This is a genomic window from Prevotella sp. MGM1 (assembly GCF_002933775.1).
Lineage (GTDB): Bacteria > Bacteroidota > Bacteroidia > Bacteroidales > Bacteroidaceae > Prevotella.
The window spans coordinates 1-57,671 of sequence record NZ_BEWV01000059.1; the positions used below are offsets into that span (position 1 = coordinate 1).

Here is a 57,671-nt window from a genome sequence, read left to right on the forward strand (position 1 = left end):
TGACATACCTTATATCATAAAGCTCAGGAGCACGAGCGAGGCTTATAACGACCTGAAGGAGGGCAAGTCTGACCTTATGCTCGGCATGCGTACGAAATATCACTCGCAATTCGGAAAATACGGAAACTCGGTGGTGGCGCTTTTCACGCATGGCGTGGCGCACCCCAAGAAAGAGCCCGTGGATATCAACAGCCTTGAAGACCTCAAAGGGCACAAGGTGATAATGCAGAACAACAGCGTGAGCCATCGCATAGTGATGGAAGCCGGATTGGAGGATTGCGCCGTTCCGCATCACGACATAGAGAACGCCATAATAAAAGCGGCGGCGAAAGATAGCGGACAGGTACTGTGGAACTCGTTGTCGTTGAAGTTCACCCTCAGGCGCAACAATCTCGATAATTTCACGATCACGCCGATAGTGATGCCCAACGGAGAGTATCATTTCATGTCAAACGACGAGGATTTGCTGAGGCGTGTGGACAGCGTCTACGAGGCGATGGTGTATGACGAGGAGTTGCAGCTCATAAGAAACAAGTGGTTTTATCCCGAGGTACAGTCGACCGGCATACCGTCTTTCGTATGGTATATAGCGTGGGCGCTTGGCATAGTGGCGGTGTTATTGCTGGTATATAACCGCATATATCATTACCGTATGGGCAAGATCAAGCGGATAAGCAATATACAGAGCAAGAGATTGGCGCTGTATCTTCATTCCGGAAAGATACAGATATGGACTTATGATGTGGATCGTGACGTGTTTGCCACCTTCACTAACGACGGAGACAAGGATGAGGAATACAACCGTCTATCCTTTTCCGTCTTTTTCAATGAGGAGGATTACAATAAGATATATGCGGCGATTGAGGATATAAAGACCGGCAATGAGGATGTGAAACCTGTCCTCGTGAGATGCCATAAGCCTGGTACGCCGGACAATGAGCATTATTTTTATGTCAAGATATCAGTATTCCAAAGGGAAGGCAATTCGCCGTCGTTGCTGCTCGGCACGCAACAGAATGTCAACGCGGAGCAGGAGAGGCATATAAATATGCAAAACCTGTTGTTGAGAAACGACGTGGTGTTCAACTTTCTGAAAATGGATATGGCGTATTTCGACAGCAACGGCATACTGACGGACATCAACGACAGTACTTGCGAGACGTTTAAGATCACCGACAAGCAGATGTTTCTCGATCGTAAGATACCTCTTACGTTTATTCCGGCATACGCTGAGATCGATATATACAATATGTCAAGTTTCCATGCCTCGTTGATTGTGAAGGGAAACAGAGGCATGGCAGACGCCGACAACGTGTTCGGCATAATACCTGAAAAAGTGGAATATTACGAGCACATGCTGACACCGATATTCAACAGCGAGCACGGTCTGACGGGAATACTGTTTATCGGGCGAGACATCACATCTCAAGTGCGAAGCATACGTAACGAGCAGAAGAACGAAAAGTACATCATCGATCAGACGAAGAGGCGGAACGAATATATCAAGAACATCAACAATGCGCTTGAAGTGAGCCGTATATGGCTGATAAGCTATTATCCGAAGACCAAGATAATGGAGGTGATGTACAATCTCGACGAGCCGCCGATGAGACTTTCGCAAATCAAATGCGCCATGTTGACGGATGAATGCGACAAGCATCGTGTGGCAAGCCTGATAAACAAGATGGACAAGTGCATGACCGACAGGTTTGATATAAAGTTGAAAACAGTGTTCCATGATAAAGAAGGAAAAGATATTTATCTGCAATTCAACGGAATATCCATTCAGGATGAGAACGGAAATGTGGCTCATTACTTCGGCTTGGGACGTGACGTTAGCATGATAGAAGAGACTGACAGGCTACTGAAACAGGAGATGGACAAGGCACGTGAAGCCGAGACGGTGAAGACGGCATTCATGAAAAACATCAGTTACGAGGTGCGTACACCGCTCAACTCTGTCGTGGGATTTGCCGAAATGTTCAACATTGAGCATTCAAAGGAAGACGAAGAGGTCTTCATGAGTGAGATAAGAAACAATTCGTCAGCGCTTCTAAAGCTTATCAACGACATATTGTTTCTGTCGAAACTCGATGCCAATATGGTGGAAATAACCAAGTCTCCCACGGATTTCGCATGTGAGTTCATGGCATATTGCATCACCGGATGGAGCCATGAGCTGAAAGACGGGGTGGAGATGATTGTTGACAGTCCCTATGAGCAGCTTGTGGTGGATATCGATTCGAACCATGTCGGGCAGGTGATTGAGATGCTGGCTACAAACAGTGCGCACTTCACGAGCAGCGGAATGCTGAGGGGAAGATACGGGTATTACCATGGTAATCTCGAAATCTGCCTTGAGGATACAGGGGCGGGCATAGAGAAGAAGAACCTTGATACGATGTTCAACAATATGAATGTGGCGGAGAATATGGACCAGAGCGCCATCAGGCTGAGGATGCAGATATGCAAAAAACTTGTCGAGAAGATGGGGGGGAGCATGGATGTGGACTCCGAACAAGGCAAAGGTGTGACTGTATGGATAAGGATTCCGTGCGAAGCGACAGTCGTAAAAAAGAAAGACATACGTATATAAATAAGCGTTTATGGCAGGATTATCTTTAAACAGGATTGTAACTTTCATTACCGCAATGGTCGCGTTAATGACCATTGGTTCCGTACATGCTGCCAGGACGGGATATGCCGGTGATATGCCATATACGGCCGAGCGGCCGTTGAGAGTCGTTATAGACTGGGATTTCGCGCCGTTTGAATATATAGATGACGACGGTGAGCCGGCAGGATATAACATAGATGTGTTCAATAGGGTGCTCAAAGACTTGAAAATCCCGTATTTTTTCGTAATGCGGGAGCGTGAACAGGCTGTTGAGATGTTTGAGAAAGGCGAGGTGGATCTCATCATAGAGCCTTTGAATAACAGGAGCAAGCATTCCGCCGCTGTATATTACAGCCGTAAGACAATATATCCTTATAAGATAAAGATAGCCTACAAGCGCGGCACTCCGCCGTTGAGGAATATCAGACAGCTTGGCAAAGGCAGTCTGCTCGCAGTGAAAAGATATGACTATGCGGCTTTCAGGGTGTTGCGGCACAAGGATATAGACAAGAAGCAACTGCGCATAAACTCTCCGAGAACATGTCTGGCAAATATAGACAACGGTCTTTATCAGTACTTCATTTACAGTGAAGCGTCGATAAAGAACATGTTGAAAAAACTGAATATCGACAATATAGAGGTTACCGATATTGACATACCGACAGGTGATATGCGCTTTGTCGCCCATGACCAGCAGTTGATAAACATGCTTGACGACCAGTTCGCGCGTTTTGAGCAGTCGGGCATGAAGAAGCAATTGGTAAACAAATGGTTTCATCCTGAGAATGAAACGAGAAACGTTCCTAAAATAGTTCTTCTGGTGATAGTCATGGTCCTGGTGCTTCTGTCTGCCGTAATTATGGCAAACAGGTTGATAGCCAATCAGATTAAATATGCCGTGCGACGTATATCTGAGAAGAACAAGCTGATGGAAGAGGCTCTGAAAATGAGCGGCAACAGCGTTGTTCAGTTGAGTATTACAGGTGAGAGGGTGGATAATCTGTATGGAAATCATCTGCCACCGGAGGGAATGACGGCTCAGCAGTATTATGATTTGATACATCCTGACAGCCAGAAAGCCATGGCAGACTATACGGACCGTATAATAGCCGGTGACAGAGATACGGAGAAAGGACAAATATATACATGGAATGCGGGTACTCCCGACAATCCGCAATGGATACAGCTATATAATCAATCCATAATAGAGAAGTGGAAAGACGGTAAGTCGCTGAACATAATCAGTACGCTGACAGACATAACCGATGAGCGTAAGAAAGACAAGCAGCATCAGATATTGGCAGATAAATATGCAAGTATATTCGACCTCTCGGTATTGGGATTGCTGCTATATGACAGTAAAGGCAGATTGGTAAACACCAATAAACGGGTTCGTCAGATACTTAAATTCCGCTCTCAGGAAGATGACTTTTATTATAAAAGAAACATTTTGAACGCGCTTCTGGACGGAATGCACCTTTCAGGAGAAGGGATAGACAACATGGTGGTATGCTCAAAGATTTCCGTTCCGGAACGCGGTGTGTCAGAGTATGCCGAGATAAGGGTTTGCCCGATCAGGAATGCCGAAGGCTCTTTACGCCATATTCTTGTCGTTCTGCAACTGGTGACTAAAGAGCGCGAGATGTATTTGCAGCGAAAAGTCATCAATGACAATATACGTCGTGTAAATATGGAAACGGCCAGATACGAGCGAGACCTCCGTTACCTACTCACAGAGAGTAAGACTATGAACTGGCGCATGTCGTTGGCAACTTCTCACATCACATATTTTAGAAATCAGCATACCGTAGACATCGAGATGAGCAGGGAGGAGTTCATAGGCAGGGTGGTGGGAGACACCAATAAGAAGACGGCCGCAGAGTTCCTTAATACCGCTGATGGGACTGTTTTGCCGAAGACAATAGTATTGCCGACCGTAGATCTCATTCACAAAGACGGCAAAGTGCGCTGGTATTCCATAAACAGGCTGCCCGATTATGACGATAATAGTAATGTAATCGGACTTTTCGGACTTATCCGTGACATAACAGAACAGGAGGAAGCGCAGGAGAGACTGCGTTCGGAGATAATACGGGCAAATGACAGTGAGTTGCAGAAAAGCACCTTCCTGGCCAACATGAGCCATGAGATACGCACGCCGTTGAATGCCATTGTAGGTTTCTGCGACCTGTTGCCGTCGATGGACGGTCCGGAAGAGAAAGCCGAGTTGGTAAGGATAATACGTAAGAACTGCGATCTTCTCATACATCTGATAGATGATATCCTGATGATATCGACAATGGATGCGGACGGTCCGAAGATAGAACCGAGAAAGATCGATTTCGCACTGGCATTCGAAGATATCTGTACCACACTCGAACTGCATGCCTCCGAGTCTTCCGCCCGGTTTATAAAAGACAATCCGTACCTGTCGTTCGTCACAGAACTGGATATCGAACGCATACAGCAGATTATCATCAACTTCACGACAAACGCCGTGAAGTTCACCGCCTGCGGACATATCAAGGTGGGCTACCGGAAGGAAGGTGAAGGGATATATATATATTGTGAAGATACCGGTAAGGGCATTCCAAAAGAAAAATGTAAGGATGTGTTCCGCCGGTTTGTGAAATTGAATGATTTTGTACAGGGTACCGGACTTGGTCTCAGCATCTGCAAGGCCATTGCCGATGTGTGCGGAGGAGATATAGGTGTAGAGTCTGAACTTGATAAAGGCTCCACATTCTGGGTATGGATACCTTGTGTCGCGGAGAGTATAGTGCCGAGAGAGGCGGGAGAGTGTTAATATCCTATGGACAAAAAAACAATACAAATAAATTATTATGCAGAAGAGTAAATATGTGTTAGCCAATGATAGAGACAAGCAGTGGGGACTGACGGTCAGCACTGTGGGATATGAAGAAATTCCTCCCGGTGCGGCTTATCCTACTCGCGGACATGCCGACGGATATTACTTCAAGGTAGAGGAGGGACGAAGGCTGAATGAGTATCAGTTGCTGTATATCGTTGAGGGCAGCGGAACTTTCCGGAGTGACCATATCGGCGAGACCGAACTGAAAGAGGGAGACATGTTTTTGCTTTTCCCCGGAGAGTGGCATACTTACCATCCGAGAGAAGACCGCGGATGGAAGAGCTACTGGATCGGATTTATGGGCAGAAACGTGGACGACAGGGTTACGGCCGGCTTCCTCAGTTCCGAAAAACCGATATATCATGTAGGTTTCTCGGCTGAGATAGTGCAGCTGTACAAGTCCGCTTTCAATATCGCAGACAAAGAGCCGGCCAATTCACAGCAGATACTTGCCGGCATTGTCAATCACCTTATCGGAATGATGTACTCTCTCGAACGTAATATTGAACTTAACAGGACACCAAAGCGCATAGACATGATTAACCGCGGACGGCTGCGTATACGAGAGTCTCTCGAAACACCGTTGTCTATTCATCAGATTGCCGATGAGTTGGGGATGAGTTATTCCAATTTCAGAAAACTGTTCAAGGAATATACCGGTATCAGTCCGGCAAGCTATCAGCAGAGCCTCAAATTGCAGCGCGCAAAGGAGCTGCTCACCACCACCGACATGAGCATAAAGGAAATAGCCTATCGTCTCAGTTTCGATTCGCCTGATTATTTCTCGTCCAAGTTCAGGATGAAGACAGGGCGAAAACCAAGCGAGTTCAGGGAGAATTTATAATAAAAAACATCGGTGCGGTTTCCAATTGGAAACCGCACCGATGTTTTTTATGGAGTAGAGAAAGGCTCATTGGGGATTTAAGAAGGTTTATTGAGGGAATTAAGAAAGCTTATTGAGGAATTAAGGAGGGATATTGGGAGAGTTAATGAGTTAAGCCAATACTCTCAGGATTTGATTATTTCCTGTTTACCGTTTGTCTTGACTGCATTTGGCTTAACTCCTTAATTTCTTAACTCCTAAATGTTCTTCCTTGACTCCTCAATGTTATCTTAGAATAAAAACATCTTTTCCACCCAATAGACGATTATTCCCGCAAGGTATCCTATGAAAGCTATCCAGGTGATTTTCTTCATATACCATCCGAAGGTGATTTTTTCCAGTCCCATCACCACTACGCCGGCAGCCGAACCGATAATCAGCATCGAACCGCCGACACCGGCACAGTAAGCGAGAAGTTGCCAGAAAACACCGTCGACAGCCATGTCACCGGTAGCTTCCACCGGATACATGCCCATGCAACCGGCCACGAGAGGCACATTATCCACGATGCTTGACAGCACGCCGATGATACCGGTCACCAGATAGTGATTGCCGTTGAACGCCACGTTGAGGCCTTCGCCAAGGCTTTCGAGCACGCCGATTGTTTCAAGACAGGCCACTGCCATAAGTATGCCGAGGAAAAAGAGAATCGTACCCATGTCTATCCGGGCGAGCATTTTTGTGATGCGCTTCTGCATGCCGTTGCCGTTTTCATCCTCGTTGTCGTGCGGCAGGCTGCTGTAGAAAATCTCGGTCACCGTCCATAGCACACCGAGCACGAGTAGTATGCCCATAAACGGGGGAAGGTGGGTTATCGACTTGAATATCGGCACGAAGATGAGTCCGCCCACGCCGAGGAAGAATATAGCCTTTCTCTGTCCTGCCGAGAGTATGTCATCTGATGTGTCGTCAGCCTCTTCCTCCACTTCGGCGAGGTCTCCTTTCAGCGACAGCGACAGTATATAAGCCGGAATCACCATTGATACGACAGACGGTATTATAATTTCCGTGATTACTCCCATTGCCGTTATCACGCCCTTGTTCCACAGCATGATGGTTGTCACGTCGCCGATAGGCGAGAATGCGCCTCCCGAGTTTGCCGCTATTATCACGAGTGCGGCATAGATCATCCTGTCTTTCTTGTCGGCCACGAGCTTGCGCAGTATCATAATCATCACGATACTCGTAGTCAGGTTGTCGAGAATGGCCGAGAGTACGAATGTCATCACGGCTATTCGCCATAGCAACGCTTTTTTTGTACGGGTTTTGAGCATGTCGCGCACGAAGTTGAATCCTCCGTTCTGGTCGACCAGTTCCACAATAGTCATCGCTCCCATGAGGAAGAACAGCGTGGTGGCCGTGCTTCCCAGATGCTTCTCTATCACCTCGCTTACCGCCAGCGGAATGGAGTCTCCAACCGCGCCTGCGATATAACTGCCCGGATCAAGCATGAACAGGGTCCAGCAAAATACGAACATCAGCAGGGCAATGGCAGCCTTGTTGATTTTTGTCAGGCTCTCTACGGCTATGCACAAATATCCGATGACGAAGACCGTGACAATCGAAAGGGTTAATGTTGTCATTTAATTTGATTTTGTTTTTAAGTTTGTTTTTAAGTTTGTTTTTCCATTGCAAAGGTAATAATAAAATCGGTACGCAAGAGCCGGCGGGTGTAAAATATTTACGTAATCGTTTTCTTTAATATTATTGGCGGACAGTTTCTGTCCTGTGTTCCGTTCCGCTTTTACTGCTTGTTCACGTTTGGCGGATATTCGGAATAATATTTACAAAAGGTCATTCATGTTTCGGTTATTTGAAAATTAAGATGCGGAGGCCGCAAATATCGCCGTATTTTAGTGTTTCGTGCAACGTGCTGTATATCAATATTATACGAGGGATGTTTGTTGTTTACGCTCCGGGCATTCCACTTTTTGAAAGTCCAGGTTTGCGTTTAGTATACTGATTGCGTCGCGTTTAGTATCCCGTTGCTTTCCGTTTGGCCGCTAAACGGAAAGCAATCGGCAGCCGAACGGCTTCCATTTAGATGCCCGTTGCGGGAAATAGGGCGGATTTCCGTTTTTCGATAAAGGCGCTATCGCATTGTATATCGCAATGCGTAGCGCCTTGATTTTCTATTTCGACAAAAAATAAAGTGTTAAATCCGTGACTTTATTATTGCATTTTTTTATCAGCCGAACAGTTCCCGCAGAGCCTCCTCCACCTTTCTTACCGGATGAAGTTCTATGCCGAACTTTTTGTGTTTCAGTCCGGACATGTTGTATTTGGGGATGATGATATGTCCGAAACCGAGTTTCTCAGCCTCGGCGATGCGCTGTTCTATGCGGTTGACGGGTCGCACCTCTCCGCTCAGTCCCACTTCGCCCGCCATGCACCATCCTGTCTCTATCGCCGTATCCACATTACTCGACAGCACGGCGGCAATAACGCTGAGGTCCATTGCGAGGTCGGTCACTCTCAGGCCTCCGGCGATATTGATGAACACGTCTTTCTGCATAAGTTTGAAGCCGACCCGCTTTTCAAGCACTGCGAGCAGCATGTTCAGCCGTCTCTGGTCGAATCCGGTGGCGCTGCGCTGCGGGGTGCCGTATGCCGCGCTCGACACCAGCGCCTGGGTTTCCACGAGAAACGGGCGTACACCCTCTATGGCAGAGCTTATCGCTATGCCGCTCAGTCCTTCGTGGTCTTGTGTGAGCAGTAGTTCCGAGGGGTTGCTCACCTGCCGCAGTCCACCGTGTCCCATCTCGTATATTCCGAGTTCCGACGTGCTGCCGAATCGGTTTTTGATGCTTCGCAATATCCGGTACATGTAGTGCTGGTCGCCTTCGAACTGTATCACCGTGTCTACTATGTGTTCAAGGATTTTCGGTCCGGCCAGTGTCCCTTCCTTGTTGATGTGTCCTATCAGTATCACCGGGATACCGCTTGTCTTGGAGAAGCGCAGAAGCGCCGACGCACATTCGCGCACCTGGGTCACGCTGCCCGGACTTGTATCGGCCTCTTCGGTCGATATGGTCTGGATGGAGTCTATTATCACAATTTCAGGCTTCACCTCTTTGATGTGCGCGAAGATGTTTTCGAGCGATGTCTCGCACAGTATCCTCATGTTCGCGTTGTCGGGATGTGCGATGCGCTCGGCGCGCATTTTCAGCTGGTGGGCACTCTCCTCACCGCTAACATACAGGATGTTACGTTCGGGCAGCCGCAGTATCGTTTGCAGGGTGAGCGTGCTTTTGCCTATTCCCGGCTCTCCGCCGAGCAGCACTATCGAGCCTGGCACGAGTCCGCCTCCGAGCACCCTGTTCAGTTCCTCGTCGCGGGTGTCTATTCTCGGTTCGTCTTTTGAGCTTATTTCATTAAGAAACAGCGGACGGTTCTTGCCGCCGCCGACCGTACCACGTACTGATACCGCCGCCGACCGGGCAGCCATTGAGCCGGTATCGGCGGATATTTTTATTTCCTTAAACGTGTTCCAACGGCCGCAACTCGGGCATTTGCCTATCCATTTGGCCGATTCCTGCCCGCAGTGGTCGCACACGTATGCTGTCTTGTCTTTTGCCATAATGTCGCAAAAATACAAAATATTTTTGTCTAACATGCATTTTGCGGTATTTTATTGCGCGCTTGTCTTTGTTTTGTAGATTTGTTTCAGGCTTCCCGCTTTTGCTTTCACAATCACGCGGCCGTCTGCCGTTTTGCTGCGCATTATGGCCTGCATGCGTCCTTGGAGCATAGGCTTTGTGTTCACGTCGAGGAACAGGTCGTCGGTGTAATGGTCGCCGTTGTCGATGGCAAGCAGGGTGGCCGCCCCTTCCGTTTCTATTGTCAGCGGCTCGTTGAAGCCGGGGACAGTGCGTCCTTTCCTGTCTACGGCCGTGATGTTGAGATATAGCAAGTCCATGCCGTCGGCTTTCCATGTGTCGGACTCAGGTTCTATCCGCAGTGCCACGGCTTCTCCGGCGGTCTCCATCTTATGGCGTGCTACGGTCTTTCCTGCCTCATCCCGTGCCACGGCTTCAATCGTTCCACCCTCTCCGTAGCTCACGTCTTGCCACAGGATGGAGTTGCGCTGGTCTTTTCGTGTCCCGTTGTTGGTTTTTGTCCCGATGCTTTTCCCGTTGACAATCAGTTCCACAGTGTGTGCGTTGGTATATGTGACTACGTTCTGCGTGCTGCCATTTTCAAAGTTCCAGTGATCGAGGATAGACGGGCGTCCTACTATGACATCGTTCCAGCTTACGCTCTCTCCGCCTTTGCTGTCTATCACTCCGATGCGTACCAACGGCTCGTCGGGCATGAAAGCCGAGCGTATGAGGTAGGCTTGCGGATACGGGCGCATGGTGTGCCCGAAGAAAGAGTAGTTCCATCCCTTTTTCGGCCATCCGTTGGATTCTCCCCAGTATTCGGCAGCCCCCCAGTAACATATTCCGACGTTACGTTCATGATTCATGTTGTAGTAGGGCTCAAGCATTTTTGAAGTCTCGGCCTCGCTTTGGAAGATTATCATGTCGGGCTTGTATTTGAGATAATCGGCGTATTTGTCAGACTGGTAGTTGAACGACGCTATCTCGGTGACGCAGCTCAGTTCCGGCGGCACGAGATAGTCGTTGAAGTCTTTGTCTTTTCTCGTTATCGCTCCGGCGCGGGCGGGAAACATGCCTACGGTGGTCGGTCGGGTGTTGTCGAACCTCTTCACCATTTGGTCGAATATGCGGTATGTGGTCACTCCCCAGTCGTTCATGCCTGCAAAGCCCGCCCATCCCTCGCGTATTTGAAGTTCGTTTCCGAGACTCCACAGTATCACGCTCGGCCTGTTGCGGTCCCGCTTCACCCACTCGGGTATCAGTTTGTGCCATATATCGGTGAACGGTTGCCGTCCGCCCCAGTAGTCGCGGTCGCTCCATTTGTCTATCAGCTCGTCGACAATGATGAGTCCTACACGGTCGGCTATCCGCACGAAATTCTCGCTGTATGGGTTGTGGGAGCAACGGATGGTGTTGTATCCGAATTCTTTAAGCCTCATCATCATCCGCTCGATGGCCTTGTCGTGGCTCGCCGCTCCGAGCGCTCCGAGATCGTGGTGACCGGAATTTCCTTTAAGGAAAAATTTTTCTCCGTTGAGTTTGAAACCGAATTCCGGTGAAAAATCAAGCTTGCGTATGCCGAATGACTCGTGAACGCTGTCAACGGCGATGCCGTTTGAGTAGACGATGATTTCGGCATCGTATAAATAAGGCGTGTCGGGAGACCATAGTTTGGGGGCGGGAAGTTCCACGATGGGCATTTTCACTTCCGTGCACGACTGGTGGGTATGCTCAGGCATGCCGCTTTCCACGGTGCCGAGCGTGCGCCCGTCATTGTCTTTCACCCTCGCGAGTATTCTCACATTGTGTTTCTGCCATCCGTCAACCTCTACCTGTATGCCGACGGTGGCATGCTCGCGGCTCACTTCCGGTGTGGTGATGAACACCCCGTGGCGGGCTATGTGTGTCGGGTTGGATACTTTGAGGAACACATCACGGAAAAGACCTCCACCCGTATACCACCGTGAGCCTTTTTTCGGGCCTGTCGATGCGTAAACGGCAATCACGTTGTCGCTGTCGAAACGTAAGTGGGGAGTGAGGTCGGCTTCAAGTCCTACATATCCGTAATCGGTCGATGCAATCTTATGTCCGTTCAGATATACGTCTCCCAGATATATTATTCCGCCGATGTCGAGTGTCACTCTCATGCCTTTCCATGAAGCGTCGTATAATCGCCAAAACGAAACGAGCAAAAGTTGGAGATACAACCGCAAATTTAGTTCACAAAATCAAGGCTATTTAAGTTGTTGAATTATAACCAATAAACCTATAAATTAGGCTTATTCGTGTTACTTGTGTAACAAAAAAATAAATACGCTGTAAATCAATACATTATAAAAAATGAACCTATCAAATAAAAACGAAAAGAGCACGAGTTTAGCGGCTCAAATGTTAAAAATCACCAGCGGCGGCCACATCGTTAAATGTGCCGCCGCTGGCTCGTCTGTATGTGTAGGATACGAAAAACCTAATCTATTGGCGTTTTTAAGTATGCCAAAAATGTATGGTAACAAATACCCATTTGGGGAACAACATAACGCCGCCAAACGGCCTTTAGGCTCTTTGATTGATTCCCACTTTCATAGTGCTTTGCGGCGATTGTTTGAGCCGCTTTCGCACGTGCTTTTGTGCTTGTGTGCATAGGCTCAATTTTAGCGGTTATTCGGTCACTATATCACTGACAATCGCGCCTATTCCTTTGCCACGGATAGGCAGAGCGACAAAGCGTTTGTCAAAGCCTACAATCGTGCCGCGCTCTTTGGGGTCGTCAACGCTGGCGTACATATAAATGTCGCCGTCCGCTTTCATTACCTCTTTTGCATAGAACGCCACCGAGGCGAACTGGTCTGTTGCCGCGTCGGCAAAAGGCACTTTTGTAAGTTTGCCGCCGACTGTCTTGTATGTCGGCATCTGGGCGAACTGATAACAGCCAAAGCCCGCGAACTTGTGTGGCTCGCCGTCCTTTATGCTGGTAAGGTCTTTGAACAGCTCAATATCTTCCAGCAGCAGGTCGGACACGTGCTTGGGGTGCAGAATTATGTAGCGGTCGGTCAAAGGTATTTCGGCCTCATCGAAACGCTCTTTAAGCGTCAGAATGTCCGCAAAGGTCATGCGGCGGCGGCCTTTGACAACCGCGCCCGTTGTGAGTATTACGGGGGTATCTGTTGTGTCGGTGTTGGGGGCGTAGGCGTGTGCGGCTTTCATCGCAACGCTCTTGCGCAATGTCGCGCGGTGCTGGCCGATTACGCTCTCCAGCTTGTTATAGCTGTATTCGATTGCGTCAGGACGGCGGACGAGGGTGTTTTCGGTCTCGAACTTGGCGAGGGGGATTTCGTTGTCCTCATCGTCACGCTCTACAACCTTAATAGGATAGGTTGTGTTGTCTATCAACACTTTAGGATCAATGCCCGCCGCGGGAACATGTAAGCGGTCATTTTCCACAAATTCGGAATAATTGACAACTTTCTGCAAAAAGCTGTCATCGGGGTAAAATCCCGATAGGATTTGATTAACCCATACTTGTTTGTTTAATGCCATTCAGCAAATTAAGTTATTTTTTGTTGTGTTTACTTGTTGTTTTTTCTCGCTTCCTTGCGCTGTCGTTCCTTTGCTTGCTCCAGCAATTCGCGGTACACTTCGGGGTGCTCGCGCAGATATTCGGGGTTGTTTCTCCTGTACCACTCCAACGAGTGCGCCGTCACTTCCTCGCCCTTTTCAGCCTTTAACAAACGGGCGTATAATTCGGGGTCGTTCTCCAGCTCTTGAGGGGCAAACTTGCGGTAATCGTCAAGCGTCCATTGTGAGCGGTCGGAGTGTGCCGCGCCGCCCTTTATAAACTCCATCGGCTTCGGCATGGGGCGTAACGTGAAGAGCAGCTCGCCCAAAGCCTTAGCCCCGATTTTTGCGCCTAATCGCTCAAAAATAGCTGTTTCACAGCCTAATAACTTGCGTTTGTTTACCGCGTCATTGATTAACCGCGATATTTCGGGGGCTTGTGCTTTTCGCTGGCCGTTGATAAAGTCGCGGAACGCTCCACGATTGCCACGCGCCAACGCTATGAACGTGCCACGTTGCGCCCCGTCAATATATCCGTTTGTAATTGCTTCGTCAACGGCTTCCTCGGGCGTTCCTTTGCCCTCTAAAGCCATTTTGACGGCTTCGATAATATCTTTATCATCCGCGCCACTTTCAAGCCCTAAAAGCGCAATTAAAGCCGCTTTCAAATCTTCGGGCGTGTTGTCGTTCTCCAGCTCTTTGAGGTTGTAAGCATAACCACCAGAGCGGCGGCACAATTTGACCGCGTTCTTATTGCTGGGAATATCAACTATTGAAACCTCAATTAAACGGCTTTTAACGATTGTCTGAACGCCGTTTAAATCCTCGATAGTTATTACTTCAATGCCGATAGATACAGAGCGCAAAAAGCCTTTTTCAACTTGCTTCTTGACTGTTGCGGCCAATTCGGTGCTATCATCGAAAACGGCATCACCAAGCAGGCGGTTGTCCTCCTTGCGAATATTCTCCCAACGGCCTATGACGTTGCCGTCTCGGTTGTGCATATAGAGCATAACGGGGTTGCGCTCAAACGCGGTTGTGTCTATACCCTCGGTCAGAACCACATTGCCGTAACTATTTACGGACTCATCGCTCAACACAAAGGTTATAGGCTTGTTAGTGTCTTGTTTCTCGTTTTTATCCATTGTTGTTTGTCTTAACTTGTTGGTGCAAAGGTACGCTCGCGCCGTGGCGCGCTCCAAAAAGAGTGCAAATCTTTTACACTCTTTTTGTGCAAATCTTTTGAATTAGCCAATTTTGCGCCGTGATATTTTGCAGGGTCGGATTATTTGTTTACCTTTGCACTATCCTAAAAATTACATGTATGAACCAAGTTAAACAATTTCCCCAAAGATATTTGCGACCTATGGTGCGGAGTGCGGAAACGCCCCGGCGCTTTTCATGTAATAGCGTAGGACACCTAAGGGTCGCTATTTTTTTACAACTTCCTAAAATTACATGTATGAACAATTCTAACGAAGCCAACGCGCCCGCATGGGTTGTGGCTTGCTTGCGCCGTAAGTTGCGCAACGCCCTACGCGAGCAGGACGAACTCCGCGCACGGCTGGCAGTCCGCGCCCGTCAAGTGGTAGAACTGAACCTCGAAAAGAGCCAAGCGGAGAGAGTGAGCGAGTTTTGGAAAAAACAAGCTAACGAATACTTTGAGGGGCAAATAGCCGCACACCGCACAATCGGCGGTTTGCGCTACCTGTTAGAGCAGGCAGGCGGAACAATCCCTGAACATCTGAAATAAACTCACCACGCGGCGGCGATTGCTTTCGGGCGATTGCCGCCGCTTATTACCCTATGAAGCCCCAAACAACTAAAATGCTGAATGACAAACAAAGAGCGCATAATTGAGTTATCAAAATGTTTAGATCCTATTGAAGTGGCCGAAATATGCAACGTTTCGGCTGGCTACGTTTATAGGGTATTGCGCGAACATAATCCCAAAACATTAACCCTAACAAATTACCTTAACGCCCTGCAACAAGGAATAACCAACAAAGAAGATTTAGCGGCTCTATTCGGAGTCGCGCGAACTACAATTTTTAGATTTGAACAAAAGCACATGGCGAAAGAAACAGTCGGTCAAATTCTCTATATCCTGAACGGCGATATAGACGAAGCGAAAAAAGCACAAGCGTTAACCAACGAGGAAACAGCAGAACTCCTTCAGCTTCCCACACTGCCAAAGGTAACACACGAATTGCGGCAAATGCTTAACAAGTTAGAGAAGCACAAAAATCTAACATCATTTCACACGGAACTATACAACAAGATTGCGGCGGCACTTAAAGAATTGAATTGTTAAAATTCGATGCCGTTTTAGTTCAAAATGCAACATCGTTAGACTATCCAACTCTAAACAGAACGAAATGTGCATTATTTGAAAATCATTCTCTTTGAAAGTCAACGGATTAAATAATTTAATATATATCCAACTATCTGCAACATCGCAGATTTAGGCGTTGTTCAAAATGCAACATCGCCGATTTAGGCCGCTGGTTTGCTCCAGCCGTTAAAACGCCGTTTAATCATCATTCCAACGATTAAACGGCGTTTATATTTAATTGCACAATATCAGCCCATTAGCCACAAAGAAGCCGTTAAATCAGCCGTTAAAATTAAAGTAAAATTCAACTTGATTAAAGCCAAATTCAACTAAAACACAACCACCCCAGCCCCGAAATTAAACCTAAATTCAAGCAAATTAAACTTTTCCATATCAGCGACTTAACACCAATCCCCATCACATCAGCACGTTATGTAACAAAGATTGTGCTCGCTTCGTTTTTACCCCCATAGTCGGCACGGAAAGTCTTGCGGTACCATCCGTCGCACATAGGCTTGAAGCCACGCGCTCCGCCGGCATCTTTGCTCCACGGCTGCTCGAACTGAAAGTCGTGCGGCAGGTCGAGCGTGCGCCATGAACTGTCGTCAAGTGCCGGCGAGGCGAAGTCCGTATTTTTGTTCTCTGCCGTGACGAGCATGAATTTCCAATCGAAATCCAACAGTGTTTTCCGGTGTTCCGCAAACTCGGATAACGGCCTGTTTGTCTCGGCTTTCTTTGCTTTCACATCTTGGTACTGAGCCTGTGCCGTAAGGCTGCTTGTGAGCGATAAGGCAGTGAGGAAAGTAGTTAGAATTCTTTTCATTGCTTTTGGGTGATTTGTTATTTACGGGTGGAAGGTATTTATTTCATCAGGACGAGCCCCCTGGTTCGTTTCATTGACAATCGGTATATCCGATCAAATATTGTGGTATCTGAAATCTATATATTATGATGTTTTCATTTACGGGCATTGCGGCCATGCATGATGCGGAGATGCACGACGCTGTTTTTTGCCAAACATACGTTTCATAGGCACATGGATATTGTTTAGTGCAAAAATAGCTGAAAGCGGGGATTTGCATGATGGATATTTGTACGGAAAATAGTATAATAGTACGAAAATATGTTTTAAAGATTTATCCCTGTATATTTATGTTTGGGGCTTTATATCGGTTCTCGGGCTATATGCGTATTCGTGATATCGTTTTACTGTCATGTTTTTTTTATATTATTATGAGGATGTTTCAAAAATAAATTAATACCTTTGCATCCGCTTTTGCCGCTTCATTCCGTATCGGATGAGAGTACAGGGTAAGGCAATGGTAGAAGTGCTACATTATAGAAAAGTGTTTGCTGACGCTGTGTTTTGGAACTATTGAACGTAGGAAACTCAATAACACAAATAAAAGACATTGCAGAGGCGGATACTACGGGTAGGTATATCATACCACTCCGTTGGTGTGCCGGTGGCTAATCATAGTCATCATGCACACCATTAGGGGCGTATTATATATACCAATGGCGTGGGTATCGGTTCTGTTTGTTTCATTTGTGAGGTTTCCTACGGCCTAATAGTTCGGACAAGCAGAGGTAGGATACCCCGCTTTTTTTATGTGGCTGCGATATCAATACTTATTACGTCCTGTTCGGGTATTCTAAGGGCGACATATTGAATGCAGAATGAACGTATGCTTTTTAATTCTTTTGAGTTTATAGTATTTTTGCCGATAGTTTTTTATCTCTATTGGTTTGTGGCCAAAGAGCGGCGCTGGCAGAATATGCTTGTCGTCATTGCAAGTTATGTCTTTTATGGCTGGTGGAACTGGAAGCTGGTGTTTTTGATTGCATTTACTTCCGTTTGCAGTTATGTCAGCGGCCTGTTGATTGAGCGTTACGAGGGTCGGCGACAGTGGCAGCGGACGGTGAATGCGGCCAATATGGTGCTTAATGTCGGAGTGCTCGTAGTGTTTAAGTACTACAATTTCTTCATGGAAAACATCGAAGAGCTGTCGGATGCGTTGGGTTGGCATTTTGATTGGGTCACGATAAATGTCATTTTGCCTGTAGGTATCAGTTTCTATACGTTTCAGGCACTTAGTTATTCAATAGACGTATATAGGAAGAAAATGCCTGCCACGCATGATCCGGTGGAGTTTTTTGCCTATATAAGTTTCTTCCCGCAGTTGGTGGCAGGCCCGATAGAAAGGGCGACCAATCTGTTGCCACAATTCCAACGGCCGCGCATGTTTGAATATGACAAGGCGGTAGACGGGTGCAGGCAGATGCTTTGGGGCTTTTTGAAAAAACTTGTCATAGCCGATAACTGTGCGGCTGAGGTTAATGCTTGTTGGGGCCAGTATGCCGAATTGCCTGGATTGACACTTTTTATACTTGGCGTGTTGTTCACGTTGCAGATTTACTGTGATTTCTCGGGATATTCGGATATAGCCATAGGTTGTGCAAGATTGTTCGGATTTAATCTGACACGCAATTTCGATTTTCCGTATTTCTCACGTAGTATCCCTGAGTTTTGGCGGCGCTGGCATATATCGCTTACCACATGGTTTCGCGATTACATATATTTTCCGTTAGGCGGGAGTAGATGTGAAAAGTGGAGAATAGTTCGTAATATATTTATTGTCTGGGTTATAAGCGGATTATGGCACGGAGCTGATTGGACATTCGTTTGTTGGGGATTATACCATGCCGTGTTGCTTGTTGTTTATAATCTGCCTGGTGTCAATACGAAGTATGACAGCGCCATCGCTTGCGGCCGTTTTATTTCCGGAGCCAAAGTGGCTTTGCAAATGTTATTGACGTTTTTTCTGGTTGTTATCGGATGGGTTCTTTTCCGTGCGGAAACCATTGGACAGGCAGTGGGATATTTGTCGGCGATGTTTACAAATCAGTTCTTCGACTCGTCAATGCTTTGCGGTATGAAGTTTTTACGTTTTGGCCTCATTATCATTCTTGTCGAATGGTTTCAGCGTGATAAGCGTCATGTTTTACAGTTTTCCAATATGCGTCCTTTCAATTATCGTTTTGTGCGTTGGACGGTATATTATATTTGTATATATGTGATAGCCAAATATGCCGGGGCGAGCCAAACATTTATCTATTTTCAATTTTAAGTCATTATGAAGAAGTTTCTGAAATATTGTGCGTTATTTGTCTTGTTAATTGTTGTTATGGCAATTTCGGTGGAATTCATTTTGCGTCAAGTACCGAATACATATAAGTATAAATATGAGTGGATGCAGGATAACGCGGAAGACGTTGAGGTACTGGTACTGGGTCCAAGTCATACGTACAATGGCATACGTCCGGAGTTTTTAGAAGGCAATGCTTTTTCTCTTGCCAATGTAGCCCAAGACTTTAAGCAGGATTTGGCCTTGTTGAAATATTGGGCAGACAGGTACAAAAGATTGAAAACTGTTATAGCTCCTGTTTCGTATATGTCGTGGTTTATTAACGGAATGGAATATGGTGCGGAGAAATACCGCTGCCGATATTACAAGATTTATATGGATTGCAGTCTTTATCCTGACTGGTCTTTGTATAATTTGGAAGTGTCGGACATTAGAAGTGCGAGTAAAAAGTTAGTAAGGTATTTCCGGAAAGAAGATGGTATAAGTTGTGATAAATACGGTTTTGGGACACATTTTGGTTCGCATGGTAAAAACATGGAAGCGTGGAATAAGGGTACGGATGCCGTATCTGCCGTGAAAAGGCACACGGCAGACAGCTTTGAATTTATAGAAGCGAATTATGAGCGAATGAAGGAGATGGCAGAATTTTGTAAGAATCGTAATGTAAGGATGATATTGATAACCACTCCCTGTTGGAGCACGTACTATGATAATCTCGATGAAAAGCAGTTGGCAAAGATGTACGAATTAATCCATAGGTTACAAAAGGAATATGATCTGCCATACTTTGATTATCTGAAAGATTCACGTTTCGTGGCCGATGATTTTCATGATTGTGATCATTTGTCAGACATTGGTGCAGAGAAGTTTACGAAAATATTGAATAAGGATATTCAATCACGATAAATGGTTTGTTGGGAACATTGATATATTTGTGTTCATGATTTTAGATTTGCGTGACGCTGATGAATATCGAAAGATATTATATGGCTTATGTTCGTGAATTCGGTTGTTTTCTGTTGTAATGTCTTTATTGACATGTTTATTTGCATTAATATTCTAAAAACAGGTTGGTTATTCATCTTTATTTTGTAATTTTGCATCGTGATAAAGGCTAATATCGCACATTAAACACTCGAAAGGGCGGCTCGTGTTTGTTTTAAATACGTTGACGCCCTTTTAAATTAGAATAGGATGATGATGAAAAATATAGTCTGTTCTGTTATTTCGCTGTTGCTCATTATTGCCTGCGGACAGTCTTATGAGGAGCAAAAACGTATGTCAAGGGCTGAGCGTATACGTCTGGCACGCGAGGACTCGGCTGCGCTGAAAGTGGCAGTCATGCCTACGCTTGATTGCCTTCCTATGTATGTGGCACGGCAATACGGGCTGTATGAGCAGCTTGGTGTTGATGTGCGATTGAAGTATTATACGGCACAGATGGATTGTGACACCGCCATAGTAAACCGGAGAGTGGAAGGAACGGTGACCGATGTGGTGCGGGCACAACGTATTGCGGCAGCGGCAATGCCTTTGACTTATGTCGCCGCAACCGGGGCATACTGGCAGTTGATAAGCAACAAGAACGCACGTATAAAGAATCTGAAGCAGTTTGATGATAAAATGATAGCCATGTCGCGCCTATCGGCAACCGATCTGTTGAGCGATTATGTTGCGGACAGTGTCGGGCTGAGCGACGAGCGTGTTTTCAAGGTGCAGATAAACGATGTCAATATACGCCTTAAGATGCTTGAGAACAACATGATGGATGCTTTATGGCTCGCGGAACCGCAGGCAACGGCCGCACGAATGGCGAAGCATAGGGTTGTGCTCGACTCGCGCAAACTCGATATGTGGCTCGGGGTTATTGCTTTCAGAAAAGAACTATTGGCAGATACGGCACGTAAAAAGCAGGTGGATGTGTTTGTTAAAGCATACAATATGGCATGTGATTCGATAAACAAGCATGGAATAAGGAAATATGATAAGCTTATATCGAAGTATTGCGGAGTATCCGGCGACGTGGTATTATCGATACCGGAAAATATAAAATACAATCACGCTGCCGCGCCACGTAACCGTGATACGGAGATAGCGGATAAGTGGTTGAAAACGAAGGAGGAACACAATGGAAAGGAATAAGGAATTAGATGATATATTGGAATTGCTTGCCGGCCAAAGGCTTGGTTTGGCGATAGAGTATTTGGAGTCTTTCTTTTGCAAATATCCCGAACTCGGTTTTGCCGATGTGTTTGACGGAATAAAGAACGATTACCGTTTGATGGCCGATTATTGGGCGGGAGGTTATCGCGATCCTCAACTGGATGGGATATATCGCAGGCTTACACGGTATATGTACAGTCTTACGTCTAATGTGATGTTGCGACATATTATTGCACATGTTCCGTTTTTCTCGTCCTCTCATCGTGCGGTTGCGGCAAGTAGGCGCGACTGGACGGTCGCGGCGATACAGAGGGATTTGGAAGAGTTTGTGTCTGAGGTGGCAATGCTTCAATTTGAACCGGAGCATATAAAGAGGGAGAAAAAGGCTCGGATTTATGCCGGACATCAGTCTCTTATGTCGGAGCTGTTCAATAGAATATGGCTTTCGGAGCAGTGGACAGAGGAACAGTCGCACGCTTATGAGGAGCTGATGCTCTCGCCCACGGTGGATGTTAACGACAGGGCGTTGATGGTTTCAGCCGTGATGTTGTCGGCAATGAATGTCTTCGATGTCAATAAGCTCGGTCTCCTTATTAATGTATATCGCCGTAGCATGGATGATAAGGTCAGCCAGCGTGCCCTTGTCGGGTGGGTGTTTTCATTGGGAAAAGGAAAGGAACGTCTGTTTCCGGAAGAGAGGCAGATGGTGGAAGAGTTGTTGAAATCAGAGAAAGTATGTGAGGAACTGACCGAATTGCAGATACAACTATTGTATTGCGTGAGTGCGGAAAGTGATAATAATACCATTCAGAAGGAGATAATTCCCGACTTGTTGAAAAACAATAATTTTCATATTACCCGCAATGGGATAGAGGAGCGGGACGAAGACCCGATGCAAGATATATTCCATCCGGAGGAATCGGAGAGTAATATGGAGAAGGTGGAGCAGAGTTTCCGGCGTATGGTGGATATGCAGAAAGCAGGTTCCGACATTTATTTCGGTGGTTTCTCTCAAATGAAGCGTTTCCCGTTTTTCGATAATATCAGCAATTGGTTTGTACCGTTCTATAAGGAGCATCCTGCGGTTGCGCCTGTTTGCGACAGTGGCAACAATGGGAAGCTTGTGCAGAAGATAATCGGTAGCGGTCCGTTCTGTGACAGCGATAAGTATTCTTTCGTGCTTGCTTTCACTCAGGTGATAGACCGCATACCGCAGAGTATGCGCGAAATGATTGGCAATGGCGAAGTGGCGGGTGTCGCGCGGATCATGGATATCGATAATCGGAGTGCGGCTTATATAAGAAGAATATACCTTCAGGATATTTATCGCTTCTTCCGTCTTTATCCTTCACGGACCCATTTCTACAATCCTTTCGATTATCGTAAGGGTGAAAAGTGGCATGCCGATTATATATTTTTTGCCCACAGTATATTCAAGGGTACCGCCTTGTCTAAGAAAAACAGTGAGATCGTAACATTTTTGATGAAGCGGCGTATGTACGGTGAGGCGGCGGAAGTGTTGGATTGCTATGCCGATAAGGATAAAGACTATCAGTACTATATGTTATGCGGCAATGTGTTGCTGCATAAAAAGAATGTTATTCTGCATGATTCTTTGTCGGGATATACGGCTTCGGAGTGTTTTCGTAAGGCAATGGAATGTCGTCCGGATGACAAGCGGGCTTTAATGGGATATGCAAGGGCATGCTTTTATGAAGGGAATTATGTCGAGGCATGTGATGCTTATGGAGAGTTGATGGAGAAAGAGCCTGATAAAAAGAGCTATCTGGTAGGTTACGGTGTGTGTCTTACCAATCTGGAGCGGTATGACGAGGCGTTAAAGGTGCTTTACAGGTTGGACTATGAGTATCCGGAAGATTATACGGTAAGGAGAGTTTTGGCGCGCGCTTTGGTCGGAGACGGAAAGTATGAGCAGGCCAAAAATATATATTTGAAGTTAAGCGGCGGTGACAATGACGATGCCGAAGATATTGTTAATTTCGGATTTTGCGAGTGGTTTGCCGGTAATAACCGTGAGGCCGCACGTCTTTTTGCACGCTATTTGAAAACGATATATCCCAACTCAACCACCGATTATTACCGTGAACGGGCTGAGGCGGAAATAATAAGAAGTGAGCTTGGCTTTATTGAAAACCACGGTGTCGGTATGGTTGATATTCAGCTAATGCTTGATTTGATAAGCGTGGAAATTCTGCGATAGGCCCATGTCCATGCCAATGGGATGCCTACGCCTGCCATTGAATATAGAATCCAGAAGTGATCCATATCCGAGTACTCGTGTATTACCATGTGGCAACCTATCTGTAAGTAATCCAAACCATAGTACCATATCTTTATCAGGCTCACAACCTTGTATGCCGCGATGTGGAACACGAATATGCACATTGTGTTATTGCCGCAGAAGACGAGGAAGTCTTTGACTCGGCCGTCATGTCTTGCAAACCAATCACTTATGTTGTATGTCATGAGGAAACCGCAAATGGCGGGCAAGGGTAGGGCGATGAAACCGTTGAAATCCATTCTCCATCCCATGCTTGACGGGGCAAAGCGTGAAAACAGGTAGACAACCGTTGCCGATACAATGGTCGCCAGCCACGTGACGCGGTATTTGTCTCTCAGTTGTCTGAATATAAATCCGCATCCGAAGAAGAATATTCCCATTATCTCGCGGTTGCCGCCTTGTATAAGGTTTATGATTTTCAGGCCTTCAAGGGTTTTCCATGATTGAACTACAAGAACTGTAACGCATATTATTACCGGTATTACAAGCGTGCGATAGACCTTTGGTTGTTCGTTTTCGATTATATGGCCGGTGTTTTCATAATCTTTATTCCGTTTCTCTTTTGTCATGTATAGCCTGCCGATGAGGCTGTCTGTGATCTTGAACAGTACGAGATATGCTATACTTGCAACGAATAATCCACGGAAAAACCAGAACGCACCGTTAAGAAACTGGTCGTATCCGCCCATCGCACAGACCATTGTCCACAGGTTCTGTTGTATCTGGTGCCATGAGTAGGGGTGTGTCACTCCACCGGCGGCATTGCCGTATTGCTCGTTGAGTATTCCCGTTTTGAACATCAGGTTGTGTATGGCAAGAAAAAGGACAGACCATTTCAGAAACGGGATATACAGCCCTTTGACGCGCTTCTTCACAAATGTTGCCTCATCGTCAAGATATTTCAGGGAGAAGAAATATCCTGCCGCGATGAAGAACAGCGGCATGTGGAATTCATACAGAAAACTGCTCAGCGGACCGGGACAGTTGGCATGGCCGATAACCATCAGTATGATGCCGAATGCTTTGCAAATGGATATGGTCTCGTCTCTTTTCATTCGGATATTGATTGCTGTGTTTTAATTATGATTATAGGAAAGGAGTAAGCAGATGCGCGAACCATCCTACAAACTTTTTCCACGGTGTCCTGAACTCGTTCCATGTCTTTTCCGTCAGGTAGACACTTCTCTTTTTCTCGTTGTCAAACAGGTTGTCAAGTTCTTTTGTGGTGTTCCTGTCAATGATGACAGCATTCTCCTCGTAGTCCCAACTGAGGCTTCGGGCGTTCAGATTGGCGCTGCCAACGGTGCAGAAACGCCCGTCTACCATTATTACCTTGGTATGATGAAATCCCGGTTGGAACAGCCATACATCCACTCCTTTCTTCATCAGTTTATGGACATTATAGAACACGCAGTCCGGAGTTAGCGGAATATCGCTTTTTGCCGATACGAGTATCTCTACTTTCACGCCCCGTTTCACAGCGTTTTTCAGTGCTTTTTTCAGTTTTCGGTTTAGTGTTAGGTAGGGGTTGATAAGTTTTATGGAATCTTTGGCACAGTCGATGGCGTTCACGTAGAAAGTCCTGATTATTTCGTTCGATGTTCTCGGCTCCCTGTTTATTATTCCAACCGTCTTCTTTCCGGCTGTGGCGGTAGTGTCGGCGGCCAGCCCTTTGAATGTGATTGGTGCGTAAGTATTGAAATATTTTTGGTCCCAGATGTCCTGTCCGGTGACTTTTCGCCACATTTTCATGAATATCAGTTGCAACTGGCTTACAGCGCCGCCTTCTATCCGGCAGTGCATGTCGTGCCATTCGCCTACCTGTTCGGTGCCGTTTATGTAGTAATCGGCAACGTTCATTCCGCCCGTGTATGCTATATTACCGTCTATTACCACTATTTTACGGTGGTCTCTGTGAAAAACATGGTTTATCCACGGGAAGCGTATGGGGTCGAACTCATATATCTCGATACCGTCTTCCCTTAAATTCTGTATGTGTTCCTTGAGTAACGGTTTGTTGTTGGAGTCATTGCCAAAGCCATCGAACAGCGCCCTGACCTCTACGCCTTCCTTTACTTTTTGTCTTAATATGTCGAAAAGCTCCGACGCGATTGAGTCGTTTCGGAAGTTGAAGTATTCAAGATGCACGCTGCTTTTGGCCTGTCTGATGGCTTTGAACATGTCGTTAAATTTGTCCTTGCCCGTTGTCAGAAGCGTTATGCTGTTGTCGTGTGTGAATGTTATCCCCTTTTTTTCCAATATATCAACTATCATCGAGTCGCTTGTTTGTGCGTTTGCCATGTTGCAACAGGCGAGCAACCCGATGATAAACATATAGTATCTCATGCTTGTTCTCTGTGTTTTATTCTGTATTCAAGCGGCGACATGCCGTATTTTTCCTTAAATATGTAAGTAAAATTCTCTGGAGTCATAAATCCGAGGGTCGATGCCAGCTCTCCGACGTTTATATTGGTGCGTTCGAGCAATGTGCATGCGTGTTTCAGTCGCAACTCCCTTACCAGCTCTGCAGGTGTCTTGGATGTGATGCTTCTTATTTTATGGAAAAACGGTACCCGTCCCATTCCCATGGCCACGGCCATTTCTTCAAGGTTTATATGTCCTCTGCTCATGTTGTGAAGAACGTATTGTTCCACGTTTGCCATCAGTCGCCTGTCCATTAAACTGTTCATGGAGTAGTCGCCGATGGTCTCTCCATTCTTGTATAAGGGCATATTGTTTGCCTTCTCGCCATTATCCTTGTTACGCTCTTGCGTATTTCCTGTATTGCCGGCATCATTATGATTTGCGGCGGATAATATTCTTTCCACGTCTTCATCCGATGTGATGCTCATCCCGTTGTCAGACATCATGACCGTGTTCATGCTTTCCAGCATAGGTATATCGTTACTGTTGCCGGTGATGTCCATTCCTTCTGCCGGTGCGAGTCCAAGCAACCGGTTAAACCTCATCGCCGCCTCCTGCATGTTGAACGGTTTCGCCAGATAGTCGTCGGCCGCCAACGTGATGTTCATGCTTTGCATGTCGGCCGGTGTCAGTACTCCGTCCGTCATGAGAACGAACTTTGTCTTTTCCGTCCTTGGATTTGTCTTTATTCTGTTGCAAAGCTCGCTTCCTGTCATTTCCTTCATGCCGTGCTTGCATACGATTATGTCTGCGGCGATGGCATTCATGTCTGCGGCGGCCGTTTCCATGCTGTTATATGCCCTGATGTTGTATATATTGCGGAAGTGTGCCATGAAAAATCTCAAGAAATCATCGTTATCGTCTATTATGGCAATTGTGTATTGCATCGTAATGAGGTCTGTTCTCTTTGGTTTTATCTCGGCGGTCAGTATATCATCATTGCCATATTGTACCGACGCTATTTCTCCTTTGCTGTTAAATTGCAGTCTGTTGTCGGCGTTTTCAATGGCGCGTGCCTCTGGATTTTCGAGCGAGGTCTGCATTTCCGATATTCTCGTTATCACCTGCAATACTTGGAAATGAAGTGCGTTTATTTGCTCTTTTTCTTCCACAGTGCCTTCTTTCTCGGCCATATTGCCTATTATTGTGGTCATTCTCGACAGCGGCACGCGCAGTTCGTCGCTTGCGGCCTTTATCTCTTCCCGCTGAATCATCAGTTCCCTTATCACGGCTTTCTTTTTTGTCCATATATATGATATCTGTTTGGTGCCTATCATCCATATATATATAATGACGATAAGTGAAACGGCATATAGCAGAATCATCCACCACGACATCCACCACGGGCGCATTATCTTTATTTCGAGAGTGCGTTCCCGGTCGCTCACGGTTCCGTCGGCACTTATTGCCTTGACGTGCAGTGTGTATGTACCGCTGGCAAGATCGGTGAACGTCACTCCATGCGTCAGCGGATCCCCGTTTTTCCAGTTGTCGTCCTTCCCTTCCATCCAGTACATGAAGAGTAGCCGTTCGCTCTGGTTGTAGTTTCCGGCCGCGAATTTGATGGTGAACGTATTCTGGTTGTCAGCCAGTTCTATCCTGCTGCTTTCGTTGAGTGCTTGCGGCAGCGGAACATGCCCGCCATATTCATGTCCGGTAATTATCTCGGTGTCTCCGACAAAGAGTTGTGTAAGCATGACGCGTGGCAGTGACGCCCTGTCATTCTTGACATTTTGTCTTATGCTGCTCACTCCATACAGACCGCCGAGCAATACGTTTCCGTCTTTCTTGGTATATATGGCCCCGATGTTGAACTCGTTGCTTTGCAGTCCGTCCGATGTGTCATAGTTGTACAGTCCGTAGTTGAAAGAAGCCTCCTCGTGGTTTCTCTGCACCACTACACGTGTCACTCCGTTGCTTGTCGTTATCCAGATGTTGTGGTTTTTGTCTTCCGTCAGTCCGCATACACAGTTGTTGGCAAGACCGTCTTTTTCCGTCAGATAGTCCAGCCTGTCTTTTTCCATGTCGAGTATGTTTACGCCCTCACGTGTTCCTATCCATACCAGTCCTCGCGAGTCTTCGATAACCTGTGTTATGTAGTTGTTGGTGAATTTTTGCATTCCGGTGGTTGTTCCGGTGAGTGCGCAGCGTTCGTTCGTAGACAGGTTTTGTATTATCAGACCCTCGTTTGTTCCGATGAACATGTTATTCCCGTTTCCATAGAACAGGGCGGTGATGGTGTTTGTGCTCAGTTTCCCGTTCTCGCGGGTATATGTCGCGAATGTCTGCATCCTGGTGTTGAACACCTGCAATCCTCCTCTTGTCGCAATCCATAGGTTGCCCGACTTGTCGGTGCACAAGCCGTTGATGCGGTCGTCTATTAGCGTGTGCATGCTGTCTCTCGCCGCCGAGTATATCTTTGTGTCGCCGTCTTTGACGCGTGTCAGTCCGTTTCGTTTCGAGCCTATCCATAAACTGCCGTCCGGAGTTACCGCCATTGCCGACACTTTTCGGCTGGCCAGCAGTCCGTCGTAGCCCACCACACCGTTGTCGCTCGTTCCATACCACACTTTTCCATCGGCATCTTGAGTGATAGCGGTGATGTCTCCATACAGTTCCGACTTGAATTTGTATATATTGTTTCCATAGAAAGCCAGTCCGGCCTTTTCCGTTCCCACCCACAGCAGGTCCGTATCGTCCACATACACGCTTTGTATGGCTGTTGTCTCGTTATAGTTGTCATGCTTGTTGGCGCTTTTCGGATTTACGAACTCCATCTCATGGTTGTTTACGTTCATCCGTATCAGTCCGGCGGCATCGGTTCCTATCCATATATTGCCTTTCCTGTCGCCGGTTATCCCGTTCACAGCTCTGTCCACCTCAACCCCAGTCAGACCTATGTTGTCGCCGATGGCGGTGTTCCATTTCTTTGTGTTTTTGTGGTATACCATCAGTGTCCCCTGTCCGTATAGCCATATATTGTCCATCTGGTCGGCAAAGGCTTTTAGTGTCGAGGAACTCCGCAGGCGGGCATCGGCCACCGTGCTTGTCTTCCATACGGTGCGTTGCTGCCGGGATATGTTGCAACATGCCAGTTTGCCGTCTTTGTATACGATTACCGCACCGTCGCGGCATTCGTTTATCGAGCAGATTTCCCCTTCCGGTATGCCGTGAGCGTCGTCAGAGTAGCCAAACTCGTAGAGCAGTTGTTGCTGCATGTTGTATGCCAGCACTCCCTTTTTGGGAACAGACATCCACAGGTTTTTATGGCTGTCTATATACACTATTTCCGGCATTTCGCTTATCCCCATCTTCACATATACTTGCCGCATGTCACGTTCGAAACTGTCCGACTGAGGGTGATATACGCACATGCCGGCCGGGGTCTGTATCCATAGGCATCCGTCGAGCGACTCCTGAATGCTCTTAATGTAACTGTCGGGCAGTGACGAACCGTCTTGCGAGTCAGACTGGTAGCTCTTGAACGTATAGCCGTCATATCGGTAGAGACCGGCCGGGGTGCCGAGCCATACAAACCCGCGCGAGTCTTTCAATATACAGTTTATCTGGCTGCTGTTCAGGCCGTTTCTTGCGTCGAGCGTCTTGAACATGTATATTCCGGCTGCATATAGCGGGAGAAATGCCATTATGATGATCAGAACTTTCTTTAACGTCTTCATGCCTTTTGTCTTGTGTTTCCGGATGCTTTGTAAAGCGTTTTTATATCATGCATGAGTAGTGGTCTACCACTCCGAGAAGTCTTGAGTTTTCATCTGTCACGAGTACTGAGTGAACCTTGTATTTGTTCATGATACTCTGTATGTCTGTGATTTTTGTTTGTGGAGAAACCGTTTTCGGTGTTGTCGTCATTATATCGGCCACTGTGCGGTCGAAGAACTCGGCTTGCCATTTCTCCATTGCCCTTCTGATGTCGCCGTCGGTGATCAGTCCGCATACAGCCCCGTCTTTTTCCGCCACTCCGAGTCCGAGTTTGCCTTTGCTGACGAGGATGATGGCCTCGCCGAGATGCATCTCCGGTGTGATTACAGGCATGTTGTCTTTGTGCATCACGTCTTGTGCCGTTGTCAGCAGTCTCTTGCCCAACTCGCCGCCGGGGTGGAACTGTGCGAAGTCGTTCGGCTGGAAGTGCCGTTTCCGCATCAGGGCCACGGCCAGAGCGTCGCCCATTGCCAACATGGCTGTGGTGCTGCTTGTCGGCGCGAGGTTGAGTGGGCACGCCTCTTTCTTGACGCTTACGTTGAGATGGCAGTTGGAGTATTTGGCGAGCAGCGATTTGGGATTGCCGCTCATGCCCACAATCGGTATCTGCATGTGCAGCACCATGGGAATGAAGCGCAGCAGCTCGTCAGTATGTCCGGAGTTTGATATGGCCAATACCACATCGTCTTTCGTCATCACACCGAGATCTCCGTGGAACACGTCGAGCGGATTGATGAAAAACGAGGGAGTGCCGGTGCTCGAAAGGGTGGCCGCTATTTTAGCTCCGATGTGTCCGCTTTTGCCCACACCGGTGATTATCACTTTTCCCCGGCAGTTGTACATCAGCTCAACGGCCATGTCGAGGTTCTCGTCCATCTTGGGTATTAGGTCGAGCAGAGCCTCGGCCTCGTCTTTTATGCACTGTATGGCGTGTTCTCTTGTAGTCATTTTTTTTGAATTTGTTTTTGTTTGCTGTTTTGTCCGTTGCCTGTGTGTCCGTGCTCACTCGGCCAGTCTCCTTACGAGATTTTCGAGCTTCGACAGCTCGAGCATGTTGGCTGCGTCGCTCAGTCCCTTGTCGGGGTCGGGGTGTACTTCAAAGAAATATCCCGTCGCTCCGAAGGCTTTGGCTGCCATTGCCATTTGCGGTACGAACCGTCTGTCGCCGCCGGTCTTGCCGTCGGCGCCGCCCGGACGCTGCACGCTGTGGGTGCAGTCCATTATCACTGTGGGCACTATGCCGAGCATGTCGTCGATGTTTCTGAAATCCACCACGAGGTTATTGTACCCGAACGTGTTGCCCCTTTCGGTAAGCCATACGTCTTTCGCCCCCGCGTCGCGCGCCTTTTCCACAGGATACCGCATGTCGTTGCCGCTTAAGAACTGTGCTTTCTTTATGTTGACCGTTAGCCCGGTGCGTGCAGCCGCAACGAGCAGGTCGGTCTGTCGGCACAGAAAAGCTGGTATCTGCAATACATCGGCTACTTCTCCCGCAGCCTCGGCCTGGCAGCTTTCATGTATGTCCGTCAGTATTCTCAGCCCGTATCTGCTTTTTATGTCTGCCAGCATCTGCAAGCCTTTCTCGAGTCCCGGACCTCTGAATGAATGTATGGATGTTCGGTTGGCTTTGTCAAACGAAGCCTTGAAGATGATGTCAGTGCCAAGTGTATCGTTTATTCTCACAAGTTCTTGCGCCACTGTATTTAGAAGCTCGGCCGATTCTATTACACATGGGCCGGCGATTATCGTATTTCTCATAATTGTAAAAAGCGTTTTTATCAGAATGCAAAGTTAATTAAAATTAATGTAACCCGTAAATAAAAACGCTGTAAATTTTGATGTTTTGCGGCAATATGTCCTTGTTAAAATGTTGTTTTGTCTTGTGGAAAGTATCGCTAAGTATATCGTGCTTATTGTTGTATCCGGTGATGTTTTTTGCTAAATTTGTATGGAATAAACCATCAAAAACAATAAAAGGCTATGATAAATATTTACAAAACAACTATTGCGGCGTTATCGGTTATATGCCGGAAATGTATATTTATGCACGGAGTCGCGCCTTTGATATTTGATAAAAGTGTGATTGTGCGCATCTTTACATAAATAATTAGGATTATTGATGGCGTCAACATGTCGCACGGATATGTGTGTTGTGATATGCACATGTATGTGAAAAAGGCTTCCGAAACTTGTATCGGAAGCCTTTTTTGTGTTGCAACGGGGTGCTTGTTGCGTTGTAACGGGATACTTGTCGCGTTGCGTTTAGACGCTAAATGCAAGCTAACCGGTATCCCGATGGAACGCAACCGGTATCCGGATGCGGAAAGCGTGGCGGTTTATGCTGTTGCAAGTTGTGGATTATCAAAAAACAAGGTGTTTTTCTCCGGTTTATGATGTGTCCCTGTATAAATATTCAAAAAAAGTGGCGAGTGTGTGCTTGTGATATTTATTTTACGTTTGGTGTATTCGGGAATAATCTCGGGCGGTGGCGTTGACAGGCTGTCCGCATATTATGAATGTTCTTTGTTGATTATCAAGTGGCATGTTTTTTTGAGGGAATAAGAATATTTTTGTACTTTTGCGGAAAAGTAAATATTATGATACTCATTGCGGATAGCGGAAGCACCAAGACGGACTGGGTGCTTGCAGACGGTAGGCATGTGGTAAGGCAGGTGCTCACGCAAGGCATAAATCCGTTTCATCAGGATAGGCTCACGGTGGAGAATATCGTTGTCGGTGAACTTCTGCCGAAGTTAGGCGCGGCAGACGTAAAGGCCGTGTATTACTATGGCAGCGGTTGTCGCGAGGAGTTTATTCCTATGATGGCCGATATTTTTACTGCAGCTTTTTCCGGAGCGGAACATGTGGAGGTAAATGGCGACCTGCTCGGAGCGGCAAGAGCCGTATGCGGTCGTGATGAGGGCATAGCATGTATTCTCGGCACGGGAGCCAACTCCGGTCTGTACGATGGTGTCCGCATCACCGGAAACACCCCTCCGCTGGGTTATATTCTCGGCGATGAGGGTAGTGGGGCTGTGCTGGGTAGGATGTTTGTCAACGCTATTTTCAAAGGTGGGTTGCCCGAATCCCTGCGCGACGAGTATCTTTCGATCACAGGGCAGACCATGGCAGACATTATACGGCGTGTGTATCGTGAGCCGCTGGCAAACCGTTATCTGGCCTCAATGTCTTGCTTCATTGCCGGCAGGCTTGACGTGCCGTCGCTGCGTAGTATGGTGATAGAGAATTTCAGGTCGTTTTTCAGTCGCAACGTGGTGCAATATTGCCGTCCGGACCTTCCGGTCGGTGCCGTTGGCAGTATAGCGTATTATTTCAGAGCCGAGCTAGAAGAGGCGGCGGGGGTCGAAGGCTTCACTGTCGGGAAAGTGATGCGCAGTCCGTTGGAAGGTCTGGTGGCGTTTCACGGCGGGAAGTGACTTGCCGGTTTGATAAATGTGCCGTCTTGTGCGATATACGGTTTGTCGGCTCTTCTGTTTTGACTGTCGGAAAGAAAATATAGAGGTTGCCGATTTGTTAATATAATTGATGTTTGTTTTATAGTTGTCCTTAGATAAGTTTTATATTTATATATAGGTACAATTTTGTTGTTAATATTACACGATTTAAGATTTTTTTATTATCTTTGCACCCGCTTATTTCAAGCGTACAAATTTGTAATATTATAATATTTTATGTATTTTATTTTGTTACTTACCGTTTTGATAACGGCTATCGTACTGGTAGCGGCGGCTTATGTCATTGCCAAGCTGATCGGTCCGCGCTCGTATAACAAGGTAAAAGGAGAACCGTTTGAGTGTGGTATCCCCACGCACGGTTCGTCATGGATACCTATGCATGTGGGCTACTACCTGTTCGCTATCTTGTTTCTCATGTTCGACGTGGAGACGGTGTTTCTCTATCCGTGGGCAGTGGTTGTTAAGGAGTTTGGTGCAATGGCGTTGCTGAGCATCGGATTTTTCCTTTTGGTACTTGTATTTGGCCTGGCTTACGCTTGGCGGAAAGGAGCGTTGGAATGGAAGTGAGAAAGCCGCGCATCAAGAGTATTCCTTACGAGGAATTTAAGGACAATGAATCTCTCGAAAAGATAATCAACGAGCTTCACGAGGGAGGTGTGGATGTGTTTGTCGGTTCGCTCGATCAGGCCATCAACTGGGGGCGTAGCAACTCGTTATGGTCGCTGACCTTCGCCACGAGTTGTTGCGGTATCGAGTTCATGGCCGTGGGTTGCGCACGTTATGACTTTGCCCGTTTCGGTTTCGAGGTTACTCGTAACTCTCCGCGACAGGCCGACCTCATCATGTGCGCCGGTACCATCACTCACAAGATGGCTCCGGTCATGAAGCGCCTTTACGACGAGATGGCCGAGCCTAAGTATGTCGTGGCTGTGGGCGGTTGCGCCATATCCGGCGGTCCGTTCAAGAGCAGCTATCATGTGGTTAAGGGTATAGAGGAAATAGTTCCGGTAGACGTGTTCGTGCCCGGCTGTCCGCCACGCCCCGAGGCCATACTTTACGGAATGATGCAGTTGCAGCGTAAGGTGAAGATAGAGAAATTCTTCGGTGGGCGCAATCATAAGGAAAAGAAGCCTATAGTGGTGACTGACGTGCCTGACAATAGCAATAACGACTAAGAAAGGGAGACGAAGATGAAATTAGAAAACAGACAATTCGAATTGAACGCTTTTGCCTCCGAGATGGCAAAATTGAGGAATGATAAGCATTTCGACTTCCTTGTCACCATTGTCGGAGAAGACTTCGGCGAGGAAGGACTCGGGTGCGTTTATATATTGGAGAACACGAAGACTCACGAGCGCACGAGCGTTAAGGCAGTGAATGCCGACCGTAACGAGCCGTATATACCTACGGTGAGCCACCTGTGGAAAGGTGCCGAGATATTGGAGCGTGAGGTTTACGACTTTTTCGGCATCAAGTTTCTTGGCAACAAGGATATGCGCCGCATATACCTGCGCTCGGATTTCAAGGGCTATCCTTTCCGTAAGGACTACGACATGAGTCCTGAGAACAACACGTATGTGCTTACGGATGACCCCGAAACGGAATGTACGTTCGAATACAGCCTTGATAAAGACGGAAAACTGGTGGCTGTGAAGCATCCGCTTTTCACCGATGACGACTATGTTATCAATATCGGCCCCCAGCATCCGGCAACCCACGGAGTGCTCCGCTTGCAGACGATACTCGACGGCGAGACAATCCGCAAGATATATCCGCACTGCGGATACATACACCGCGGAGTGGAAAAGATGTGCGAGAGTTATATATATCCGCAGACACTGGCACTCACAGACCGTCTGGATTATCTCAGTGCGATGATGAACCGCCATGCCCTCTGCTCCGTAGTAGAGGAGGCTATGGGAGTGGAGCTTACCGACCGCATCAAGTATATCCGTACAATCATGGACGAGCTTCAGCGTATTGACAGCCATTTGCTGTTTTACAGCTGTTGCGCCCAAGACCTCGGTGCGCTTACCGCATTTATATATGGTATGCGCGAGCGTGAGCAAGTGCTCAACGTAATGGAGGAGACCACCGGAGGCCGGCTTATCCAGAACTATTACAGGATAGGCGGATGTCAGGCCGATATCGATCCCAATTTCGTGCAGAACGTCAAGAAACTCTGTGAGTATCTTAAGCCGATGTTCAAGGAGTATCACGATATTTTCACAGGAAACATCATCTTGCAGAACCGTTTCAGGGGCGTAGGCAAGCTCACTCTGGAAGATGCCATAAGCTACGGATGTACCGGAGGTACGGGACGTGCGGCAGGATGGCAAAACGATGTGCGCAAGCATCACCCCTATGCTATGTATGACAAGGTCGAGTTTGACGAGATAACATATAATGCAGGCGACTGCTTCGACCGCTATATGGTACGTATGGACGAGATGGAGCAGAGCATACGCATAATAGAACAGCTCATCGACAACATTCCCGCCGGCGACTACTATGTTAAGCAGAAGCCGATAATACGTGTTCCGGAGGGACAGTGGTACACATCATGCGAGGGCAGCCGTGGAGAAATCGGCGTATATCTCGATTCAAGGGGAGACAAGAGCCCTTATCGTCTGAAATTCCGTCCGATGGGATTGCCTCTCGTATCGGCGATGGATACCATGCTGCGCGGTGAGAAAATAGCCGACCTCATCTCTGTGGGCGCTACATTAGATTACGTAATTCCTGATATAGACAGATAAAGATTATGTTTGATTTTAGTATAGTAACAACTTGGTTCGACGGTTTGTTGCGCAACACTTTGGGGTTGGGTGATTTCTTGTCGATACTTATCGAGTGCGTGCTCGTAGGTGTGCTGATACTTGCGGCTTACGCCATGCTTGCCATCGTGCTGATATTCATGGAGCGCAAGGTCTGCGCTTACTTCCAGTGCCGTCTCGGTCCGATGCGTGTCGGTCCGTGGGGTGTGTTCCAGGTGTTTGCCGACGTGTTGAAGATGCTTCAAAAAGAGATTTTCTTCGTGGATAAAGCTGACAAGCTGCTTTATCTTGTCGCACCGTTCCTTGTGCTCATCGCATCGGTGGGAACATTCTCGTTCATGCCTTGGAACAAGGGAGCCGGAATACTCGATTTCAACGTGGGGATATTCCTTCTCACGGCAATATCTGGCATCGGGGTCGTCGGTATCTTCCTTGCCGGATGGGGTTCTAACAATAAGTATAGCGTGGTATCGGCCATGCGCGGTGCCGTTCAGATGATATCTTATGAGATGTCGCTATGCCTGTGCCTTATCGCAGCTGTGGTCCTTACCGGTACAATGCAGATAAGCGGAATTGTGGAGGCGCAGAAAGGTGCTTTCGGTTGGCTTGTGTTCCAGGGACATATTCCTGCAATCATAGCTTTCATAGTATTTCTTATCGCCGGAAACGCCGAGGCGAACCGCGGTCCTTTCGACCTCGCTGAGGCCGAGAGCGAGCTTACCGCAGGCTATCATACCGAGTATTCGGGTATGGGATTCGGCTTCTTCTATCTTGCCGAGTACCTGAACATGTTTGTTATCGCGGGAGTTGCGGCGACAGTGTTCCTCGGCGGATGGATGCCTATACACATAGGTGTGTCCGGATTTGATGCGGTGATGGATTATATTCCCGGTATTGTGTGGTTCCTTGGTAAGACTTTTGCCCTTGTTTGGGTGCTTCTTTGGATTCGTTGGTCGTTCCCGCGTCTGCGTATAGACCAGATTCTTAAGCTTGAATGGAAGTATCTTATGCCGCTGTCTCTGTTGAACCTTGTTCTGATGACGGTAATAGTAGCCTTGGGATGGTATGTTAAGTAGTCTTAGGATGGTATATTAAGAATTGAAAATGGAAAATAACAAATCATATTTCGGAGAAGCAGTGCATGGCGTGAAGTCGCTGCTTACCGGTTTCCGCGTCACAATGAAGGAGTATTTCACTCCGAAAGTGACGGAACAATATCCGGAAAACCGCAAGACAACACTGCATGTGGCGGCCCGTCATCGCGGCCGTTTGGTCATGCCTCATGATGCCGAAGGAAATCATAAGTGTATCGCTTGTACGTTGTGCGAGAAAGCATGTCCCAACGGTACTATTACGATTAAGTCGGAGATGAAGGAGACGGAGGACGGCAAGAAGAAGCGTGTGCTCGTGGATTATCAATATGATATGGGTGAGTGCATGTTCTGCCAGCTCTGTGTCAATGTGTGTCCGCAAGACGCGATAGAGTTCACCAATGATTTCGAGAACTCTACTTTCGACAGAGGAGCGCTTGTTCTTCATCTTGACAAAGAAGTGAAATACGAGTCTTCTCTGCCAAATATTCTTGATGGCGGCGCGCCGCAGGAAGTGGGTAAGTGGAATACAAAAAAGTAATAGGAGAATGATAAATGGCTAATTTAATAATGTTTATAATTCTTGCCGCAGTCATCCTCGGCTCAGCCGTGATGTGTGTGGTGACTACACGGATAATGAGAGCGGCCACATTCATGCTGTTCGTTCTCTTTGGAGTGGCGGGACTTTATTTCCTGCTTGACTATACGTATCTCGGTGCGGCCCAAATAAGTGTTTATGCAGGCGGCGTTACGATGATTTACATATTCGCCATCCAGCTCGTCAGCAAGCGTACGCTTCAAGGCCTCGTTGAGAGAATGAAAGGAAGCCGTGTCGTTTTCGGTGCGGTTATGTCGCTGGTAGGTTTTGCTTTGGTGTCTTTGGTGATGTTGAAGAATGAGCTTATCACGGTGGCTTGCGATGCGTCGGCAGGTGAGGTTCCGATGAGTACTATCGGACAGGCGTTGCTCGGCAGCGAGAAATATCAGTATGTGCTCCCGTTTGAGTTCATATCAGTATTTCTCCTTGCATGTATTATCGGTGGAATTGTTGTTTCAAGAAAAGAAGAGGAGAAGTAATATATGGTACAGGTAGAATATTATTTTGTGCTCAGTGCACTGTTGTTCTTTATCGGCGTGTTCGGCTTTGTCACCCGTCGCAATCTGATTGCCATGCTCATCTCTATCGAACTTGTGCTCAATGCCGTAGATATTAACTTTGCGGCGTTTAACCGCCTGCTCTTCCCCGGGCAGTTCGAAGGTTTCTTTATGACTCTGTTCTCAATCGGAGTGAGTGCCGCGGAAAGTGCGGTGGCTATCGCGATTATTATTAATGTTTACCGAAACTTCAACAGCGATCAGGTGAACAGTATTGAAAACATGAAATTTTAACGTGACTTATGGATTATAGTTATGTATTTTTAATACTCCTTCTGCCGCTTCTCTCGTTCCTTGCGCTGGGACTTGCTGGCATGAAGTTGTCACATAAGGCGGCCGGACTTATCGGTACCACATCGTTGGGTATCGTCACGGTGCTTTCCTATTACACGGCGATATGCTACTTTACGGCCGATCGAGGTGCTGACGGTGCTTTCGCTACATTGGTGCCTTATAACTTCACATGGTTGCCGTTGGGTGACCTGAACTTTGATCTCGGTATCCTGCTCGATCCGATTTCGGTGGTGATGCTTATCGTAATATCGACTGTCAGTCTGATGGTTCACATCTATTCTTTCGGTTATATGCACGGAGAGAAAGGTTTCCAGCGTTATTACGCATACCTCAGTCTCTTCACGATGTCAATGCTCGGATTGGTTGTTGCCACCAATATATTCCAGATGTATTTGTTCTGGGAGCTTGTCGGAGTAAGCTCTTACCTGCTCATTGGTTTTTACTATCCTTTGCAGGCAGCGGTGTCAGCGTCAAAGAAAGCGTTTATCGTAACTCGCTTTGCCGATATGTTCTTCTTGATAGGTATCTTGATATTCGGTTATTACACAGGCTCTTTCAGCTTCTCTTTTGCCGGAGATGTTGTGATGGGTAGCGGTACGACTCCTTTTATTCCTGTCGATGTGGTTAAGGCGGTTGCCGCCGGCGGTTTCATTCTGCCCACGGCTCTTGTGCTGATGTTCATTGGCGGTGCGGGTAAGAGTGCCATGTTCCCATTGCATATCTGGTTGCCGGATGCCATGGAAGGCCCTACGCCTGTCAGTGCGCTTATCCATGCCGCTACTATGGTGGTTGCGGGCGTATTCCAGATCGCACGTCTTTTCCCATTGTGGATAGAGTATGCTCCGGGACAGATGAGCATTATAGTGTGGGTCGGTGTGTTCACAGCGTTCTATGCGGCGGCCGTCGCTTGTGCGCAGAGCGATATCAAGCGTGTGCTTGCGTTCTCCACGATTTCCCAGATAGCGTTTATGATGGTTTCGCTCGGTGTGTGTCTGCCCGGTCATGAGGCCGTGCTCGACAATCACACACAACTCGGTTATATGGCATCCATGTTCCATCTGTTCACTCATGCCATGTTCAAGGCATGCTTGTTCCTTGGTGCCGGATGTATCATTCATGCCGTTCATTCCAACGAGATGTCAACAATGGGCGGTCTGCGCAAGTATATGCCGGTTACGCATGTCACGTTCCTAATTTCCTGTCTTGCCATTTCCGGTATTCCTCCTTTCTCCGGATTTTTCTCAAAGGACGAGATTATCACCGCATGCTTCGCATATAGTCCCGTCGTTGGTTGGATAATGACAGGTATAGCGGCCATGACAGCTTTCTATATGTTCCGTCTTTATTACGGGATATTCTGGGGTACGGAGAATAAGGAACTCCATGAGCATCACACTCCTCATGAGGCTCCGCTCACAATGACAGTTCCATTGATTATCCTTACCGTGATAACCGTTACTTGCGGTTGGGCACTCAACTTCGGCTCATTTATCAGCGCAAGCGGTCAGGACTATCAGATCCATCTTGACACACAGGTGGCAATAACATCATGTGTTATAGCGGTTATCAGCATCGCTCTTGCCACATATATATATAAAGGCGAGAAACAACCGATTGCCGATATGCTTTATAAGCGCTTCCCGACACTTCACCGTGCGGCATACAAGCGTTTCTATATGGATGAGATATGGATGTTCATCACCCATAAGATAATCTTCCGTTGTGTGAGCACGCCTATCGCATGGTTCGACCGTCATGTTGTCGACGGAACGTTTGACTTCATGGCTTGGGGTGCGAATGAGGCCGGAGAGACCATCCGTCCGTGGCAGAGTGGCGACGTGCGGCGTTATGCCGTATGGTTCCTTACCGGCACTGTGGCATTAACATTAGTATTACTTTGCATATAATTTAGAAAGATGAGTATATTAAGTCTATTCGTTGTAATTCCCGTGCTTATGTTGCTCGGTCTTTGGATCGCCCGCAATCTCAATCAAGTACGTGGCGTGATGGTGGCAGGCTCAACATGTTTGCTTGCCCTGTCCGTATGGCTGACAATCGCTTTCATTCAGGCACGTCAGGGAGGAAATACCGATACGATGCTGTTTACTTACAGTACACCGTGGTTTGAGCCTCTCAATATAGCATACTCTGTCGGGGTCGATGGAATATCTGTTGTGATGTTGCTTCTTTCCAGCATCATCGTTTTCACGGGGACATTTGCCTCATGGCAGTTGAAGCCCATGACAAAAGAATATTTCCTGTGGTTCACCTTGCTTTCGACAGGTGTTTACGGTTTCTTTATCTGTACCGACATGTTCACCATGTTCATGTTCTATGAAGTAGCCCTTATACCTATGTATCTTTTGATAGGTGTGTGGGGTAGCGGCAACAAGGAATATGCGGCCATGAAACTGACACTGATGCTCATGGGAGGTTCTGCTCTGCTCATCCTCGGTATCCTTGGAATATACTATTACAGCGGCGCTACGACAATGGATGTGAATGAGATTGCCGCAATGCACAATATTCCTGTTGAGATACAGAAGATTTTCTTCCCGTTCATATTCATCGGTTTCGGTGTGCTCGGCGCACTTTTCCCGTTCCACACCTGGTCTCCCGACGGTCACGCTTCGGCGCCAACCGCTGTATCCATGCTCCATGCCGGAGTATTGATGAAGCTTGGAGGTTACGGCTGTTTCCGTGTGGCAATGTACCTGTTGCCCGATGCCGCTCAGGAGTTGGCGTGGATATTCCTTGTGCTTACTACCATCTCTGTCGTATATGGAGCGCTATCGGCTTGTGTGCAGACAGACTTGAAGTATATCAACGCATATTCTTCCGTTTCTCACTGCGGTCTTGTCCTTTTCGCTCTTCTTATGATGACGAAGACAGCATGCACAGGTGCTATCTTGCAGATGCTTTCTCATGGTTTGATGACGGCGCTTTTCTTTGCGCTCATCGGTATGATTTACGGTCGTACACATACACGTGATATACGTAAACTCGGTGGCTTGATGAAGATAATGCCGTTCCTCAGTGTTGGTTATGTCATTGCCGGACTTGCCAATCTCGGTCTCCCGGGTTTCTCCGGTTTTGCTGCCGAGATGACAATTTTTGTCGGATCTTTCGAGAATGCCGACATATTCCATCGTACGGCAACGATCATTGCCTGTATGTCAATCGTCGTGACGGCGGTATACATTCTTCGCACAGTCGGCAAGATTTTGTTCGGCAAAGTGGCCGATCCACATTATCTTGAACTGACAGATGCGACATGGGATGAGCGTTTCTCCGTTTGCTGTCTGATATTCTGTGTTGCCGGTCTCGGCTCTATGCCGTTGTGGGTGAGCAATGTCATCAGTGATGGTGTGGCTCCGATTTTAAGTGTAATTAACTTCTAAAATATTGGTACAAATGGATTACAGTCAATTTCTAAATATGTTTCCGGAAGCCACTTTGATGGCAATTCTGGTAATAGTATTCCTTACCGATTTCGCTTTTAACAACAGTGCGAAGAAGCACAATATGCTGTATGCCGTGACCGGTTTGCTCATGGCGGCCCAGATTGCCGCATGCGTTGTTGCCGAACCGGCCGAGGCTTTCGGCGGACTTTATGTCACGAGCAATGCCGTCAACGTGATGAAGATAATTCTAACAGCCGGTACGCTTATCGTAATAATAATGGCCCAGCCTTGGCTTCAACGTGCGGATGTCTCCAACAAGGAGGGAGAGTTTTACGAATTGGTCATATCAACCCTTCTCGGTATGTACATGATGATGTCTTCCGGACATTTTCTCATGTTCTTCCTCGGACTTGAAATGGCTTCCGTGCCCATGGCATGCCTTGTGGCTTTCGACAAGTTGCGTAAAAACTCGGCTGAAGGTGCGGCCAAGTTCATCCTCACAGCCACATTTTCAAGTGGTGTGATGCTATACGGAATATCGTTTATCTACGGTGCTGTCGGCACTCTTTATTTCGAAGATGTGGCCTCGCTGTTGTATATCTCGCCGATGACAATAATGGGACTTGTGTTCTTTTTCAGCGGTCTCGGTTTTAAGATATCGCTTGTTCCGTTCCACTTTTGGACCGCAGACACATATCAGGGCGCTCCGACAGCCGTTACCGGTTATCTCAGCGTTATATCGAAAGGTGCGGCTTCTTTTACCTTGATGACGATCTTGATGAAAGTCTTTGCGCCGATGGTAGAGTACTGGGAGTATCTTTTGTACATTGTCATCGTGCTAAGCATCACTATTGCCAACCTCTTTGCCATACGTCAGAAGGAATTGAAGCGCTTCATGGCTTTCAGCTCTATCTCTCAGGCCGGTTATATCATGCTTGCCGTGGTGGGCAACAGTGCCATGAGTGTATCTACTCTTACATACTACGTACTTGTATATGTTGTTGCAAACATGAGTGTTTTCACCGTTATAAACATCGTTGAGCAGAAGTGTGGCGGAAAAACCAAGATGGATTGTTATGACGGTTTTTATCAGACCAATCCCAAGTTGGCTCTTCTCATGACGCTGGCCCTGTTCTCTCTTGCCGGAATACCTCCTTTTGCCGGAATGTTCAGCAAGTTCTTTGTGTTCATGGCTGCCGCATCACAGGGTTCTTACTTTGCATACGGAGTAGTGTTCATAGCTTTGATAAATACGGTTGTCAGTCTTTACTACTACCTGCTTATTGTCAAGGCGATGTACATAAAGACATCGGACACTCCGCTGGAAACATTCAAGAGCGACTGCAATACCAGGCTTGCTCTTGCCTTATGCACGGCGGGTATACTCGCCGTCGGAGTATTCAGTTGTGTTTACGACTGGATTGCCGCCGCGGCGAATTAATCCTGGATATATCAAAGAGTCGGACGAGCCTTGCGGCCTCCGACTCTTTTTGTTTCGATATTTACATGAAAAACCACGGTCTGTATAATGAAGAATAATGGTGTCTTTGCCTTATACCCGTTCGTTCCTGTTGCCGTGAGTTTTGTTTCAGGGCTTGTAGCGGGTGATATTTCTTTTCCTTTTGTAGCTCTTTCCGTGTGGATTGCAGCCGCTTGTCTTTCTTTTCTTCTTTGTCTGCTTTCCGTTAGGCATCCTGTCGCTCAGAGTCTTTTCATCGTTTTGCTATTTTTCATGTTTGGCGGTGTCTGTATGATGATTGCTAAGCATAAACCTCGCGTGTCTCTTTCCGATGAAAAGTCAGTGTATGAGTCTGTGGTTGCGAGCGAACCTGTGGAGCGAGGCAAGACGTTGCGTTTTGAGGCCATAATCACTTCGGGGCGGTTGACAGGTAAGAAAATAGTGATTTCACTAATGAAAGATACTGTTGAGCGCCGTTACAGTGCGCTGTCGGTAAATGTCGGGTTTGTGTTTGCTTCGCGATTGAAATTTCCGGCCAATTATTCCGGATCTCGTTTCGACTATGCGGCCTATTTGGAGCGTAACGGTGTGGACGCCACCGCTTTTGTCTATTATCGTGATTGGTGCCCGGCTCCGGTCGATATGGGCGGTCTGTCTGTTTTTCAGCGTGCCCGTCTTGCTTTTCTCAAATATCGGCATTCTCTTATTTCCGCTTATCGTGAACTTGGATTGGACGGGCAGACCTTTGCCGTTGCCGCAGCGATGACACTCGGACATAAGTCTGAGCTATCCGCCGATATTCGAGATGCATATTCGGTTACGGGAGTATCCCATGTACTTGCCCTTTCGGGAATGCATCTCGGCATAATCTACATGCTTCTGACCCTGCTTTCTCTACGTCGTGGTCCGTCTTTGTTACGAGAGATATTGATTATTACGGCAGTCTGGTCATACGTTTTCATGGTCGGAATGCCGGTATCGGTAGTCCGTGCCGCAACCATGATCACTGTCTATTCCATTGTCGGACTTTCCGGTCGTGAACGGATGTCGGTCAATGTGCTTGCCTTTACAGCCATGCTGATGCTTACTGTCAATCCTCTGATTATATATGATGTAGGCTTTCAACTCTCGTTTGTTTCCCTTGCGGGCATCTTGGTTTTATGTCCGTTTGCTTCCCGCTTTGTCTCTTCTGAGTTTAGGATGAGCCATCCTGTAGCGACCGGAGTATGGCAGATTGTGGTAGTCTCTTTCGTGGCCCAGCTTGCCACAGCTCCGCTTGTGGCGTTCTATTTCGGGCGGTTACCGCTCGTCTCCCTCTTTGCCAATATCATTGCCGTTCCGGCCTTGACACTTATTCTTTACCTTTCCGTTGTCATGATATTCTCTTTTTTCATTCCGTCTGTCAGCGGTTTGTTCGCCTTTCTGCTTTCGATTGTCGTCTCATCGCTCAATCATGTCCTCGTTTTTCTCTCTTCGTTGCCGTTTGCCTCGGTTGAGGGCATATCGTTGACAGTGCCTCAGGTATGTGCCGTATATGTTTTCATTATTTCTCTGCTTGCCGTAATCAAGATATTGTTTAAAAAGTCTTTTACAGACCGTTTGTTTTAAAATATCCACATGGCTAAATAGCAAAATTGAGAGTAATATGCTTAATAGACAGAAACGGTACGTCTGGTTTAATTGGCAGGAAAAATCCTGCGCATGCATATACTATGCCTTCTTGTAAGGTTTGATGAAATGCTGAAACAAATGCTTGCCAGCGGAAGACTTTAGGAGTATGCAGTAGAACTTTATTTGTAGTAATACAAGCGCAGACTCTTTATTGGATGGGTGGTATCCCAAGTGTTGAAATATCCAAATACAAGGTAAAGTTAGTTCTTACTATCGTAGCAAAGACTCTTTTCTTATTTGTTTAAAGAACATTTATAATAGTTATAGCTGAGATTACGCCCCCATGAAGCAAAGGAAAAAAGCAAGTGGTAAATTGTAAATGTTAAAAACTGACCGGTTTAATGAAAAAGTGGGTAGTATCATTGTTGGTATACTTTACTTTTGCTATATTTGCTTTACAAGTGATACAATTAAAGAAAAACAGCCAAGTCAGTTGTTGGCATCACATTGAGTTTTGTGAAGAAACAAAAAGACACGGTTAACATAATCTGAACCTTTCAAGCGTTAGCAATCAAATAAGTAAAATAGAATTATGGACAAAGAACTAAAACAGCAGATTGACAGTTGGACAAATGCCGACGAACATCAGAATGTAATTGATACATTAGAAAGAATTTCTCCTTCCAAAAGAAATTTTGAAGAAACCGGATTGTTGGCACGAGCTTACAATTATATTGGCAAGTATGAGACAGCATTAGCATTGCTCGAATCAACCCTGGACGAGGGTGCGCAAGACACCAATTGGAATTTTCGTATGGGCTACGCCCTCTACAACCTGGGCAGGATAAAGGAAGCACTGTCTTATTTCACAAAAGCCAATGAATTGACGCCTGATGATGAAGATACAATCGATTTTATTCGTTGCTGCAATAAGGAAATGCCGTTCAAGAACCGTGTTGACGCTTTTTGGCAATGGTTTTTGCAGAATGAGGCGGAACTTTCGAGGATTGTAGAAAAGCGTAGCGAATATGACGCCGATGATATAATCAGATTTATTACCCAAGGTACTGATTTGATAACAGAAAATGTGTATTTCAATATTGGTGGCGGTTATGAATTTACATTTTCCATAGAAGGAAACAGCCATTTATTCTATCTCTATCCTTATCTTATATCCCGAATGCCTGAAAAGCTGAAAGGGAAGTGGCGGTTTTTCCCCTATAACCAAGGAACGGATAATTCTTTCGCTTTTCAGATGTACGGAGTTGAAGTTGACATGTCAGAAGTGCATGTGGCAGTCGGTTATTGTGAGGAGCAGAATGATTTTACCGTTTCGTTTTATGAGAAGAATTTGTGTGCATTGCCTGAAGACCAAAGTTACAATGCTTTCTACATTATGTTGGAAACGATGTTGGGTGAAGGGCTTTCTTACCAGTATATTTCAGAGGTTAAGCGTATGGATAAAACGGGAAAAGGAATGTTTCCCCTCCCGGCTCTCCGTAGATATATCACAGAAACATTAAAAGATAATGGCAAGAAAGTGTTTGATAATCCGCAGGAAGTTTTTGCTTCTTATCGATTGGAACCACAGGAAAATGAAGAGTTGCGGTATGATGTAGTTGCAGGAAGCACCTGTTTCTACGGATTGGTTTCTCAATATTACCAGAACGATACCGAATTATTCGATAATATGAACCAATTCGGAGCGCAGGCAGTATTTCTTGCTTTTCCATACGAAAGCAATGATGAGGAGCAAAAAGAAGTTATGAAGTTCCGGTATGATTTGGAAGACAGGATAGAAAGAGAAGTTCTAAAACCGGAAGGATTGGGACTTTTATTGGGAGGTGCAACGGGAACCGAATGCCATTATATGGACTTTCTATTGTATGATGTTCGTGCTTTTATGGAAAAGGTAGTACCGGTGTTGCATGAGTATCCGCAATATTCGTTTTATCTTTCCGATTTCCGCCAGCATTGCAGGCTAATAAAATTGTCTAAATCAGAAGAGGATAATTGCTGACAAACGAAACTGCGAAATAGATCTTGAAGATAAGTATAGATGTAGTGTGGAGAACAGGCGGGAATATTGTTGGAGCCGGCAGGTATCCAAATGCCGTTCGAAAGCTTGTCCAGTATGTTATAATAGATTTCTCATCACACGAAAATCGGGATTTCTCATTTTATGATCAAGGCGCTGGCACATTCTTTCTTGCAATGTGCAGCGCCTTGATTGTCATGTTTTACGAAAAAAAATGAAATCCTTTTTCCCTATTATATCGTCTTTACATGGTGCTTGTTTGGATTGTTTTTTCGTTAATGCGTCACGTGTATTTCGGAATAGCTTGCCGGGCTTATGCCGGCTGTCCGGCATCCAAGATTATGAGATACCGATAAGCTCAATTTCGAATATGAGCGTGGAGCCGGCGGGTATTCCCGGCTGTGAGAATTTGCCATAACCCATTTCGGCAGGAATGTATACCTCCCATTTGTCGCCGACCACCATCTGCCGCATAGCTGTTATCCAGCCCTTGATAAGGTCACTGAGTCTGAATGCAGGCGGGGTTCCTCCGAGGCTGCTGTCAAATTTCTTACCGTTGATGGTGCGTCCGGTGTAGTGCACCGTCACGATATTTTGTGGCGTAGGGTGTGTTCCAGTCGGGTCGCCGCTTGCCATCACCTTGTAGTATATGCCTTTGCCAAGAGCCTTCACACCCTCTTCCTTTGCCTTTTCGGCCAGCCAGTTTTTATTGGCCGTCATGTATTCGCGCTTGTTCATGTCTTTGTCTTTATTCGTAAACGGTTGCTGTTATGCGTCTTTCTCCGCCATAATCGCGAAACTCGCATAGATAGATACCTTGCCATGTGCCGAGATTAAGTTTGCCGTCGGTTATCGGTATGTTGACGCTCACGCCGAAAAGACTGCTTTTAGCGTGTGCAGGCATGTCGTCCGCGCCTTCAAACGTATGGTCGTAATATGGTTCGTTTTCCTTTACCATGTGATTGAGTATTTTCTCCATATCACTTCTTACGTCGGGATCCGCGTTCTCGTTGATTGTCAGTGCGCACGATGTGTGTTTTACGAAGAGGTTGAGCAGTCCGGCTTTCGGCAGTGGGTGTGGCAGGTTTCTTATGATCTCTTGTGTCACGAGATGACATCCGCGCCGCTTTGCTGTGAGTCGGAATTCTGTTTGCCGTATCATGATTTTTCGGGTGTTGATGTTTTGTTGTATGTTATTGTCTGTTATAGCCTGCGGATATTTGAGTTTGCAGGCGACGAGGAGAGTTTTCGTTTTATGTTCTGTGATTTTTTATTTAAGCTCCTCTTTCAGGAAGCGTGGCGTATGTCCTTTCTTACTCTTCGCCACCACTTCCGGCGTGCCGGTCGTGAGCACAAGTCCGCCGCCTCGTCCGCCTTCCGGCCCCATGTCAATGATGTGGTCGGCGAGTTTTATCACGTCGAGGTTATGCTCTATTATCACCACGGTATTGCCCCTGTCCACGAGTTTGTTGAGTACTTCCATAAGTATTCTGATATCCTCAAAGTGCAGTCCGGTTGTCGGTTCATCGAGAATATACAGTGTCTTTCCTGTGTCTTTCTTGCTCAGTTCGGTGGCAAGTTTCACGCGTTGGCTCTCACCGCCCGACAGGGTTGTCGACGGTTGTCCGAGTTTTATGTATCCGAGACCGACATCCTGTATCGTCTTTATCTTGCGCAGTATGTCTGGCACGTTCTCGAAAAACTCCACAGCCTGGTTTATCGTCATGTCAAGTACATCGGCAATGCTTTTCCCCTTGTAGCGCACTTCAAGTGTCTCACGGTTGTATCGTTTGCCGTGGCACACCTCGCACGGAACCATTACATCCGGAAGGAAGTTCATTTCGATTGTCTTGTATCCGTTTCCACCACATGCCTCGCAACGTCCGCCTTTTACGTTGAATGAGAAACGGCCCGGTTTGTATCCCCTGATCTTGGCTTCCGGCAGATTGACAAACAGTGATCGTATGTCGCTGAACACCCCCGTATATGTTGCCGGGTTCGAGCGTGGGGTGCGTCCGAGCGGACTTTGGTCCACGTCTACAACCTTGTCTATGTTTTCCAGTCCTTCGATGCTCTTGTATGGCATGGGCTTTTTCAGCGAGCGATAGAAGTGCTGGCTCAGAATTGGCTGCAGAGTCTCGTTTATCAGGGTGGATTTTCCCGATCCGCTGACACCGGTCACGAGTATTAGTTTGCCCAATGGAAACTCCACATCAACGTTTTTCAGGTTGTTGCCGGAGGCTCCACGTATGATGATGCTCTTTCCGTTGCCTTCCCTTCGCTTTTCCGGTACTTCTATTTTGAGTTTGCCTCCGAGGTATCGGGCAGTGAGGGAGGGTAGTGGTGTAGTCTCCGATAGGTCGGTCATGTTCAGTATCTCTTCCGGTTTCCCTTGGAATACCACTTCGCCGCCCTTGCGTCCGGCCTTTGGTCCTATGTCAATGAGATAGTCTGCGCTCATCATCATGTCCTTGTCGTGCTCTACCACTATTACCGTGTTGCCTATGTCGCGCAGTTCTTTCAGTGATTTTATAAGCCGGTCGTTGTCCCGTTGGTGCAGTCCTATGCTCGGCTCATCGAGGATATACAGTACGTTCACGAGCTGAGAGCCTATCTGCGTGGCCAGTCTGATACGCTGGCTCTCTCCTCCCGATAGTGTCGCCGAGCGACGGTTGAGCGACAGATAGTCGAGACCTACTTCAAGCAGGAAGTCGATCCTTGTCTTGATCTCTTTCAATATCTCGACCGCAATCTGCCGCTGCTGGTTGTCAAGGTGCTCTTCCACCTGGTCGAGCCAGCGGCGCAGTTCGGCCATGTCCATCTCGGCAAGCTCCGCTATGTTCTTGTCCCATATCCTGTAAGACAGGGCTTCGCGGTTAAGTTTCCTGCCGTCGCATTCCGGACATGTGCACACTGCGAGAAACTGATCTGCCCATTTCTGCATCTTTGGAGAGTCGTCGCTGTCCATTACGCTTTTAAGATATTTCACTACGCCGTCGAACGCCACAAAATAGTCGCTCGACGTATGTACCAGCGATTTGTCTATTCTTATGTTTTCAAGCGAGCCGTACAGTATTTCGCTCAAGGCTTCGTCGGGAATATCGGCCACGACAGTCTTTATATCGCAGTCGTATTTACGCAGAATGGCGTCTATCTGCCAGAATATCATCTGGTTCTTGTATTTTCCCAACGGCACGATGGCTCCGGCGTGTATGCTTGTTTGGCGGTCGGGGATGACTTTTCCCAAATCTATCTCGTTGATGATGCCGAGTCCTTTGCAGCGTTGGCATGCGCCTTGGGGTGAGTTGAACGAGAAATTGTTTGGTGCAGGGTCGCTGTATGAAATTCCGGTTGTGGGGCACATCAGTCTTTTGGAGAAGTGCTTCACCGTCTCTGTTTCCTTGTCGAGAATCATTATAAGCCCTTCGCCCTGCTTCATTGCCGTGGCAACGCTCTTTTTCAGTCGCTCGTCGTCTTTCTCCCTGACCTGCAATTTATCTATTACCACTTCTATGTCGTGGTTCTTGTAGCGGTCGGTCTTCATGCCACGGGTTATCTCTTTCACCTCGCCGTCAACTCTTGCGTGCAGGTATCCCTTGCGACGCATGCTCTCAAACAGTTCCCTGTAATGTCCCTTGCGGCTGCGCACAAGGGGCGCCAGTATGAGTATCCGCTTGCCGTCGTAGTCCTGTTTTATCATTTCGAGCACCTTCTCTTCCGTATATTTCACCATCGGTTCGCCCGTGGCATAGCTGTAAGCACGTCCGGCTCTGGCGAAGAGCAGGCGCAGAAAGTCGTATATCTCTGTCGTGGTGCCCACAGTGGAACGTGGGTTCTTGTTGGTTGTCTTCTGCTCTATGCTTATCACCGGGCTTAGCCCCGTTATCTTGTCGACGTCAGGCCGTTCCATTCCTCCGAGGAAATTGCGTGCGTATGCCGAGAAAGTCTCTATATATCTACGTTGTCCTTCAGCGAAGATGGTGTCGAAAGCCAGCGACGATTTACCCGAGCCGGACAGTCCTGTGATTACGGTAAGACTGTTTCTCGGTATTTCAACGTCTATGTTTTTCAGATTGTTGGCTCTCGCGCCCCATACGTTTATCTTCTCGTCTTCTTTCATTATGATATCAGTTACAATACATTGTCTTCATGCGTGAATGAAATCCGTGTAGTTATGAGGGTGCTATTCGCCCGAAAACCCTTCGGTATAGTCTCTGAGCAGGTTCACGTCGCGCTTGATGTTATATTCTGTGCCGTCCGCTCCCTTTGCTTTCACCAGAACGAAATACACTCCGGCTTTGACGGGCTTGCCGCCGTGCGTGCCGTCCCATCCTCCGTCTATGTCGCTCCACTCATACAGTTTCTGTCCCCAGCGGTTGAATATATACGCCTTGAACTCCACGATGCTTTTGTGGTTGTCTTTGGCCTTGTATATATCGTTGATGCCGTCGCCGTTCGGTGAGAATGCGTTAGGCATCTCGAGCAGGCTTGTGCTTATGCTTACCCTTATGGTTGATATGAGCTCCGGGTCGTTTCCGTCTCCGTACGACACGTAGAGTGATACGGCTGTGACTCCCGACTCGCGAAATTCGAACTCGGTGTTCTCTTCATATCTTGTGATGTATGGATCGGTGTTTCCGTCTTTCACAAACTTCCATTCATACGACGGAACCGTTCCCTCGTCGATGTTCGAGGGATTGGCTTTGAATGTCACATTTAAAGGAGCCTGTGCGTCGTTTATGGTTTCGCTCTCTTCAAAGTCGTCCCCGTCTACGGTGTAGTAGGCTTTCGGGTCAAAATCTGCCCATGCCGCGGCCGGCAACAGGAGTATCAGCGATAAAACAAAATAAAGTTTTATTTTCATACGGTGAATATAAATTAATGTGCAAATTTAGCGAATAATGTTGATTTATCTGTTCTTTTCGTTGTTTTTGTTTGCTCGGGATTACTATTTTTGCGGTTTTTAGGGATGTCGCTTTTACCTACTGATTTTGTTTTGAGCATATCCGTGACACAGTTTACGGATATACGTGTGGCTGTCAAAAAATCGTACAACAAGCCTCTCATAGCTCGCTTGTTTCAAAAAAGACAATTGTCCGGTCCGAAATATCCGAGCATTTGGAGGTTTCTGTTAAGTCGTTGTATGTGAGGACGTTATCTTGCTCGTGCTGAAATGAGGCCTTTCCGGAAAACCCAAAACGATACCAAATGGCTTGCATTTGGCATCCCGTTGTAATGCGTTTGGCGGCGTTTCACAATGCAACGGGATACTAAACGCGTTCCAACGGGATACCGAATGCGGCGAAAAACAGGTCTTACGGTTATAAAACGGTTTCTCGTCCATCGTTTCGTATCGTGTTGTGTATCGTTAAATCGTTCTGGTTTGAAAATTTCGGCGGGTATAAAAATCAGCAAGTTTTCTTTACAAAAGGCAAGGCGTTATAATTGTGTGGGAATTAAAATAATACCTAATCCTTGTCTTTTCAATATTTTTTAGTAATTTTGCACCTTGTATAATTTGATTAATAGGAATTTGAAATCATAAAAAATAAACATTGTGGCAGAAACAAAGTACATCTTCGTCACCGGCGGTGTGGTATCATCGCTTGGCAAAGGCATTATCTCATCGTCGATAGGAAAGCTGCTTCAGGCAAGGGGGTACAACATCACCATCCAGAAGTTTGACCCATACATCAACATCGACCCGGGTACGCTAAACCCATACGAGCACGGCGAGTGCTACGTCACCGTAGACGGAATGGAGACCGACCTCGACCTCGGACACTACGAGCGGTTCACCGGTATCCAGACCACCAAGGCCAACTCGCTCACCACAGGCCGGATATACAAGGCCGTGATAGACAAGGAGCGTCGCGGAGACTATCTCGGAAAAACGATACAGGTGGTACCCCACATCACCAATGAGATAAAGCGTAACGTGAAGTTGCTCGGAGAGAAATATCACTATGACTTTGTAATCACGGAGATCGGCGGTACGATCGGTGATATAGAGAGCATGCCGTTCCTCGAGGCCATCCGCCAGATGAAATGGGAACTGGGACACAATGCCGTTTGCGTGCATCTCACTTACGTGCCATATCTGAAAGCGGCGGGAGAGTTGAAGACCAAGCCCACCCAGCACTCTGTGAAAGAATTGCAGAGTGTTGGAATACAGCCAGATGTGCTTGTGCTCCGCACCGAGAAACATCTCAATGAGGATATATTGAAAAAAGTGGCGTCGTTCTGTAACGTAGACATGGACTGCGTGGTGCAGAGCGAGGACCTGCCGTCTATATACGAGGTTCCTGTGAACATGCAGAAGCAGGGGCTCGACACGGCTATCATGCGCAAGCTCGGCATGGAAATCGGTGAGACACCGACGCTCGGTCCGTGGCGCAACTTCCTTGAGCGCCGCAACAACGCCACAAAGGAGGTACACATCGGATTGGTTGGCAAATATGACTTGCAGGACGCATATAAGAGCATACGCGAGAGCCTGTCGCAGGCAGGAACATACAACGACCTCAAAACGGTGCTCACGTTCATTAACTCGGAGACACTCACCGATGAGAACGTGGCCGAGAAACTGGCCGGACAAGATGGAATAATGATCTGCCCCGGATTCGGACAGCGAGGTATCGAAGGCAAGATCGTGGCTGCCAGATATACGCGCACTCACAACATACCGACATTCGGAATATGCCTCGGTATGCAGATGATGGTCATCGAGTTTGCACGCAATGTGCTCGGATATGCCGATGCCAACAGCCGTGAGATGGACGGGAAGACCACCCACAATGTGATTGACATCATGGAAGAGCAGAAGAACATTACCGACATGGGCGGCACCATGCGTCTCGGCGCTTACGAATGCGTGCTCCGTCAAGGGTCGAGAGCGTTCGATATATACAAGGCGGAACATATCCAGGAGCGTCACCGCCACCGCTATGAGTTCAACGGCACGTATCAGGTGGAGTATGAGCGCAACGGCATGCAGTGCGTGGGGCGCAACCCGGAGAGTGACCTTGTGGAGATTGTCGAGATACCCGGCCTTAAATGGTATATAGGAACACAGTTCCATCCGGAATATCAGAGCACTGTGCTGAAACCGCACCCGCTGTTCCTCGACTTTATCAAAACGGCAGCCAACAAATAGAGACACAGGATGAACAAGAACAATATCATAGGATTTGTGCTGATGGGATTGGTGCTGATAGGATTCAGCTGGTATAATCAACCCACGGAAGAGCAGATAGCCGCTCAGCGCAGGCAGGATTCAATATCCGCCGCAATGAAGAAAAAGGCTGAAGAGGACAGAAAGATAGCGGAGGTCACAGGCAAGGCACAGGCTCTCACAGCTGCCCAAAACGACACCACGTCGCTTTTTTATCCGTCGTTGGTGGGTAAGAACGAGCAGGTGACACTGAAAAACAGTAAAATAGAACTGACTCTCGATACCAAGGGCGGTACGCTGAGTAAGGCAAAAATACTGAACTTCAAAGACCGTAGCGGAGCGAAAGACGTGACATTGTTTGACCGCGGCGATCAAAGCATGAATTTCATGATGGCCGGAAAGACGACGAACATCGTTACCGGTGACCTTTATTTCACGCCGTCAGACATAACAGACTCTACCGTCACCATGACCGCTCAGGCATCTAACGGAGGGGCGATGATAATAAGATACGCCCTCGGCGCTGATTATATGCTCCGCATGTATGTTCAGGCAAAGGGATTGGCTGGTGTTTTCGCACCCAATTACAGGGAGATGGACATAGAGTGGGGTGAGAAATGCCGCCAACAGGAGAAAGGGTTCACGTTTGAGAACCGTTATGCAACGCTTACATATAAAGAAAAAGGCGGCGGAACGGACTATCTCAGCGAGACATCGGAGGAGATAGACGAGAAGATTGATGAGCCGCTCGACTGGGTGGCGTTCAAGAACCAGTTTTTCAGCGCGGTGCTTATAGCCCGTGACGATATTGCCGCCAATTCGCTACTTACGAGTATTCCGCAGGAAAAAGGCTCCGGATATCTGAAGCAATATAACGCTAAGCTGAAGACCGCTTTCGACCCTACGGGTGCGAGGCCTACTGAGTTTGAAATGTTTATCGGTCCCAATGACTTCCGGTTATTGCAGGAAGTGGAAGAGGAGAGCACTTTCGGAAAAGACCTTGAGTTGCAACAACTCGTATATCTGGGATGGCCTCTGTTCAGGATTATCAACCGTTGGTTCACTCTTTATGTTTTCGACTGGCTCACAGGCTTCGGCTTCAATATGGGTATCGTGCTCATATTGATAACCATGCTTCTCAAACTTCTAACTTACCCGATGGTGAAGAAGACATATCTGAACTCGGCGAAGATGCGTGTCCTTAAACCGAAACTCGACGAGGCGACCAAGCAATACGACAAACCAGAGGATCAGATGATGAAACAGCAGGCGATGATGGCTCTCTATTCGAAATACGGTGTGAGTCCGCTTTCGGGATGTTTGCCAATGCTTATTCAGATGCCTATCTGGATCGCCATGTTCAATTTTGTGCCTAATGCCATTCAGTTGCGCGGACATCGTTTTATGTGGATAGACGATCTGTCGACATACGATCCCATATTTGAGTGGAATACCAATATATGGCTTATCGGAGACCATATCAGTCTTACCTGTATCTTGTTCTGTCTGGCCAATATAGTATATTCCGTCATGACGATGCGCCAGCAGCGTGACCAGATGGTCGGCCAGCAAGCCGAGCAGATGAAGATGATGCAATGGATGATGTATCTCATGCCTGTGATGTTCTTCTTCATGTTTAACGACTATTCCGCAGGCCTTAACTTCTATTACTTCATATCGTTGTTTTTCAGTGCGGCTATCATGTGGGCTTTGCGCAAGACCACAAACGATGCCAGACTGTTGGAAATTCTTGAAGCGAAGTATAAGGAAAACCAGAATAACCCGAAAAAGACGAGCGGACTGGCGGCACGTCTTGAAGCGATGCAGCGCCAGGCCGCTGAAATCCAGAAGATGCAGCAACAGCAGCGTAACAAGCGGTAAACAGGTATCATGTGTTCCCTTTCCGGCTTTTTGCGGAAGGGAACACTTTATTATAATAACGTGTAATGAGAGTATTCGCAACCTTATTTGCAGCCGCGGTATTGATGGTACCGGCTGGCAATCTAAAAGCACAGGACGCCGTGAATATAGGCAAAAACAATATCACGCTGAAAAGCGACTTGATGACTCCCGAGGCTCTGTGGGCCATGGGACGCATCGGAGCGGCCGAGGCCTCACCGAACGGAAAAAAGATAGTATACCAGGTGGGATATTACAGTGTGGCGGAGAACAAGAGCCATCAGGTACTTTGTCTGATAGATGCCAATGGCAAGAATAACAGGCAACTGACAACAGGCAGCGGAAACGAGACGGATGCTTCCTGGATAGAGAATGGCAAGCGCATAGCATTTCTGGCCGGAGGAAACATCTGGGCGATGAATGCCGACGGAACCGCACGCGTTCAACTGACAACCACCGGAGATATCGAGGGATATAAGTTCTCGCCAGACGGCAAGAAGGTAATACTTGTGAAGTCGATGCCGTTTAACGAGATCATAAAGAAAAATCCCGACGATCTTCCAAAGGCTTCCGGACGTCGCGTGACCGACCTGATGTATCGCCACTGGGATCATTATGTGGAGAGCATACAGCATCCTTATGTCGCCGATGTAACCGAAAATGGAATAACCGGAGGTGCGGATATATTGAATGGTGAGCCTTTCGAGTGTCCGATGGAGCCGTTCGGAGGGATGGAGCAGATTGCATGGAGCGTCGATTCGAAGTCTATAGCTTATACATGCCGCAAGAAAACGGGACGTGACTATGCGATATCCACCGATTCAGACATATACCTTTATAATGTAGAGACCGGCGCGACAAAGAACTTATGCAAGGAAGACGGATACGAACCGGTGGTCGTGGACGCGACCAAGACAATGAAGGCACAACGCGTCAACAGCGAGGAAAATCTCAAAAACAATCCCGGGTATGATACGAACCCACAGTTCTCGCCCGATGGTAAGTATGTTGCGTGGCAGAGTATGGCCCGCGACGGATATGAGGCAGACCGTAACCGGCTCTGTGTCTACGAACTGACTACCGGTGAAAAGACATACGTTACGGAGTCTTTTGATTCCAATGTGGATGCGTTCTGTTGGAATAAAGACTCGAAGACCCTGTATTTCACGGGTGTATGGCATGGTTGCGTGAACATTTACCAGACCGGTCTGAATGGCGAGGTCAGTCAGTTGACGAATGACTGGGCAGACGTGGTGTCGCTCTCTATGGCTAACGACGGTGACAGATTGCTTGCTTTGCGGCAGAGCCTGTCAGCCCCGACTGATATATATATAGTCAATCCGCATAAGGAGAAAAAGAAAACGGAGATAAGGAGAATTACTTTCGAGAACAAACATATAACAGAGCAGCTTGCGTTCGGCAAGGTGCAGCAGCGTTGGACGAAGACTACGGACGGCAAGGATATGCTTTACTGGATCGTATTGCCGGCTGACTTCGACCCTTCCAAGAAATATCCGACATTGCTTTTCTGTGAGGGAGGTCCTCAAAGTCCGGTCAGTCAGTTTTGGAGTTACAGGTGGAACTTCCAGATAATGGCTGCCAACGGCTATGTGATTATCGCTCCCAACCGCCGCGGACTACCGGGATTTGGCAGCGAGTGGAACGAACAGA

Annotated in this window: 41 protein-coding genes (1 of these 41 running past the window's edge); 26 read left to right on the top strand and 15 right to left on the bottom strand. The window is 47.3% G+C overall.

Annotated features, from left to right (window positions below):
- From MoGM_RS01370 to MoGM_RS01380, 3 genes are all read left to right on the top strand, one after another.
- Positions 1-2,596 (top strand): ATP-binding protein (locus MoGM_RS01370; protein ID WP_146078612.1); only part of this gene is annotated, 2,596 nt, incomplete at its 5' end.
- Between the two features lie 10 nt (positions 2,597-2,606).
- Positions 2,607-5,423 (top strand): ATP-binding protein, encoded by a 2,817-nt coding sequence (locus MoGM_RS01375; protein WP_104368432.1) that lies wholly within the window; start codon positions 2,607-2,609, stop codon positions 5,421-5,423.
- A gap of 37 nt (positions 5,424-5,460) precedes the next feature.
- Complete coding sequence (locus MoGM_RS01380; RefSeq protein WP_104368433.1) at positions 5,461-6,333, top strand: AraC family transcriptional regulator; 873 nt, start codon at positions 5,461-5,463, stop codon at positions 6,331-6,333.
- Between the two features lie 269 nt (positions 6,334-6,602).
- Here MoGM_RS01380 and nhaD read toward each other — a convergent pair whose 3' ends face one another.
- From nhaD to MoGM_RS01405, 5 genes are all read right to left on the bottom strand, one after another.
- A complete protein-coding gene (gene nhaD, locus MoGM_RS01385; protein ID WP_104368434.1) occupies positions 6,603-7,955 on the bottom strand; it encodes a sodium:proton antiporter NhaD in 1,353 nt (450 codons plus the stop codon).
- Positions 7,956-8,560: 605 nt separating this feature from the next.
- Positions 8,561-9,952 (bottom strand): DNA repair protein RadA, encoded by a 1,392-nt coding sequence (gene radA / locus MoGM_RS01390; RefSeq protein ID WP_104368435.1) that lies wholly within the window; start codon positions 9,950-9,952, stop codon positions 8,561-8,563.
- Positions 9,953-10,003: 51 nt separating this feature from the next.
- Entirely contained in the window at positions 10,004-12,121 is a 2,118-nt protein-coding gene (locus MoGM_RS01395) for a glycoside hydrolase family 2 TIM barrel-domain containing protein (protein ID WP_104368436.1), read from the bottom strand.
- A gap of 511 nt (positions 12,122-12,632) precedes the next feature.
- Complete coding sequence (locus MoGM_RS01400; protein ID WP_104368437.1) at positions 12,633-13,511, bottom strand: hypothetical protein; 879 nt, start codon at positions 13,509-13,511, stop codon at positions 12,633-12,635.
- Positions 13,512-13,540: 29 nt separating this feature from the next.
- On the bottom strand, positions 13,541-14,674 hold the full coding sequence (locus MoGM_RS01405) for an HK97 family phage prohead protease (protein WP_104368438.1): 1,134 nt from the start codon (positions 14,672-14,674) through the stop codon (positions 13,541-13,543).
- Between the two features lie 317 nt (positions 14,675-14,991).
- On the opposite strand from MoGM_RS01405, the gene MoGM_RS01410 reads away from it, so the two are divergent.
- Both MoGM_RS01410 and MoGM_RS01415 read left to right on the top strand, forming a co-directional pair.
- Positions 14,992-15,282, top strand: coding sequence for a hypothetical protein (locus tag MoGM_RS01410; protein WP_104368439.1), 291 nt, complete (start codon positions 14,992-14,994; stop codon positions 15,280-15,282).
- 81 nt (positions 15,283-15,363) lie between these two features.
- The gene (locus tag MoGM_RS01415; protein WP_104368440.1) at positions 15,364-15,843 is read left to right on the top strand and encodes a hypothetical protein; all 480 of its coding nucleotides are present in this window, start codon (positions 15,364-15,366) and stop codon (positions 15,841-15,843) included.
- 451 nt (positions 15,844-16,294) lie between these two features.
- Here MoGM_RS01415 and MoGM_RS13260 read toward each other — a convergent pair whose 3' ends face one another.
- Positions 16,295-16,687, bottom strand: a complete 393-nt coding sequence (locus tag MoGM_RS13260) for a hypothetical protein (RefSeq protein WP_233210103.1) — start codon at positions 16,685-16,687, stop codon at positions 16,295-16,297.
- 865 nt (positions 16,688-17,552) lie between these two features.
- On the opposite strand from MoGM_RS13260, the gene MoGM_RS01425 reads away from it, so the two are divergent.
- The 4 genes from MoGM_RS01425 to MoGM_RS01440 all read left to right on the top strand — a co-directional run bounded on the left by MoGM_RS01425 (position 17,553) and on the right by MoGM_RS01440 (position 23,397).
- The gene (locus MoGM_RS01425; RefSeq protein ID WP_104368493.1) at positions 17,553-18,995 is read left to right on the top strand and encodes an MBOAT family protein; all 1,443 of its coding nucleotides are present in this window, start codon (positions 17,553-17,555) and stop codon (positions 18,993-18,995) included.
- A 6-nt stretch (positions 18,996-19,001) separates the two neighbouring features.
- Positions 19,002-19,919, top strand: coding sequence for a DUF1574 family protein (locus MoGM_RS01430; protein ID WP_104368441.1), 918 nt, complete (start codon positions 19,002-19,004; stop codon positions 19,917-19,919).
- A 288-nt stretch (positions 19,920-20,207) separates the two neighbouring features.
- The gene (locus MoGM_RS01435) at positions 20,208-21,155 is read left to right on the top strand and encodes an ABC transporter substrate-binding protein (protein ID WP_371410490.1); all 948 of its coding nucleotides are present in this window, start codon (positions 20,208-20,210) and stop codon (positions 21,153-21,155) included.
- The gene (locus MoGM_RS01440; RefSeq protein ID WP_104368442.1) at positions 21,142-23,397 is read left to right on the top strand and encodes a tetratricopeptide repeat protein; all 2,256 of its coding nucleotides are present in this window, start codon (positions 21,142-21,144) and stop codon (positions 23,395-23,397) included. The genes MoGM_RS01435 and MoGM_RS01440 overlap by 14 nt, the downstream gene beginning before the upstream one ends.
- On the opposite strand, the gene MoGM_RS01445 is transcribed toward MoGM_RS01440, so the two are convergent.
- Genes MoGM_RS01445 through kdsA form a run of 5 tightly spaced genes read right to left on the bottom strand, consistent with a single transcriptional unit; the run spans position 23,355 to position 31,380 of the window.
- The gene (locus MoGM_RS01445) at positions 23,355-24,533 is read right to left on the bottom strand and encodes an acyltransferase family protein (RefSeq protein WP_104368443.1); all 1,179 of its coding nucleotides are present in this window, start codon (positions 24,531-24,533) and stop codon (positions 23,355-23,357) included. The two genes, MoGM_RS01440 and MoGM_RS01445, sit on opposite strands and share 43 nt — an antisense overlap.
- 31 nt (positions 24,534-24,564) lie before the next feature.
- On the bottom strand, positions 24,565-25,824 hold the full coding sequence (gene cls / locus MoGM_RS01450) for a cardiolipin synthase (protein ID WP_104368444.1): 1,260 nt from the start codon (positions 25,822-25,824) through the stop codon (positions 24,565-24,567).
- A complete protein-coding gene (locus MoGM_RS01455) occupies positions 25,821-29,582 on the bottom strand; it encodes a two-component regulator propeller domain-containing protein (protein ID WP_104368445.1) in 3,762 nt (1,253 codons plus the stop codon). The genes cls and MoGM_RS01455 overlap by 4 nt, the downstream gene beginning before the upstream one ends.
- 40 nt (positions 29,583-29,622) lie before the next feature.
- Complete coding sequence (locus MoGM_RS01460; RefSeq protein WP_104368446.1) at positions 29,623-30,570, bottom strand: SIS domain-containing protein; 948 nt, start codon at positions 30,568-30,570, stop codon at positions 29,623-29,625.
- A 54-nt stretch (positions 30,571-30,624) separates the two neighbouring features.
- Positions 30,625-31,380 carry a 3-deoxy-8-phosphooctulonate synthase gene (kdsA, locus tag MoGM_RS01465; protein WP_104368447.1) on the bottom strand — a complete coding sequence of 252 codons (756 nt, stop codon included), beginning with the start codon at positions 31,378-31,380 and terminating at the stop codon, positions 30,625-30,627.
- Positions 31,381-32,219: 839 nt separating this feature from the next.
- Here kdsA and MoGM_RS01475 point away from each other — a divergent pair.
- The 14 genes from MoGM_RS01475 (at position 32,220) to MoGM_RS12755 (ending at position 47,145) form a co-directional block, all read left to right on the top strand.
- On the top strand, positions 32,220-33,059 hold the full coding sequence (locus MoGM_RS01475; RefSeq protein WP_104368449.1) for an ATPase: 840 nt from the start codon (positions 32,220-32,222) through the stop codon (positions 33,057-33,059).
- A 255-nt stretch (positions 33,060-33,314) separates the two neighbouring features.
- On the top strand, positions 33,315-33,665 hold the full coding sequence (locus tag MoGM_RS01480) for an NADH-quinone oxidoreductase subunit A (RefSeq protein WP_104368450.1): 351 nt from the start codon (positions 33,315-33,317) through the stop codon (positions 33,663-33,665).
- A complete protein-coding gene (locus MoGM_RS01485) occupies positions 33,656-34,273 on the top strand; it encodes an NADH-quinone oxidoreductase subunit B (RefSeq protein ID WP_104368451.1) in 618 nt (205 codons plus the stop codon). The genes MoGM_RS01480 and MoGM_RS01485 overlap by 10 nt, the downstream gene beginning before the upstream one ends.
- A 15-nt stretch (positions 34,274-34,288) precedes the next feature.
- Positions 34,289-35,857: an NADH-quinone oxidoreductase subunit D gene (locus tag MoGM_RS01490; RefSeq protein ID WP_104368452.1), complete on the top strand. Its 1,569-nt coding sequence runs from the start codon at positions 34,289-34,291 to the stop codon at positions 35,855-35,857.
- A 5-nt stretch (positions 35,858-35,862) separates the two neighbouring features.
- Positions 35,863-36,951, top strand: a complete 1,089-nt coding sequence (gene nuoH / locus MoGM_RS01495) for an NADH-quinone oxidoreductase subunit NuoH (RefSeq protein WP_104368453.1) — start codon at positions 35,863-35,865, stop codon at positions 36,949-36,951.
- Positions 36,952-36,979: 28 nt separating this feature from the next.
- On the top strand, positions 36,980-37,507 hold the full coding sequence (locus MoGM_RS01500) for an NADH-quinone oxidoreductase subunit I (protein ID WP_104368454.1): 528 nt from the start codon (positions 36,980-36,982) through the stop codon (positions 37,505-37,507).
- Between the two features lie 14 nt (positions 37,508-37,521).
- Positions 37,522-38,043, top strand: a complete 522-nt coding sequence (locus MoGM_RS01505) for an NADH-quinone oxidoreductase subunit J (protein ID WP_104368455.1) — start codon at positions 37,522-37,524, stop codon at positions 38,041-38,043.
- A 3-nt stretch (positions 38,044-38,046) separates the two neighbouring features.
- The gene (nuoK, locus tag MoGM_RS01510; RefSeq protein ID WP_104368456.1) at positions 38,047-38,355 is read left to right on the top strand and encodes an NADH-quinone oxidoreductase subunit NuoK; all 309 of its coding nucleotides are present in this window, start codon (positions 38,047-38,049) and stop codon (positions 38,353-38,355) included.
- 8 nt (positions 38,356-38,363) lie between these two features.
- Positions 38,364-40,322, top strand: a complete 1,959-nt coding sequence (nuoL, locus tag MoGM_RS01515; RefSeq protein ID WP_104368457.1) for an NADH-quinone oxidoreductase subunit L — start codon at positions 38,364-38,366, stop codon at positions 40,320-40,322.
- A 9-nt stretch (positions 40,323-40,331) separates the two neighbouring features.
- Positions 40,332-41,816 (top strand): NuoM family protein, encoded by a 1,485-nt coding sequence (locus tag MoGM_RS01520; protein WP_104368458.1) that lies wholly within the window; start codon positions 40,332-40,334, stop codon positions 41,814-41,816.
- A gap of 13 nt (positions 41,817-41,829) precedes the next feature.
- On the top strand, positions 41,830-43,260 hold the full coding sequence (locus MoGM_RS01525; protein ID WP_104368459.1) for an NADH-quinone oxidoreductase subunit N: 1,431 nt from the start codon (positions 41,830-41,832) through the stop codon (positions 43,258-43,260).
- Between the two features lie 87 nt (positions 43,261-43,347).
- Positions 43,348-44,886 (top strand): ComEC/Rec2 family competence protein, encoded by a 1,539-nt coding sequence (locus MoGM_RS01530; RefSeq protein WP_104368460.1) that lies wholly within the window; start codon positions 43,348-43,350, stop codon positions 44,884-44,886.
- A 595-nt stretch (positions 44,887-45,481) separates the two neighbouring features.
- Positions 45,482-46,909: a tetratricopeptide repeat protein gene (locus MoGM_RS01535; protein WP_104368461.1), complete on the top strand. Its 1,428-nt coding sequence runs from the start codon at positions 45,482-45,484 to the stop codon at positions 46,907-46,909.
- Between the two features lie 23 nt (positions 46,910-46,932).
- On the top strand, positions 46,933-47,145 hold the full coding sequence (locus tag MoGM_RS12755; RefSeq protein WP_146078614.1) for a hypothetical protein: 213 nt from the start codon (positions 46,933-46,935) through the stop codon (positions 47,143-47,145).
- A 121-nt stretch (positions 47,146-47,266) separates the two neighbouring features.
- Here the strand turns inward: MoGM_RS12755 and MoGM_RS01540 are convergent, their stop codons facing one another.
- The 4 genes from MoGM_RS01540 to MoGM_RS01555 all read right to left on the bottom strand — a co-directional run bounded on the left by MoGM_RS01540 (position 47,267) and on the right by MoGM_RS01555 (position 51,791).
- Positions 47,267-47,665, bottom strand: coding sequence for an FKBP-type peptidyl-prolyl cis-trans isomerase (locus tag MoGM_RS01540; RefSeq protein WP_104368462.1), 399 nt, complete (start codon positions 47,663-47,665; stop codon positions 47,267-47,269).
- A 10-nt stretch (positions 47,666-47,675) separates the two neighbouring features.
- Positions 47,676-48,089: a secondary thiamine-phosphate synthase enzyme YjbQ gene (locus MoGM_RS01545; RefSeq protein ID WP_104368463.1), complete on the bottom strand. Its 414-nt coding sequence runs from the start codon at positions 48,087-48,089 to the stop codon at positions 47,676-47,678.
- Between the two features lie 108 nt (positions 48,090-48,197).
- On the bottom strand, positions 48,198-51,047 hold the full coding sequence (gene uvrA / locus MoGM_RS01550; protein WP_104368464.1) for an excinuclease ABC subunit UvrA: 2,850 nt from the start codon (positions 51,045-51,047) through the stop codon (positions 48,198-48,200).
- A gap of 63 nt (positions 51,048-51,110) precedes the next feature.
- A complete protein-coding gene (locus tag MoGM_RS01555) occupies positions 51,111-51,791 on the bottom strand; it encodes a gliding motility-associated C-terminal domain-containing protein (RefSeq protein WP_104368465.1) in 681 nt (226 codons plus the stop codon).
- A gap of 693 nt (positions 51,792-52,484) precedes the next feature.
- Here MoGM_RS01555 and MoGM_RS01560 point away from each other — a divergent pair.
- The 3 genes from MoGM_RS01560 to MoGM_RS01570 form a co-directional block, all read left to right on the top strand.
- A complete protein-coding gene (locus tag MoGM_RS01560; protein WP_104368466.1) occupies positions 52,485-54,083 on the top strand; it encodes a CTP synthase in 1,599 nt (532 codons plus the stop codon).
- A gap of 9 nt (positions 54,084-54,092) precedes the next feature.
- Positions 54,093-55,982 carry a membrane protein insertase YidC gene (gene yidC / locus MoGM_RS01565; protein ID WP_104368467.1) on the top strand — a complete coding sequence of 630 codons (1,890 nt, stop codon included), beginning with the start codon at positions 54,093-54,095 and terminating at the stop codon, positions 55,980-55,982.
- Positions 55,983-56,047: 65 nt separating this feature from the next.
- Positions 56,048-57,671, top strand: the 5' portion of a protein-coding gene (locus MoGM_RS01570) for a S9 family peptidase (protein ID WP_104368468.1). The gene runs 542 nt beyond the window's last position; 1,624 of the gene's 2,166 nt are visible here — the first part of the coding sequence; it begins with the start codon at positions 56,048-56,050; the stop codon falls past the right edge of the window.

Bases quoted from the DNA above. Each gene is read 5' to 3' on its own strand.
- MoGM_RS01375 (WP_104368432.1), top strand. From the start codon at position 2,607: ATGGCAGGATTATCTTTAAACAGGATTGTAACTTTCATTACCGCAATG.
- MoGM_RS01380 (WP_104368433.1), top strand. From the start codon at position 5,461: ATGCAGAAGAGTAAATATGTGTTAGCCAATGATAGAGACAAGCAGTGG.
- nhaD (WP_104368434.1), bottom strand. From the start codon at position 7,955: ATGACAACATTAACCCTTTCGATTGTCACGGTCTTCGTCATCGGATAT.
- radA (WP_104368435.1), bottom strand. From the start codon at position 9,952: ATGGCAAAAGACAAGACAGCATACGTGTGCGACCACTGCGGGCAGGAA.
- MoGM_RS01395 (WP_104368436.1), bottom strand. From the start codon at position 12,121: ATGAGAGTGACACTCGACATCGGCGGAATAATATATCTGGGAGACGTA.
- MoGM_RS01400 (WP_104368437.1), bottom strand. From the start codon at position 13,511: ATGGCATTAAACAAACAAGTATGGGTTAATCAAATCCTATCGGGATTT.
- MoGM_RS01405 (WP_104368438.1), bottom strand. From the start codon at position 14,674: ATGGATAAAAACGAGAAACAAGACACTAACAAGCCTATAACCTTTGTG.
- MoGM_RS01410 (WP_104368439.1), top strand. From the start codon at position 14,992: ATGAACAATTCTAACGAAGCCAACGCGCCCGCATGGGTTGTGGCTTGC.
- MoGM_RS01415 (WP_104368440.1), top strand. From the start codon at position 15,364: ATGACAAACAAAGAGCGCATAATTGAGTTATCAAAATGTTTAGATCCT.
- MoGM_RS13260 (WP_233210103.1), bottom strand. From the start codon at position 16,687: ATGAAAAGAATTCTAACTACTTTCCTCACTGCCTTATCGCTCACAAGC.
- MoGM_RS01425 (WP_104368493.1), top strand. From the start codon at position 17,553: ATGCTTTTTAATTCTTTTGAGTTTATAGTATTTTTGCCGATAGTTTTT.
- MoGM_RS01430 (WP_104368441.1), top strand. From the start codon at position 19,002: ATGAAGAAGTTTCTGAAATATTGTGCGTTATTTGTCTTGTTAATTGTT.
- MoGM_RS01435 (WP_371410490.1), top strand. From the start codon at position 20,208: ATGATGATGAAAAATATAGTCTGTTCTGTTATTTCGCTGTTGCTCATT.
- MoGM_RS01440 (WP_104368442.1), top strand. From the start codon at position 21,142: ATGGAAAGGAATAAGGAATTAGATGATATATTGGAATTGCTTGCCGGC.
- MoGM_RS01445 (WP_104368443.1), bottom strand. From the start codon at position 24,533: ATGAAAAGAGACGAGACCATATCCATTTGCAAAGCATTCGGCATCATA.
- cls (WP_104368444.1), bottom strand. From the start codon at position 25,824: ATGAGATACTATATGTTTATCATCGGGTTGCTCGCCTGTTGCAACATG.
- MoGM_RS01455 (WP_104368445.1), bottom strand. From the start codon at position 29,582: ATGAAGACGTTAAAGAAAGTTCTGATCATCATAATGGCATTTCTCCCG.
- MoGM_RS01460 (WP_104368446.1), bottom strand. From the start codon at position 30,570: ATGACTACAAGAGAACACGCCATACAGTGCATAAAAGACGAGGCCGAG.
- kdsA (WP_104368447.1), bottom strand. From the start codon at position 31,380: ATGAGAAATACGATAATCGCCGGCCCATGTGTAATAGAATCGGCCGAG.
- MoGM_RS01475 (WP_104368449.1), top strand. From the start codon at position 32,220: ATGATACTCATTGCGGATAGCGGAAGCACCAAGACGGACTGGGTGCTT.
- MoGM_RS01480 (WP_104368450.1), top strand. From the start codon at position 33,315: ATGTATTTTATTTTGTTACTTACCGTTTTGATAACGGCTATCGTACTG.
- MoGM_RS01485 (WP_104368451.1), top strand. From the start codon at position 33,656: ATGGAAGTGAGAAAGCCGCGCATCAAGAGTATTCCTTACGAGGAATTT.
- MoGM_RS01490 (WP_104368452.1), top strand. From the start codon at position 34,289: ATGAAATTAGAAAACAGACAATTCGAATTGAACGCTTTTGCCTCCGAG.
- nuoH (WP_104368453.1), top strand. From the start codon at position 35,863: ATGTTTGATTTTAGTATAGTAACAACTTGGTTCGACGGTTTGTTGCGC.
- MoGM_RS01500 (WP_104368454.1), top strand. From the start codon at position 36,980: ATGGAAAATAACAAATCATATTTCGGAGAAGCAGTGCATGGCGTGAAG.
- MoGM_RS01505 (WP_104368455.1), top strand. From the start codon at position 37,522: ATGGCTAATTTAATAATGTTTATAATTCTTGCCGCAGTCATCCTCGGC.
- nuoK (WP_104368456.1), top strand. From the start codon at position 38,047: ATGGTACAGGTAGAATATTATTTTGTGCTCAGTGCACTGTTGTTCTTT.
- nuoL (WP_104368457.1), top strand. From the start codon at position 38,364: ATGGATTATAGTTATGTATTTTTAATACTCCTTCTGCCGCTTCTCTCG.
- MoGM_RS01520 (WP_104368458.1), top strand. From the start codon at position 40,332: ATGAGTATATTAAGTCTATTCGTTGTAATTCCCGTGCTTATGTTGCTC.
- MoGM_RS01525 (WP_104368459.1), top strand. From the start codon at position 41,830: ATGGATTACAGTCAATTTCTAAATATGTTTCCGGAAGCCACTTTGATG.
- MoGM_RS01530 (WP_104368460.1), top strand. From the start codon at position 43,348: ATGAAGAATAATGGTGTCTTTGCCTTATACCCGTTCGTTCCTGTTGCC.
- MoGM_RS01535 (WP_104368461.1), top strand. From the start codon at position 45,482: ATGGACAAAGAACTAAAACAGCAGATTGACAGTTGGACAAATGCCGAC.
- MoGM_RS01540 (WP_104368462.1), bottom strand. From the start codon at position 47,665: ATGAACAAGCGCGAATACATGACGGCCAATAAAAACTGGCTGGCCGAA.
- MoGM_RS01545 (WP_104368463.1), bottom strand. From the start codon at position 48,089: ATGATACGGCAAACAGAATTCCGACTCACAGCAAAGCGGCGCGGATGT.
- uvrA (WP_104368464.1), bottom strand. From the start codon at position 51,047: ATGAAAGAAGACGAGAAGATAAACGTATGGGGCGCGAGAGCCAACAAT.
- MoGM_RS01555 (WP_104368465.1), bottom strand. From the start codon at position 51,791: ATGAAAATAAAACTTTATTTTGTTTTATCGCTGATACTCCTGTTGCCG.
- yidC (WP_104368467.1), top strand. From the start codon at position 54,093: ATGAACAAGAACAATATCATAGGATTTGTGCTGATGGGATTGGTGCTG.